Source organism: Streptomyces sp. NPDC014801, assembly GCF_043082085.1.
Classification (GTDB): Bacteria; Actinomycetota; Actinomycetes; order Streptomycetales; family Streptomycetaceae; genus Streptomyces.
On the sequence record NZ_JBIBXG010000012.1, the window covers coordinates 169258 to 224851 of the forward strand.

Consider the following 55594-nt stretch of genomic DNA (forward strand, 5'->3'; position numbering starts at 1 on the left):
ATGCGGTACACGGCGGCGGCGGGCACGGCGGCGGAGGCGATGTCCGGGCTCGGCCCCGACTACGGCGCGAAGACGGGCTCGGCGGAGGTCGACAACCAGGACAAGCCGAACGGCTGGTTCACCGCGTACAAGGGCGATCTCGCGGCGGCCGGTGTGGTGCAGGCCGGCGGGCACGGCGGTGACACGGCCGGGCCGATCGTGGCCTCGCTGCTGCGGATGGGCTGAGCCCGCGGGCAGGCGGGCCGTCGGGCGGGTGCGCCCGGAGGACGGCTCAGACGGCGGCCAGGTAGGTGCGCCGCAGGAAGCGGAGCAGCGTCTTCGTCTCGAACTGGACGACGGAGACGCCCCGCGCGGAGTGGAACTCGACGACGGCCCCGACCCGGCCGCACGGCCAGACGCGTACTTCGCCGGTGCCGACCGGGGCGCTCAGGCCCTGTTCCAGCAGGGTGCGGGAGAAGGTCCACTCGTCGGTGCCGGGCAGTCCGACGCGCACGGAGCGCGGGTCCGCCTCGGGGTCGTAGCGCAGGACCACCGGTATCGCGGTGTCCTCCTCGGGGTCCGCGTCCGTGACGATGTGGGCTCGTGCGTACTGCTCGACTACAGACATCGGACGGCCCCTTACGCTCGGTGACCTATGTGAAAGCCGTGGATCCACTTCCTTTACCAATGTCCCACATGAGACCGGTTACGCCCTGCTGAGCGCCATCTCACATCTGAGATGACCGGACGACCATCGACTCGCTCTTGCAAGTAGTTCGCATTAAGCCACTATCATCGAACGGTGCACGTACCTGACGGATTCATCAACGCCCCGGTCTCCGCCGCGACCGGCGTCGTCGCCGCCGGCGCGATCGCCGTGAGCCTGCGCGGCGCCCGCCGCGAGCTGGACGAGCGCACCGCCCCGCTGGCCGGGCTGGTCGCCGCGTTCATCTTCGCGGTGCAGATGCTGAACTTCCCCGTCGCCGCCGGCACCAGCGGTCACCTGCTGGGCGGCGCGCTCGCCGCGATCCTGGTCGGCCCGTACACGGGCGTGCTGTGCGTCTCGGTCGTCCTGCTCATGCAGGGCATCCTCTTCGCCGACGGCGGCCTGACCGCGCTCGGCGTGAACATCACCGACATGGCGATCGTCACCACCGTCGTCGCCTACGCCGTCTTCCGCGGCCTGGTGAAGGTGATGCCCCGGAGCCGCCGCTCGGTCACCGTCGCCACCTTCGTCGCCGCGCTGCTGTCCGTGCCGGCCGCCGCGCTCGCCTTCACCGCCATCTACGCCCTCGGCGGCACCACCGACGTCTCCCTGGCCAAGGTCGCCACCGCGATGATCGGCGTGCACGTCCTCATCGGCATCGGCGAGGCGGCGATCACCGCGCTGACCGTCGGCGCCGTCATCGCCGTACGCCCCGACCTCGTGTACGGCGCGCGGGGCCTGCGGCAGCGGCTGAAGCTGCGGGTCGGCGGGGAGCTGGTGGACGCGCCCACGCCGGTCACCACGCCCGTCGCGGCGCGCACCTCGCGGCGCAGGCTGTGGATCACCGGGCTGGTCACCTCCCTGGTGCTGGCCGGCTTCGTCAGCTTCTACGCCTCCGCCAGCCCCGACGGGCTGGAGAAGGTCGCCCACGACCAGGGCATCGACCAGAAGGCGAAGGAGCACGCCTCCGCCGGCTCGCCGCTCGCCGACTACGGCGTGAAGGACATCCAGGACGCCCGGCTCTCCGGCGGTCTCGCGGGCGTGATCGGGGTCGGCGTGACCGTCGTCGCGGGCAGCGCCGTCTTCTGGGCCGTGCGCCGGCGCCGCAGCGACGACGTGTCGCCGGCGTCGACGACCGTGGAGAACGTCTGACATGGGCGCCGGGCACGCGCACCGGCTCTACCGGCACGGGCACACACCGGTGCACGCGCTGCCGCCGCACACCAAACTGGCCGCCGCCTTCGCCTTCGTGGTCGTCGTCGTCTCGACGCCGCGCGAGGCGATGTGGGCGTTCGCGCTGTACGCCGTCCTGCTCGCCGTCGTGGCGTACCACGCGCGCGTGGGCGCAGGATTCCTGCTCAAACGGCTGCTGATCGAGGTGCCGTTCGTCGCGTTCGCGGTACTCATGCCGTTCGTCGCCGAGGGGGAGCGGGTCGACGTCCTCGGGCTGTCGCTGAGCGTCAACGGCCTGTGGGGCGCCTGGAACGTGCTCGCCAAGGGCACGCTCGGCGTCGCCGCGTCCGTGCTGCTCGCCGCCACCACCGAACTGCGCGAGCTGCTGCTGGGCCTGCAGCGGCTGAAACTGCCGCCGCTGCTGGTGCAGATCGCGTCCTTCATGATCCGCTACGGCGACGTCATCACCGACGAGATGCGCCGTATGCGCATCGCCCGCGAGTCGCGCGGCTTCGAGGCCAGGGGCGTGCGGCACTGGGGCGTGCTCGCGAAGTCGGCGGGCGCCCTGTTCATCCGCTCCTACGAGCGCGGGGAACGCGTCCACCTGGCCATGGTCAGCCGCGGATACGCCGGGTCGATGCCGGTGATCGACGAGGTCACCGCCTCGCGCGCGCAGTGGTCGCAGGCGCTGGCCCTCCCCTGTTCGGCTCTGGTCGTCTGTCTGCTGGGATGGTTCCTGTGACCCCTTCACTGGAAGTGGCCGGACTGGCCTTCGCGTACCCCGACGGGCACCAGGCCCTGTTCGGCGTGGACTTCTCCCTCGCGCGCGGCGAACGCGTCGCGCTGCTCGGGCCGAACGGCGCCGGCAAGACGACCCTCGTGCTGCACCTCAACGGCATCCTGTCCGGCGGGATGGGCACCGTGAAGGTCGCCGGCCTGAGCGTGGACAAGCGGAACATGGCGGAGATCCGGCGCAAGGTCGGCATCGTCTTCCAGGACCCCGACGACCAGCTGTTCATGCCGACCGTCCGCGAGGACGTCGCATTCGGGCCGGCGGCGGCCGGGCTGAAGGGCGCGGAGCTGGAGCAGCGCGTGGACCGCGCGCTGGAGCGGGTCGGCATGGCGGAGTTCAAGGACCGGCCGCCGCACCACCTGTCCTTCGGCCAGCGCCGCCGGGTCGCGGTCGCCACCGTCCTCGCGATGGAGCCGGAAATCCTGGTCCTGGACGAGCCGTCGTCCAACCTCGACCCGGCCTCCCGCCGCGAGCTGGCCGACATCCTGAGCTCCCTGGACGTGACGGTCCTGATGGTCACCCACGACCTGCCCTACGCCCTGGAGCTGTGCCCGCGCTCGCTGATCCTCAGCGACGGCGTGATCGCGGCGGACGGCAAGACCGCCGAGCTGCTCTCCGACGAGGAGCTGATGCGCGCCCACCGGCTGGAGCTGCCGTTCGGCTTCGATCCGCGCTCCGTGACAATGGGCGCGTGACGCGCCACGACGAGTCCTCCCCGCGCCTGGACCACCAGCTGTGCTTCGCGCTGTACGCGGCCCAGCGCGCGGTGACGGCCGCCTACCGCCCGCTGCTGGAGGACCTGGGCCTGACCTACCCGCAGTACCTGGTGCTGCTGGTGCTGTGGGAGCGCGGCGAGGTCACGGTCAAGGAGCTGACCGAGGCCCTGCGCCTGGACTACGGCACGGTCTCCCCGCTGCTCAAGCGGCTTCAGACGGCCGGTCTGGTCCACCGGGAGCGCACCGCGCGCGACGAGCGCACCGTCCGGGTCACCTGCACCGGCCGGGGCGAGCAGCTCAGGGAGCGGGCGGCGCACGTCCCGGACACCCTGGTGAGCGCGACCGGCCTCGATCTGGCGGAGATCGCGCGCCTGCGCGAGGAGCTGCACCGGCTGGCGGCCCGGGCCCAGGCGGCGGCCGACCGGCACTGACCTCGCCTTACCCACGGTCACGCCCCCTGGGGGCGGACGGGATGCTACCGGCCAGTACCTTGTGCGCGATGTACTTGTGCGCACTGGTTTTCCGGGGAGGTCCACCATGGCCGACGACGTCGCGGCAGCCGCACGACCCGACAGCCGTCCGACGAAGATCCTGTACGTCGCCGAGGCCACCGCGCACGGGGGCCGGGACGGCTATGTGACCAGCCAGGACGGGCAGCTCTCCCTGCGGGTCGCGATGCCGCCGCAGCTCGGCGGCGACGGCAACGGCACCAACCCGGAGCAGCTGTTCGCGGCCGGCTACGCCTCCTGCTTCCACAACGCGCTGATCCTCGTCGGCAACCGCTCCGGTTACGACCTCACCGGCTCCACCGTCGCCGCCAAGGTCGGCCTCGGCCCCAACCGGCAGCGCGGCTACGGCCTCGCGGTCGCCCTCAGCGTCTCCCTGCCCGTCCTGGACCCCGAGATCGCCGCCGGGCTCGTCGACGCGGCCCACGAGGTCTGCCCGTACTCCAACGCCACCCGGGGCAACATCGACGTAACGATCCTTCTCGGGTAGCGGGACCAAGGAATCGCAGGCCGCCCGCCGGTGTTGACCGGGACGTCGCAGGCGAGTCGGAGGGAGTGCGGACGTGGACGTGCACGGAGCGGTGGCGGAGGGCTTCGAGCCGGTCAGGGAGGCGTTCGCCCGCGGCTTCACGGCGCTCGGCGAGAAGGGCGCCGCGCTCGCCGTCTACCGGGACGGGCGCAAGGTCGTCGACCTGTGGGGCGGCACCCGCGACGTCGACGGCACCGCACCCTGGGAGCGGGACACGGCCCAGATCGTCCGCTCGGCCACCAAGGGCGTCGCCGCCGCCGCGCTCCTGCTGCTGCACCAGCGCGGCGAGCTCGACCTGGACGCGCCCGTCGGCACCTATTGGCCCGAGTACAAGGCGGCCGGCAAGGAGCGCACCCTCGTGCGGCACGTGCTCGCCCACCGCGCCGGCATCCCCGTACTGGACCGCCCGCTGACCCTGGCGGAAGCCGCCGACCCGGACCGGGCCGCGGCGGCCGTCGCGGCACAGGCACCCCTGTGGGAGCCCGGCACCGACCACGGCTACCACGCGCACACCTACAGCTGGCTCACCGGCGAGCTGATCCGCCGCGTCACCGGCCGTGCCCCCGGCGAGTGGATCGCGCGCGAGATCGCGCAGCCGGTGGGCGCGGACTTCTGGCTGGGGCCGCCGGCGGAGGTGGACGCGCGCGTGGGCCGCGTCGGACCGGTCACCGCCCCCGAGGCGGGCGGGCTGCGCACCCGGCCCAAGCGCGCGGTCGCCGAGGCCTACGCGGACCCCGCGTCGCTGACGCTGCGTGCCTTCGGCGCGATCTCCCCCGCGCCCGACGAGAACGACCCCGCCTACCGCGCGGCCGCCCTGCCGGGCTCCACCGGCGTCGCCACCGCCGACGGGCTGGCCCGGATCTACGCCGCGCTGATCGGCGAGGTCGACGGCGGCAGGCGGCTGTTCACGCCGGACACCCTGGAGCTGGCGCGCGGCGAGCAGTCGGCCGGCCCGGACCGGGTGCTGGTGGTCAACACCCGCTTCGGGCTCGGTCCCATGCTGCACGGCAGCGCCTCCCCGCTGCTCGGCGACGGCTCCTTCGGCCATCCCGGCCGCGGCGGCTCCCTCGGGTTCGCCGACCCCGCCTCGGGCATCGCCTTCGGCTATGTCACCAACGGCTTCAGGAAGAGCGTGACGGCGGACCCGAGGGCCCAGGCCCTGCTGCGGGCCCTGCGGGGCGTGCTGTCCTAGCCGCGGTTGCCCGCTTGCGGCCGGGGCGTGCTGTCCTGGCCGCGCGCGCCCGTTTGCGGCCGGGGCGTGCCGCTCACACGTGGATCGGGTGCGACGTGCGGCCCGACGCCTCGTCGATCTCGTCGTGCGCCTTGGTCAGCAGCCGCATCGCGAGTTCGTTCAGCGCCCGCGCACCGGCGATCTCCTCCCCGACCCGCGGCTGATTGGAGTCGGTGCGGTGCCGCGTGGCGCTGCCGTGGGCCCGTACCTCCGAGCCGTCGGGCAGCCGCACCAGCGCCACCGCGCGCGTGTGCAGGTCGTCCTCGTTGAACTCCAGCTCCACGTGCCATCCCACAGCGGTGTGCATCGTCATGCCGATCACCTCCGAAGCGCCTGCTTCCAGGGTGCTCCTCGGCCCGCCCACCCGCATCCAGCCGGGCGCGGTCCTGTCCCGGGTGCCGCCGGGTGCCGCGTCACACGGGGTACGGCTGCGCCTCGCGGGCCGCGCTGAGGGCGCCCGCCCACCAGGACAGCTGGTCCAGCAGGGTCTTGGCGTACCCCTCGGCCGCCTCGTCGAGCGGGCGGCCGTCCTGCCAGGCGGTGAAGTAGTTCGGAAAGGCGAGGCCGTCGCGGATGGTCACCGCGTGCAGCTCCGTGAGCACGTTCTCCAGGTGCAGCACCGCGTGGCGGCCGCCGGCCGCGCCGCCGTAGCTGACGAAGGCGACCGGCTTGGCGGTCCACTGCGTGAAGTGCCAGTCGATGGCCGCCTTCAGGGAGGCGGGGTAGCTGTGGTTGTACTCCGGGGTGACGACGATGAACGCATCGGCGCTCTCAAGTGCCTCGGTCAGCCGTGCCATCCCGGCCGGGCGGGGGTAGGAGTCGCCGGCGAACTTCGGGGACTCGGCGGGCAGGGCGAGCGGGATGTCGATCCCGGCCAGGTCGATGACGTCGACGTCGAATCCGCCGTGGGCGCGGGCCTGTTCGGCGACCCAGGAGGCCACGGTCGGGCCGAACCGTCCCTCACGGACGCTGCCGACGATGATCGCGAGCTTGTGCGGGCCGTTGCCGGTCTGCTGGGTGGTGTCGCTGCCGGTCTGCTGCGTGGTGTCGTTGTCCATGACCACCACCCTCGGAGTGCCGCGCCTCCGTAACCAGACCGGGCTCAGGCTGGCCCCCGCAGGGCCACCCTGAGGTCTCCCCGCGCACCACGGCCACGTCCTAACCTCGGGGCATGGGAACGCCGTTGGGGGACTTCATCAGGACCAAGCGGGACAGTCTCCAGCCCGAGACGCTGGGTCTGCCCGACCGCAGCCGCCGGCGCGCACCGGGCCTGCGCCGCCAGGATCTCGCCGCGCGGGCCGGGATCAGCGTCGAGTATCTGACCCGGATCGAGCAGGGCCGTGACCGCAACCCGTCCCCAGCCGTCGTCAACGCGCTCGCCGACGCGCTCAGCCTGGACGCGGCCGAACGCGCCCACCTGCGCTACCTGGCGAAGATCACCGGCGGTGCCTGCAGCGCGCACACCGGCCCCGCCCCGGCACCCCGGCAGGTGCGGCCCGCCGTGCTGGACACCCTGCGCCTGCTGGAACCGGGCATCGCGGTGGTCACCAACCGGCTCGGCGACCTCCTCGCCCGGACCAGCACCTTCGAGGCGGTGACGCGCGACACCGGGCTGCTGGACTCCAGTGCCCCGAACCTCACCCGCTACGTCTTCACCGACCCGCGCGCCCGCACGGTCTTCGCCGACTGGGACGCCGTCGCCGACGAGCAGGCGTTCGATCTGTGGCTCGGGCCGGCCGTGGAGCACAGCGAGTGGCTGAGCGCGGAGCTGGCGCCCGCCGCCGGACCGGAGTTCACCCGGCGGCTGAACCGGCACGTCGTCCCCCGCCGCGGTGACCTGCGGCTGAACCACCCCGCGGGGCACGCGCTGCGGCTGCGCCGCGAGACGCTCGACCTGACGGCGGACGCGCAGCAGATCGTCGTCTTCCTGCCGGCGGACGAGGCCACGGCCGCAGCGGTGGAGCAACTGCGGCACACCGGGCAGGGGCGGCTGCGCGCCATCTCCTGACGCCGGCCGCAACCGGCGGTCGGCGGCACGAAGGCCGCACCCGGCGGTCGGCGGCACGAAGAAGCCGGTGAGGGCGCCCCGTCCCCACGGAACCCTCACCGGCGGTCTGTGTCAGCCGCGCCGTGTCAGGCGCGGACCAGCTCTTCGTCCGTGTCGCGCCGGCCGGTGTCGCCGGAGGTGCGCAGGCCCTCGCCCTCGACGTCGACGTTGGGCAGGGCGCGGTCCAGCCACTTCGGCAGCCACCAGGCCCGCTTGCCGAGCAGGGCGAGGACGGCCGGGACGAGCGCCATGCGCACCACGAAGGCGTCGAAGAAGACGGCGATCGCGAGACCGAAGCCGATCATCTTCACCATGGACTCGCTGGAGCCGATGAACCCGGAGAAGACGGCGATCATGATGACCGCGGCCGCGGTGACGACCCGGGCGCCGTACTTGAAGCCGGTCACGACGGCCTGGCTCGGCTTCTCACCGTGGACGTACGCCTCCCGCATCCGGGTCACGAGGAACACCTCGTAGTCCATCGCCAGGCCGAAGACCACGCCGACCATGAAGATCGGCATCATCGACATCACCGGGCCGGTCTGCTCGACGCCCATCAGCGAGGACAGCCAGCCCCACTGGAAGACCGCGACGACCGCGCCGAGCGCCGCGAGCACGCTGAGCAGGAAGCCGAGGGCCGCCTTCAGCGGGACGAGGATCGAGCGGAAGACCACGATCAGCAGCAGGAACGCCAGGCCCACGACCAGCACCAGGTACGGCACGAGCGCGTCGTTCAGCTTCTGCGAGACGTCGATGTTCATCGCCGTGGAGCCGGTGACCAGCACCTTGGCGCCGGTCTCGGAGGCGAGGTCCGTGCCCTTGTCGCGGATGGCGTGGACCAGGTCCTCGGTCTGCGTGGAGGACGGCTTCGACTTCGGGATCACCGTGATGGTGGCGGTGTCGCCGGCCTTGTTCGGTTGCGCCGGGGTGACGGTGACGACGTCCTTCAGGCCCTTGATCTCGGCGCCGACCTTGTCGAAGGCGGCGCCGGGGGACTGCGCGTCCTTGCCGTCGACGACGAGCATCAGCGGCCCGTTGAAGCCGGGCCCGAAGCCCTCCGACAGCAGGTCGTAGGCGCGCCGCTGGGTGGTGGACACCGGCTGCGAGCCGTCGTCGGGCAGGCCGAGTTCGAGGGAGGCCGCCGGGACGGCCGCCGCGCCGAGGCCGACGACGCCGAGGAGCAGGACGGCGACGGGGCGGCGGACGACGAAGCTGGCCCAGCGCGTGCCCATGTTGGGGCGGCCGGCCTTCTTCGGGGTGCGGCCCCCGCCGAGCAGCTTGGACTTCTGCCCGGCCGGCTTGACCCTCTTGCCGGCGTAGCCGAGCAGCGCCGGGATCATCGTCAGGGCGATCAGGACGGCGATGGCGACCGTGCCGGCGGCGGCGACGCCCATCTTCGTCAGCATCGGGATGTTGACGACGGACAGGCCGACCAGGGCGATGACGACGGTGAGGCCGGCGAAGACCACGGCGGAGCCCGCGGTTCCGACGGCCCGGCCGGCGGCCTCCTCGCGCTCGCGGCCCTCGGCGAGTTCGGCGCGGTAGCGGGAGACGATGAACAGGGCGTAGTCGATGCCGACGGCGAGGCCGATCATCGTCGCCAGGGTGGACGTGGTGGAGCCGAGGTCCAGGGTGCTGGCGAGCGCGGTGATGGAGGAGACGCCGATGCCGACACCGATGAGCGCGGTGAGCAGCGGCAGCCCGGCCGCGAGCAGCGAGCCGAAGGTGATGACGAGGACGACCGCGGCGATGCCGATGCCGATGACCTCGGTGGCCCCGGTCTCGGGCGCGGCGGACAGCGCGTCGCCGCCGACCTCCACGGTCAGCCCGGCGTCACGGGCGTGCTGGGCGGCGTCCTTCAGGGCGTCCCGGGAGGAGTCCTTCAGCTCCATGCCGGAGACCTCGTACTTCACCGAGGCGTACGCGATCGTGCCGTCCTTGCTGACGGCGTGCCCGGTGTAGGGGTCGGCGACGGAGGCGACCTCGGAGCCGGTGGACAGCTCCTTGACGGTCTTCTCCACGCTCGCCTTGGTGCCGGCGTCGGTCATCTTCTGCCCGGCGGGCGCCTTGAAGACGACCCGGGCGGTGGCGCCGTCGGCGCTGGCCCCGGGGAAGCGCTGTTCCAGCAGGTCGAAGGCCTTCTGGGCCTCGGTGCCGGGGATGGAGAAGGACGTGGTGCCCGCTGCGGGCGCGGACGCGGCGCCGACGCCGGCGAGCGTCAGCAGCGCCACCCAGATCAGGGCGACGAAGTGCCGTCGCCGGAAGGCGAGGCGGCCCAGTTTGTAGAGGAACGTGGCCACGAGGGCGTACTCCCGGTCAAGTCGTGGGGTTGCAGGGCAGGGATGATCAGCCCGACGACGTGAGCGGTGACGTCAGAGGATGGGCTTGCTGGGAGGGGACTGCTAGGAGACGGGGACGCCGAGGGCGGGGAGGACCACGGCGTCGATGTACGAGGTGAGGAAGGCCTGCGTGGGCGGCTGGTCGTCGAGCAGCGCCCGGGTGGCGAAGCCGCCGACCATCATGTGCAGCAGGAAGTCGAGCGCGGGGCAGTCCGGGCGGACCTCGCCGCGGTCGATCGCGCGCTGGATCACCTGGTGGAAGCCGGACATCTCCGGTTCGACCAGCTGGGCGCGGAACGCCTCCCGCAGGTCCGCGTTGTGGTGCATCGCCATGGCGACGCCCCGCATCAGCGCGGAGTTCTGCTGGAGGGTGCAGTCGTCCTCCAGCCGCACCAGGGCGTGCAGGTCGCCCCGCAGGGAGCCGGTGTCGATCTCGTCGATCCGGCCGTGCTTGGTGTGCCGGATGGCCTTCACGACCAGTTCGGCCTTGCCGCCCCACTGGCGGTAGAGCGTGGCCTTGCTGGACCGGGTGCGGGCGGCGACGGCGTCCATGGTGAGGGCGTCGTAGCCGACCTCGCGCAGCAGGTCGAGCACGGCCTCGTACAGCTCGGCCTCACGCTCGGGGGTGATGCGGCTGCGCCGCGCCGTGGTGGCCTCGGTCATGTCCGCTCACCGCCTTCCCTGCTGATTGAACGACACGGTTTCGTACACGAACAAGGTAGCGCACCCCACAAGCGAAACGAAACGGTTTCGTTCGTGTCGTGGGTCACGGTTGTCAGCGGCACATAAGGGGCCCTCGACGAGTTGCCCGGGCCCCTGACGCGGAAAAGCATGGGGAGGTGAGCTATCTCCGTATGCCCCACCTCCATGGCGAACTGCTGTGCTTCGTGGCCGAGGACGACCTGTGGCTGGCCCCGCTCGACGGACGGGAACGCGCCTGGCGGCTGACCGCCGACCGCACCAAGGCCGCCCACCCGCGCATCTCGCCCGACGGCCGCCTCGTCGCCTACACCAGCTGGCGCACCCTCGACCCCGAGATCCACCTGGAACCGGCGGACGGCGGCACCAGCCGCCAGCTCACCTACTGGGGCAGCTCCGACACCCGGGTGACCGGCTGGACCCCCGACGGCGACATCCTCGCCGTCGCCTCCCACGGCGAGCCGTTCTCCTACTTCACCTGGGCCTACAAGGTCACCACCGACGGCGACCCCGGCCGCAAACTCCCCTGGGGCCCGGTCACCGACGTCCAGGTCGCCGACTTCGCCGGGGAGCGCAAGTCGCTGCTGCTCACCGGCACCCCGCCGCACGAACCGGCCTCCTGGAAGCGCTACCGCGGCGGCGCCATGGGCCGGCTGTGGCTGCACGGACGCCGACTGCTCGCCGACGTCGGCGGCCACCTGTCCTCCCCGATGTTCGTCGGCGACCGCATCGCCTTCCTCTCCGACCACGAAGGCGTCGGCAACCTCTACTCCTGCGCCCACGACGGCTCCGACCTGCGCCGCCACACCGACCACGACGCCTTCTACGCCCGCCACGCCGCGAGCGACGGCAGCCGCGTCGTCTACCAGTGCGCGGGCGAGCTGTGGATCGTCGACGACCTCTCCCCCGACTCCGAGCCGCGCCGCCTCGACGTCCGCCTCAGCGGCCCGCGCACCGGCCGGCGGCCCTACCAGGTCCCGGCCGCCCAGCACGTGGACGGGCTGAGCGTCGACGAGACCGGCCGCGCCAGCGCCGTCGTCGTCCGCGGCAGCCTGTACTGGCTCACCCACCGCGACGGCCCCGCCCGCACCATCGCCGACACCCCCGGCGTCCGCGTCCGGCTGCCCGAGATGCTCGGCTCCGGCGGGCAGGTCGCCTACGTCACCGACGCCGAGGGCGAGGACGCCGTCGAGATCGCCTACCTGCCGCGCACCACCGGCGAGCGCGCCCCGCGCCGGCTGGCCTCCGGCGCGCTGGGCCGGGTGCTGGAGATGGTCGCCGACCCCGACGGCGAACGCCTCGCGATCGCCTCGCACGACGGGCGGCTGCTGCTGCTCGACGCGAGCGAGGACGGCGAGGGCGAGGTCACCGAGGTGATCCGGTCCGTCAACGGGCCCGTGCGCGACCTCGCGTTCTCCCCGGACGGGGCGTGGCTGACCTGGTCCCACCCGGGCATCGGGCGGTCACTGCGGCAGATCAAGATGGCCCGCATCTCCGGGCGGGGACAGGCGGACCACCTCGTCGTCGACGTCACCAACGGCCGCTTCGAGGACGAGAACCCCGTCTTCACCCGCGACGGCCGCTACCTCGCCTTCCTGTCCTGGCGCGGCTTCGACCCCGTGTACGACGTGCACACCGGCGACCTGTCCTTCCCGCTCGGCTGCCGCCCCTACCTCGTCCCGCTGTCCTCGGCCACCCCCTCCCCGTTCGCCCTGAACCCCGAGGGCCGGCCCGCCGCCGGCGGCCTGGACCCGCTGGAGGACGAGGGCGGCGACGGGCAGGTCACCGTCGAGGTGGAGGGCCTGGCGAACCGGGTCGTGCCCTTCCCCGTCATCGCCTCCAAGTACTCGGCGCTGTACCCCGTCGCCGGCGGCGGCCTGGTCTGGCTGCGCTGGCCGATCTCCGGCGCGCTCGGCGAGACCTTCGTCAACCCCGACGACACCACCGGCCGCCCCACCCTGGAGTACTTCAACCTCACCAAGGCCAAGAAGACCGAACTCGTCGGCCACCTCGACCACTTCGCCGTCAGCGGCGACGGCACCCGCCTGGTCGTCGCCGACGAGGGCGACCTGCGCGCGGTACCCGCCACCGAACCCGGCGACAGCGACTCCACCGTGTGGATCGACCTCCGGCGCATCCTGCACGAGGTCGACCCGCCCGCCGAGTGGCGCCAGTCCTTCGACGAGGCCGGCCGGCTCATCCGCGCCTACTTCTGGGACCCCGGCATGAGCGGCATCGACTGGGACGGGGTGCTCGCGCAGTACCGGCCCCTGGTCGACCAGGTCGCCTCCCCCGACGAGTTCGCCGACCTGCTGCGCGAGGTGCTCGGCGAACTCGGCACCTCGCACGCCTACGTCACCGCCGCCCGCCGCAACGAGGGCCCGCCCCACTACCAGCGCTGGCAGGGCCTGCTCGGCGCCAACTTCGTCTGCCGCGACGGCTCCTGGATGATCAAACGGATCCTGCCCGGCGACTCCTCCGACTCCAAGGCCCGCTCCCCGCTCGCCGGCACCGGCATCCGCGAGGGCGCGGTCCTCACCCACGTCGACGGCCGCCCCGTCGACCCGGTCGCGGGGCCCTACCCGCTGCTCGCCGGCGCGGGCGGCACCACGGTGGAGCTGACGTTCTCCGTCGCGGAGGGCGAGGAGGCGCACGCCCGGCGCGTGGCCGTCGTCCCCCTCATCGACGAACGGCCCCTGCGCTACCAGGACTGGGTGGCCAAACGCCGCGAGGTCGTCCGCGAGTTGAGCGGCGGCCGGTGCGGGTACCTGCACATCCCCGACATGGGCGGCTCCGGCTGGGCCCAGTTCAACCGCGACCTGCGCATGGAGATGTCCCGGCCCGCGCTCATCGTCGACGTACGCGGCAACGCCGGCGGCCACATCAGCGAACTCGTCGTGGAGAAGCTGACCCGCACCATCCTCGGCTGGGACCTCACCCGCAACGCCCAGCCCGTGTCGTACGCCTCCAACGCCCCGCGCGGGCCCGTCGTCGCGCTCGCCGACGAGGCGACCTCCTCGGACGGCGACATGATCACGGCCGCGTTCAAACTGCTCAAGCTGGGGCCGGTGGTCGGCCAGCGCACCTGGGGCGGCGTGGTCGGCATGACCGGACGGCACCGCCTCGGCGACGGCACGGTGATCACGGTGCCGATGAACGCGGCCTGGTTCGACGCCTACGGCTGGTCCATCGAGAACCACGGGGTCGTCCCCGACGTCGAGGCGCTGCGCACCCCGCTGGACTGGGCCGAGGGCCGCTACGCCCAGCTCGACGACGCCGTACGGCTCGCGCTGGAACTGCTGGAGACCAACCCCCCGGCCTCTCCCCCGGACTACCGCAACGTGCCCAACCGGGCACGGCCCAAGCTGCCGCCCCGGCAGTAACCCCCCGGGCGTGCGCCGCCGTTCGCGCGGGCGTGGACCAGGGGCGCGAGGCGTTTCGCGCGGGCGCACACCAGGAGCGCACCGACGTGCGCGCGGGCGCGCACACGGACGTGGGGTGCCCGGGAAACCCGGGCACCCCACGCCGTACCAGTCAGGCCGAGGTCAGATCATGTCCTCGTCGCGGTCGAAGCGCTCGTCCATCTCGCGCTCCATGTCGTCCGCCTCCTGGCGGCCCCGCTCACGCGGCTGCTGGTGCTGCGGCGGCTGCTGCGAGCCGCGGTTGCCCAGCTTCTCCCGAGCCTGCTCGCCCTTCTGGCGCGCCTGGTTCTGCCACTGCTCGGCCTGGTCCTGGAACTTGTCCTTCATGCCCATGTGGGTTCACTCCTGTGGTGGGTGAGTCGGTGACCCCCGAAGGGGCCTCGACCAGATTCACACGGGCGGTGACCCTGCGCATGTCGATCAGTTACGCAGCGTGGTGCGCTCCTGCTCATCGGCCGCGCCGCCCGCGCCGACGAGCCCCGTGCGCATGCCCTGGAGCCGGTCCGCGAACCGCCGCATCTCCCGCTGCCCCACCGTGCCGATGACGCCCGGCAGATACCCCCGCACGCCCTGCATCCCGCGCAGCCACCACTGCCCGTACACATGGCTGGAGCGGCGCTCGATGCCCGCGACGATCCGGTCCACGGCCGGGCCCAGCGGATACGTCTTGTTCGACGGCCAGGGCAGCCGCTGCCGCAGCTCCCGCATCACCTCGTCCTGGTCGGCGCCGCGCACCATGTCCGTGTCGGTCCACGACAGATACGCCACCCCCACCCGCACGCCCTTGTAGCCGACTTCGGCGCGCAGGCTGTGCGCGTACGCCTCCACGCCCGACTTGGACGCGCAGTACGCCGTCATCATGGGCGCCGGCGTCATCGCGGCGAGCGAGGCGACCTGCAGCAGGTAGCCGCGGCTCTCCATCAGCACCGGCAGGAAGGCGCGGGCGGTCACCGCCGAGCCGATCAGATTGACCTCGATCACCCGCCGCCAGGCGTCGGGGTCGGAGTCGACGAACGGACCGCCCGTCGCCACACCGGCGTTGGCGACCACGATGTCGACCTTGCCGAACCGCTCCTTGACCTCCTGCGCGACCCGCGCCATCGCCTCGTGGTCGGTGACGTCGGCGTGCCAGTACGCGCTGTCGCTGTGCAGCCGCTCGGAGACCTCCTTGAGCGCCTCCGGCTCCAGCCCGACCAGCGCGACCTTCGCGCCGCGCACGGACAGCTTGCGGGCGAGCAGTTCACCGACCCCGCGCGCGGCGCCGGTGACGACCGCGACCTGCCCCTCCAGGCTCACCTTGCTCATGCGCTCTCCTCGACCTCGGCGTGTGCGTGTACATGTGCGGCGACCAGCTCGCGGATCCTGCCGGTGACCAGCTCGGGCGCCTCGACCGGCGTCATGTGGCCGATGCCCGGCAGCTCGGTCAGGCCCACGCAGTCCGGCAGCGCGGCGGCCAGCGCGCGGGCGTGCGCCGGCGGGGTGAGCCGGTCGGCGGTGCCGGCGACGATCGCCGTGGGCACCCTCAACTCCCGGACACCGTGGTCCAGGTCGAGCGCGTCCAGCACCTGCGACCAGGTGTACCGGGCGGTGCGCGGGCAGCCGTGCACGATCCGCGCGCACGCCTCGACCATGTGCGGTGCCGAACCCGGGCCCATCGTCCCGTACTTGAGGATCCGCAGCGCGAGCGGCGTGACCGGCCCGAGCGGGGCGCGCGAGCCGAGGATGTGCCGGGTCAGCCAGGTCCGCAGCCGCCCCGCCCGGATCGGCACGACGGTGGACTGGGCGACCAGCCGCGAACTGCCGGTGCTGCACAGCAGGACGGCCGCCGCGTGCTCGCGGAACGCCTTCCGCTCCGCCGCCGCCATGACCGTCATGCCGCCCATGGAGTGCCCGGCGATCACCGCCCGCTCACCGGGCGCGAGGGTCGCCTCCAGTACGGCCTCGAGGTCGTCGGCGAGGGCGTCGGTGCTGCAGGCCGCGCTCGCCGGGCTGCGGCCGTGGCCGCGCTGGTCGTAGGCGATGACCCGGTGGTCGGCGGACAGCGCGCGGATCTGCGCCGCCCAGAAGGCGGTCGAGCAGGTCCAGCCGTGCGCGAGGACGACGGCCGGCGCGTCCGGGTCGTCCACCGGGCCGTGCACCTCCACGTGCAGGCGGGCGCCGTCGGCGGAGGTGACGGTGAGCGTGCGGGCGGGGTCCGGCGGCGCGTACGGGCCGGAGGTGACGTGGGCGGGGCGGCTCACGCGGTCACCTCCGCGGTGCCGGCGCTCTCGGTCTCCCGCGCGGGCTCCGCCGCCTTCGCCGACTTTGCCGCCGTCGCCGCCGGTGGCCGCAGGACGACGTACTCGGCGAGGTCCACCCGCCGGGTCGCCCGCCGGAACTCGCTCGTCGTGCCCGGCCAGATGGTCGTGTTGCGGCCGCTCGCGTCCAGGTACCAGCTGGTGCACCCGCCCGTGTTCCACACCGTGCGCTTCATCCGCTCCTGCACCCGGCGGTTCCAGGCGTGCACGGCGCTCGGGCGGGCGTCGAGGGCCGCCCGGCCGCCGAGGACGTTCAGCTGGCGCAGATAGTCGGCCATGTAGTTCAGCTGGGACTCGATCATCAGGATCATCGAGGAGTTCCCGAGGCCGGTGTTCGGCCCGATGATCGTCATCCAGTTCGGGAACCCGGCGGCCGCCGCACCCCGCAGCGCCTCCATGCCGCCGCTCCAGTGCTCGGCGAGCGTGCGCCCGTCGGCGCCCACCACCCGCTCGGCGATCGGCATGTCCGTGACGTGGAAGCCGGTGCCGAAGATGATCGCGTCGACCTCGGCCTCGGTGCCGTCCGCGGCGACCACGGTGGACCCGCGCACCTCGCTCAGCCCACTGGCCACCACGTCGACATTGGGCTGCGCGAGCGCCGGGTAGTAGGTGCTGGACAGCAGGATCCGCTTGCACCCGATGCGGTAGTCGGGGGTGAGCTTGGCCCGCAGGGCCGGGTCCTTGATGGCGCGGGCCATGTTGCGCTTGGCGAGCTGCTCGACGAAGCCGAGTTCGTCGGGGTGCTTGGTGAACGCCTGCACCTGCAGCTCGCGGATGCCCCACAGCAGACCGCGGCGGGCCTTGGTGGTGAACGGCAGCTGCTGGTGCAGCCAGCGCTCGGCACCGGTGATCGCCCGGTCGACACGCGGCATCACCCAGGCCGGGGTGCGCTGGAAGAGGGTGAGCCGGCCGACCTTCGGCTGGATCGACGGCACGATCTGGATCGCGGAGGCGCCGGTGCCGATCATGGCGACGCGCTTGCCGGTCAGGTCGTAGTCGTGATCCCAGCGGGCGGAGTGGAAGACCTTGCCCGGGAAGGTGTCCAGCCCCGGGATGTCGGGGATCTTCGGGTCCGACAGCGGACCGGTGGCGGAGACGACGACGTCGGCTGTCAGCTCCCCCGAACTGGTCTCGATGTGCCAGTGCAGCCGCTCGGCGTCCCAGGTCATCCGCTTCACCTCGGAGTCGAAGCGGAGGTGCGGGCGCAGCCGGAAGGTGTCGGTGACGTGCTCCAGGTAGGCGCGGATGTGCTCCTGACCGGAGAAGGTGCGCGGCCAGTCGGGGTTGGGCGCGAAGGAGAAGGAGTACAGGTGGGAGGGGACGTCGCAGGCGCAGCCGGGGTAGCTGTTGTCCCGCCAGGTGCCGCCGACGCTGCTCGCCCGCTCCAGGACGACGAAGTCCGTGATCCCCTCGCGGCGCAGCCGCACGGCGGCGCCGAGCCCGCCGAACCCGGACCCGATCACCGCCACCCGCACATGCTCGTGTTCCTGGGCCATCCCGAAGCCTCCGCGCGTTCGCTCTTGGACTCTGCCGGTCCCTGCCAGACTCTGCCAGTGAACACTGGCGCAATGGGGAGAGTAGAGGAGCTCCGTACCGATGGGTAGGGGGCGGGCGAGGAAAGTTACCGGCGGTACGCCATAGGCTTCGACCTGTGGCAGAGAAGCGTGAATACCGCATGGAGGAGCTGGCCAGGGAAGCCGGCATCACGGTGCGCACCCTGCGCTTCTACCGCGAGCGCAAACTCCTCGCCCCGCCCCGCCGCGAAGGCCGCATCGCCTGGTACGACGACCACCACCTGGCCCGGCTGCGCACGATCGCCGCGCTGCTGGAGCGCGGCCACACCCTGAACGGCATCGCGGAACTCGCCGAGGCCCTCGACCAGGGCCGCAATGTCGCCGACCTGATCGGCGTCGACACCCCCACCGAGGAGGAACCGGTCCGCCTCACCCCCGAGGAGCTCGCCGCCCGCTTCGAGGGCGAGGTCACCGCCGAGAACCTCGCCGCCGCCCTCGAACTCGGCTACCTCGGCACCGACGGCGACGAGATCGTCCACATCAGCCGCCGCCTGCTCGACGTCTCCTCGGCCCTCGTCCGCGAGGGCATCCCCCTCGCCGAGGTCCTCGCCGCCGGCGCCCGCGTCCGCGAACACGCCGACGCCCTCGCCGACCTCTTCACGGACCTGATCCTCCGCCACACCACGGAATCCGACCTCCACCGCCTCCGCCCCCTGGCCCGCAGCGTGGTGGAAGCGGAACTGTCCCTGGCCCTGGACCGCAGGATCAGCAAGCGGGACTAGGGGCGTCAGGGCGCGGCGGCTTCAGCATGCGGGGGTGGGCGCCGGCCGGCGCGGCGCGTCAGAGGTCGTACACCACCGTCACCGGTGCGTGGTCCGACCAGCGCTCGGCGTGCGTGGCCGCCCGCTCGACGTACCCCTTGACCGCCCGGTCCGCGAGCCCCGGCGTGGAGACGTGGTAGTCGATGCGCCAACCGCTGTCGTTGTCGAAGGCCCGGCCCCGGTAGGACCACCAGGTGTACGGGCCCTCGGTGTCCGGGTGCAGGGCGCGGATCACGTCGACGTAGCCGCCGTCGGCCGGGGTGAGGACGCGGGTCAGCCACTCGCGCTCCTCCGGCAGGAAGCCGGCGTTCTTCTGGTTGGCGCGCCAGTTCTTCAGGTCGGCCTGCTGGTGGGCGATGTTCCAGTCGCCGCAGACGACCACCTCGCGGCCGTCGGCGGCGGCGCGCTCGCGCAGGTCCTTCAGATAGGCGAGGAACTCGCCCATGAAGCGGACCTTCTCGTCCTGCCGCTCGGTGCCGACCTCGCCGGAGGGCAGGTAGAGGGAGGCGACCGTGACACCGGGCAGGTCGGCCTCGACGTAGCGGCCGCTGCCGTCGAACTCCGCGGAGCCGAAGCCGACGCGGACCCGGTCGGGCTCGCGCCGGGTGTACAGGGAGACGCCGGCGCGCCCCTTGGCGGCGGCCGGGGCGTGCACGACGTGCCAGCCCTCGGGCTGCCGGACCTCCTCGGGCAGCTGGTGCGGTTCGGCCCGCACCTCCTGGAGGCAGACGACGTCCGCGTCCGTCCCGGCGAGCCACTCCACGAAGCCCTTCTTCGCGGCGGCCCGCAACCCGTTCACGTTCACACTGGTCACAGTCAGCACCCCGGCACGATACCGGCACACTGGTTGCCGTCCGGAAAAGCCCGCGACCTCGCCGACCGCATAGAAGTACGATGCCCAGCATGTTTATACGTCGCGTCCCCTTCGACCACCCCGACGCCGTCAAGCTCAACGACGAGGTCCAGGCCGAGTACCACGAGCGCTACGGCGACGGCGGCGACGCCACCTTCCTCCACCCGTCGGACTTCGAGCCGCCGAACGGCGTGTACCTGATCGCGTACGACGCCTTCGAGCGGCCCGTCGCCACCGGCGGCTGGCGCCGGCAGGACGCGAACGGCGAGGGCAACCAGGACGGCGACGCCGAGCTGAAGCGGATGTTCGTGGTCGCGGACATGCGCGGCCGCGGGCTCGCCCGGCGCATGCTGGCCGCCCTGGAGGAGGACGCCCGCGCGGCGGGCCGCATCCGCATGGTCCTGGAGACCGGCACCAAGCAGCCCGAGGCGATCGCCCTGTACACCTCCAGCGGCTACGAGCCCTGCGAGAAGTTCGGCTACTACCGGCACTACCCGGAGAGCCGCTGCTACGCGAAGGCGCTGTAGTTCGGATCAAGCGGTCCGCAGCGGGGACGGGTCGGACGGCGCTTCCCCGGGGCGCCGCCGTCGCCGCTCACTCGCGCAGGAACGCCAGCACCGCCAGGACGCGCCGGTGCACGTCCTGCGCGGGCGGCAGGTCCAGCGTGGTGAGGATGCTGCCGAGGCACCCGCCGGTCCCTGCGGAGCGCCGCCGTCCTGGCCATCGGCACCGGCGGCAACGGCGTGTACGTCACCCCGGCCAATGCGCCGGGCGCCCCGGTGGAGCGGATCGACGTGCGGGTGCGGGCCGGCACGGACCCCGCGGTGGTGGCGGCAGGCCGGGTGGCGGAGTTCACGGCGCTGCGGCCGGCGGGTGCCACGCGCGCGCAGGTTCTGCGGCTGGCGGCGGTGGAGGCGCTGACGGTGGTGGCGGCGGGCGCCCTGCTCGGCCTGCTGGTGACCGTCGTCACGCCGGCCGGTACGGGTGTCGCCCTGCGGCTGCTCGCGGCGCCGGCGGTGGCCGTGCCGTGGGGAGCGCTCGGCGCGGCGACGGGGGCGTGCGCGGCACTGGCGGTGGCCGCGGCGACGGTCACGACGGCGGTGGCGCTGCGGCGTTGAGGGAACGTCCGCGGGGGAAAAGGCGAGAGCCCCGGCGATCGTGATGATCGCCGGGGCTCTCATTGCGTGGACCTGAGGGGATTTGAACCCCTGGCCCCCTCGATGCGAACGAGGTGCGCTACCGGACTGCGCCACAGGCCCTTGCAACGAGTGAAACTTTAGCATCCCCCACGGCGTGCTCGGAAATCCGCTCCGGGACGGCCGGGAGCGGGGTCACTCGTTGGCCGCGCGCGGCCGGTCGCCGTCCTCGTACTGGTCGAAGAGGGGGGTGCGGCCCCGCTCGCGCGCCCGGCGCGCGGAGGCCGCGCGCCGTGCGTCGGTGCGGCCGTCGGCCGCGGGCTTGTCGTCGGCGCCGGGGTGCGCGGCCTGCGCGCCGGCGTCGAGCGAACCGTCGTGCGCGGCGGCCGGCTGGTCCTCGCGGTGCTCCGGGGCCACCGCGCTGGAGCGTGCCGAGCTCCAGGCGTCCGGGGCGCCGAGGTCGACGTCGGCCGTGGCGCGCGGGGCGACCGGCGCGGTGACGTACGTCGGCAGGGGGACCGGGACCGGGTCCCAGCTGTCGCCCTGGCCGGGCCGCCGCTGCCGCTCGCGCTGCTGGTCGACCCACTCGGCGTGGTCGGTCTGCTCCACCAGGGCCCGCCGGTCCGCGGCGAGCGCGGACAGTCCGGTGTCGGTGGCGGAGTCGTGGGCCTCGTCGGGCTCCTCGGCGCCGGCGTGCGCGCCGGTGTCGACGGGCGTGCGCCGGCGCGGCTGGCGCTCGCGCAGCCGCTGGGCGGCGACCTCGGCCCGGCGGCGGTCCATCTGGTAGGCGAAGCGGCGGCGCTCCTGCCGGCGCAGGTAGGCGATGTAGGTGCTGAGCATCACGGCGGGCACGCCGGGCGCCCACAGGAACGCCAGCCCGCCGACCGCGGCGACGATCGCGCCCAGGGTGAAGGCGAGGAAGAGCATCACGGTGGTGCGCCGGCGCCGGGCGAGGACCTTCGAGCGCCGGGCCCGCGCCTCGGCCGCCTGCGCGGAGGGCGCGGGGGACGCGGACGGTGCGCGCCGGGCCTGCGGCACGCGGGCGCGCGCCGGTGCGGGCTCGTGCGCCGGCTCGCTCTCCCGGGCGGGCTCCGCCCCGTCGTACTCGGGCTCGTACTCGGGCTCGGGTTCCGGCTCGTGGGCCTGTACCCGGGCCGCCGCGTGGGTGTGCGGGCGGGTCGGGGGTACGGCGAAGGCCCGGACGTCCACCGAGTCGGTGACGGCGTCCGGGTCGGCGAGGTCGGGCTCCCCGTCGTCGGTGGAGCGCGCCCGCAGGTCCTTGGCGTACCGGCGCTCCATGCCCGCTCGTCCGGACAGCAACCGGATGGCGGTGCTGAAGCGTTCCGTCGGACGGGCCTCGTTCAGCTCGTCCTGCCTACGGAGCCACATGGGCACCAGGTAGGCGGCCCAGGCCCCGACAATGACTGCGTAGATGAGGCCGCTGCTGCTCACGTCTCACACGGTAGAGGGGTTTGCGTGAGGCCATCCGCCAATTGAGCCGGTGTGTCGCACGATCTGGCTGATATTTCGAGCTTTTTTTGTGACCGATGCGATCAGCGGGCCACTTCACGCCGGAATTTCGCGCCCCGAGACGGTCAACAGCCGATCAATTTCGAACACTTATTCAATTTCCGCAGGTGAACCGCTCCGACTGGCCGTGACGCCCCGGCTAGCCGTGATTCTCCCGCGTGTTCCGCGGGCCGGCCGACGAGCCGTTGCGCGTGCGGGTCCGCCGCCAGCGCGCGAGCAGCCCTTCGGGGACTTCCTCGGCGGTGAGCGCGAAGACGAGATGGTCGCGCCAGGCGCCGTCGATGTGCAGATAGCGGGGGCGCAGCCCCTCCTCGCGGAATCCGAGTTTCTCCACCACCCGGCGGCTCGGCGTGTTCTCGGGGCGAATGCACACCTCGATGCGGTGCAGGCCCACGGCGCGGAAACAGTGGTCCACCGCCAGCGCCACGGCCGTCGGCATCACCCCGCGCCCGGCCACCGCCTCGTCCACCCAGTAGCCGACATGGCCCGAGCACATCGAGCCCCAGGTGATCCCGGCGACCGTCAACTGCCCGACGAGCCGCCCCTGGTACTCCACGACGAACGGCAGCATCCGGCCCGCGCGCGCCTCCCGGCGCAGATGGCGCACCATCTGGCGGTAGGTCGGCCGGTGCGCGATCGGGCCGGTCGGCGTGGGCGGCGGGATCGTCGCCTCCCACGGCCGCAGCCAGTCCCGGTTGCGCCGGTTGACCTCGCGCCAGGCCCGCTGGTCGCGCATCCTTATGGGCCGCAGGACCACATCGCCCTCGGTCAGCACCACGGGCCAGGATGAACCGTTCAGCTCGCACCCCCACTGCCGGTGCCGGGTCTCGGGTGGTCGCCGCCGCGGATCTGGTCGACGGCGTGCGCCAGCAGCGGCTCCAGGACGGCCAGGCCGTCCTTCACACCGCCCGTCGAACCCGGCAGGTTGACGATCAGGGTCCGCCCGGCGACGCCGGCCAGCCCCCGGGAGAGCGACGCGGTGGGCACCTTGTCCCGGCCGAACGCCCGGATCGCCTCCGCGATGCCCGGCACCTCGTAGTCGATCACCGCGCGCGTGGCCTCCGGCGTGCGGTCGGTGGGCGAGATGCCCGTGCCGCCGGTGGTGACGACGACGTCGTAGCCGTCCTCGGCGGCCGAGCGCAGCGCATCGCGCACCGGGTCGCCGTCGGGCACCACGCGCGGGCCGTCGACCTCGAAGCCGAACCGCCCCAGGCCGTCGGCGATCAGCGGGCCGCCCCGGTCCTCGTAGACCCCCGCGGCGGCCCGGTTGGAGGCGGTGATCACCAGGGCGCGGTAGGTCATGCCCGGCTCCAGTCGCCCGACTTGCCGCCCGTCTTCTCCTCCACGCGCACGTCCGTGATGACCGCTCCCTTGTCGACCGCCTTCACCATGTCGATCACGGTGAGCGCGGCGACGGAGACCGCGGTGAGGGCCTCCATCTCGACGCCCGTGCGGTCCGTCGTCTTCACCGTCGCGGTGATCTCCACGGCGTCGTCCGCGACCGACAGGTCCAGTGTCACACCGGACACCGACAGCGGGTGGCACAGCGGGATCAGGTCGGGGGTGCGCTTGGCGCCCATGATGCCCGCGATCCGCGCGGTGGCGAGCGCGTCGCCCTTGGGGACGCCCTCGCCACGCAGCAGCTCGACCACGCGGGGCGAGACGAGGACACGGCCGCTGGCGCGGGCGGTGCGCGCGGTGACGTCCTTGCCGGACACGTCGACCATGCGGGCGGCGCCCGCGTCGTCGAGATGCGTCAGGTGGTCCTGCACGGGGGTGCCGGGGGTCTCCCCCCGGTTGGGCACTGTCATGGTGTGGCGCTCCCGGTCCGGGCCCGCGCGGTGCGGCGCGTGGGCCTGTGTTGTGCGCGACACGGTACCTCGGGGCGGGAGCGCTCAGCCGAGCAGGACGACCTCGACCTCGTCGCCGGGAGCGACGGACTCGGTGTCCTCGGGCACCACGATCAGCGCGTCGGCGTGCGCGAGGGCCGCGATCAGGTGGGAGCCGGCGCCGCCCACGGGGGTGACCGTGCCGTCGGCGTAGGAGCCGCGCAGGAACTGCCTGCGCCCCTTCGGCGAGGTGAGCGGACGGTCGGCGGACAGGGTCGCGGTGGCCGTCGGCCGGTGCACGTCCTGAAGGCCCATCAGGGTACGGATGGCGGGGCGGACGAACAGCTCGAAGGAGACGTACGACGACACCGGGTTGCCCGGGAGCGCGAGCAGCGGGGTGTGGTCGGGGCCGATGGAGCCGAAGCCCTGCGGCTTGCCGGGCTGCATGGCGAGCTTGCGGAACTCCACGCCGCCGCCCGCCTCGTCCTCGTCGCCGACGTGCGACAGGGCCTCCTTGACGACGTCGTACGCGCCGACACTCACGCCGCCCGTGGTGACCATCAGGTCGGCCCGCACGAGCTGGTCCTCGATGGTGGAGCGCAGCGTCTCGGCGTCGTCGGCGACGGCGCCCACCCGGTAGGCGATGGCGCCGGCGTCGCGCGCGGCGGCGGTGAGGGCGAAGCTGTTGGAGTCGTAGATCTGGCCCGTCGCCAGTTGCTCGCCGGGCTGGACCAGTTCGCTGCCGGTGGAGAGCACGACCACGCGCGGGCGCGGGCGGACGCGCACCGTGGCGCGGCCGATCGCGGCGAGCAGGGCGATCTGCGGCGGGCCGAGCACGGTGCCGGCCGCCAGGGCGCGGTCGCCGGCCTTGACGTCGCTGCCCGCCGCGCGCACGTGCGCGCGTGCCTCGGCGGGCCGGTACACGCGTACGTGCCCCTCGGCGCCCTCCGGGGCGAGCGCGCGGGCGCGCATGCCGGTCACGGGGCCCTCGCCGAGCCCGCCGTCGGTCCACTCGACCGGGACGACCGCCTCGGCGCCGGGGGGCAGCGGCGCGCCGGTCATGATGCGGGCGGTCTGGCCGGGTCCCACGTGCAGCAGGCCGGACTGGCCGGCCGCGACGTCCCCGACGACCTCCAGGACCGCCGGGAACTCCTCGCTCGCGCCCGCGACGTCCGCGACCCGCACCGCGTAGCCGTCCATGGAGCTGTTGTCGAACGGCGGCAGGGACACCGGCACGGTGACGTCCTCGACCAGGACGCAGCCCTGGGCGTCGAGGAGCTGCAGCTCGATCGGTTCCAGAGGGCGGACGGTGGTGAGGACGTCCTCCAGGTGCTCGTCCACCGACCACAGATGGTCGGGGCCCGGGGTGCGGGACGCGGCGCTGCTCAAGGTGGCTACATCTCCTCGGTGACGTAACTGCGGAGCCAGGTCCGGAAGTCCGGGCCCAGGTCCTCACGCTCGCACGCGAGCCGGACGATGGCCCGCAGGTAGTCGCCGCGGTCGCCGGTGTCATAGCGGCGGCCCTTGAAGACGACGCCGTGCACGGGGCCGCCGACCTTCTCGTCCTCCGCGAGCTGCTGGAGGGCGTCGGTGAGCTGGATCTCGCCGCCGCGGCCCGGCTCGGTCTTGCGCAGTATGTCGAAGACGCCGGGGTCGAGCACATAGCGGCCGATGATCGCGTAGTTCGACGGGGCGTCGGCCGGGTCCGGCTTCTCGACCAGGCCGGTCACCTTGACGACGTCGCCGTCCTCGGTGGCCTCGACCGCCGCGCAGCCGTAGAGGTGGATCTGCTCGGGCGCGACCTCCATGAGCGCGACGACGCTGCCGCCGTGCTGCTCCTGGACCTCGATCATCCGCTGCAGCAGCGGGTCGCGCGGGTCGATCAGGTCGTCGCCGAGGAGCACGGCGAACGGCTCGTGGCCGACGTGCGGGGCGGCGCACAGAACGGCGTGACCCAGACCCCTGGGGTCGCCCTGGCGGACGTAGTGCATGGTCGCGAGGTCGCTGGACTCCTGCACCTTGGCGAGCCGCTCGGCGTCGCCCTTCTTCTCCAGGGCGGACTCGAGCTCGTAGTTGCGGTCGAAGTGGTCCTCGAGCGGGCGCTTGTTGCGGCCCGTGATCATGAGGACGTCGTCGAGGCCCGCGGAGACGGCCTCCTCGACCACGTACTGGATCGCCGGCTTGTCGACCACCGGCAGCATCTCCTTGGGCGTGGCTTTGGTGGCCGGCAGGAACCGGGTACCGAGGCCTGCTGCGGGGATGACAGCCTTGCTGATCCTGGGGTGCGACTGGGTCATGCCCGCCACCTTAACCGGTGTCCGGGGCGGAACATTCAGCTCCGGGACATTGGCGCTCATATGAGCACAAGAGAACGGTACGGGAGCGACAAGTGGGCGGAAACGGGCCGGGTATGGGGCCAGGGGCAGAGCCGGACAAAAGGGCGGTACGACGGAGGTTCCTGGCCGCCCGCGCGGCGCTCACCCCGGCCGAGGTGACGCACGCCGCGGCGGCCCTCGCCGAACGCGCCCTGGATCTGCCGGAGCTGGCGCACGCGCGCACGGTGGCGGCGTACGTCTCCGTCGGCGGTGAACCCGGCACCCTGGCGCTGCTGGACGCGCTGCGCGCGCGGGGCGTGCGCGTCCTGCTGCCCGCGCTGCTCGACGACAACGACCTGGACTGGGGCGAGTACCACGGCGAGGACTCGCTGGCCCGGGTGCAACACGGCGGAAAGATGGCGCTGTTCGAGCCCGCCGGCGAGCGGCTCGGTCCGGAGGCGGTGACCGGTGCGGACGTCGTGCTCCTGCCGGGCGTCGCGGTCGACGCGCGCGGGATGCGCCTCGGGCGCGGCGGCGGGTCCTACGACCGGGTCCTCGCGCGGCTGGAGCGCGCGGGCGCGCATCCCGCGCGCGTGGTGCTGCTGTACGACACGGAGGTCGTCGCGCGCGTGCCGGTGGAGGAGCACGACCGGCCGGTGCACGCGGTGGTCACCCCGTCCGGGGTGCGGCGCTTCTCCGCGCCCTGACCGGGCGGCGTCCGCCGCGAACGGCGAAGGGCCCCCACGCGTGCGTGGGGGCCCTTCGCCGTGGTTCAGCCGGTCACGGCTTCAGCACGAGCGAGTCGCTGGTGCTCTGGTCGACCGCGTCCCGCGAGAACGACCACGGCAGCAGCTCGCCCTTGGCCCACTTGTCCGTCTGGTCGGTGTAGTGGGCGCTGTAGGCGTGGCCGGACGCGCCGGAGAGGTTGATCCACTTCGACTTGTCGAGGTTGTCGAGGTTGACCACCATCCGCATCGACGGCACCCACACGACGCCGTAGCCGCCGGCGGCGTTCCAGCCGGTGGCGTTGACCGCCGCCTCGCCGCCGCTGAGCTTCCAGGGCCCGCGGTTGAGGACGTACTTGAGGATGCCGGGGCCCTCGGTGCCGAGCGTCTGGTTCTTCAGGAACAGGCGGTGCAGCCGGCCCCAGCTCCAGGTGTCGATGTCCTTGCCGAGCTTGGCGGTCAGCTCCCAGCGGGCGTCGATCATGGCCCGCTTGAGCAGCTCGTCGCGGTTGTGCGCCGCGGGGCGCGTGCCCGACCTCGGGGCCGTCCACCAGTCGCTGTCCGGCTTGTCCATCAGCGTGCGGACCACCTCGAACCAGCGGTCGCCGCCGTCGGGCTGCGCCTGGTCGGGGTCGCGCTGCCCGCACTCGCGGACCTTGTTGGTCTCGTCGACGGGCCCGGTGGTGTTGACCGGGTCCACCCACAGGCACTGGCCCTCGACGCGCAGCTCCTTGGGCAGCTTGTTGCCGAAGGCGAGCTTGAGGACGTTGCGCCACACGGAGTTGAAGTACGCGGCGGCGGCCGAGTCGGCGTCCTGGGTGTAGTCCCAGCCCTCCAGCAGCTCCTGCGCCCGGCGGACGTCCTTGTCGCCGACGTCGATCTTCAGCAGCGTCGGCACGAGCAGCTTGGCGATCTCGCTGCTGTTGTCGAGCTGCATCTGGCGCATGTCGTCGGTGGAGATCTTGCCGCCGCCCTTGATCTTGGACTCGATCAGGTCGGCGATGCGCTGGCTGCGGGTGCCGTAGCCCCAGTCCGTGGTGAGCGTGTAGGGGTACTTGTCCTGGTCGACGACGGCCTGGTTGGCGGTGACGACGTAGCCGCGCTCGGGGTTGCGCTCGTAGGGCAGCTTGTCGAAGTCGATGTAGCCGGTCCAGCGGTACTTCGGGTCCCAGCCCGGGGAGGGGATCGAGCCGTCGCCCTTGCCGCGCGTGGGGATCTTGCCGGGCAGCTGGTAGCCGATGTTGCCCTTGGCGCCCTTGCTGTCGGCGTAGACCAGGTTCTGCGACGGCACGTCGAACAGCTTCGCCGCGGCGCGGAAGTCGTTCCAGCCGGTGGCCCGGTCCATCGCGAACACGGCGTCCATGGAGGTGCCGGGCTGCAGGGCGGTCCACTTCAGGGCGATGGCGTACCCGTCGCCCCGGTCGGGGGCGGCGGTGTCGACGGTGGCCTTCTTGCCGACCTGGACGAGTTCGTCGTCGCGGTCGGACAGCAGCGGCATGCCGTCCTGGGTCTGCCGGACGACGATCTTCTTGGTCTCGCCGCCGGCGACCTTGATGGTCTCCTCGCGGGTGACGAACGGCCTGATCTTGCCGTCGTACAGGTAGCCGTCGCCGGTGACCTTCTCCAGGTACAGGTCGGTGACGTCCACGCCGGAGTTGGTCATGCCCCAGGCGATGTCCTGGTTGTGGCCGATGACCACACCGGGCATGCCGGCGAAGGTGTAGCCGGTGACGTCGTACGGGCAGGCGGCGGAGACGCTGCGGCAGTGCAGGCCCATCTGGTACCAGACGGACGGCAGCGAGGCCGACAGGTGCGGGTCGTTGGCGAGCAGCGGCTTGCCGGTGATGGTGTGGTCGCCGGCGACGACCCAGGAGTTGGAGCCGATGCCGTTGCCGTTCACGCCGACGGCCGTGGGGACGTTGTCGAGGACCTTGTACAGGCCGGCCAGCTGGCTCTGCAGGCCCGCGCCGGACGCGGAGCCACCGGAGCCCGTGCCGGTGCCCGTGCCACTGCCGGTCCCGGTGCCGCTGCCCGTGCCGGAGCCGGCCGGCGAGGAGCCCGAGCCGCCGCCCGTGCCGCTGCCGGAGCCCGAGCCCGAGCCCGAGGAGCCGCCGCCCGGCCCGAAGGAGCCGGTCAGCTCGTTGTACGTGCCCTCCTGGACGATCGCCCGGTGGCGGTCGTAGGGGTACTGCGGGTAGAGGTCGGCGATCTGCTGCGGGCCCAGCCGGCTGGTCATCAGGGCGCGGTCGATCTCGTCCTGCATGTTGCCGCGCAGGTCCCAGGCCATGGCCTTGAGCCAGGCGACGGAGTCGACGGGCGTCCACGCGGCCGGCTTGTAGTCGTTGCTGAAGCCGAGCGCCGCGTACTCCAGCGAGATGTCCTCGCCGTCCTTGCCCGCCAGGTAGGCGTTGACCCCCTTGGCGTACGCCTGGAGGTACGTCTTGGTCGAGGCCGACAGCTTGGTCTCGTACTCCTGCCGGGCGACGCGGTCCCAGCCGAGGGTGCGCAGGAAGGCGTCGTTGTCGATCTGGCTCTTGCCGAACATCTCCGACAGCCGGCCGGAGGTCATGTGCCGGCGCACGTCCATCTCGTAGAACCGGTCCTGCGCCTGGACGAAGCCCTGCGCCATGAACAGGTCCTCGGCGGAGGACGCGTAGATCTGCGGGATGCCGTAGCCGTCGCGCTTGACGTCGACGGGGCCCGACAGTCCCTTGAGGGTGATCGATCCCTTGGTCTGCGGGAAGGACGCCCGGACGGTGCTGACGGACCAGTAGCCGCCCCAGCCGATGCCGCCGATGACCGCCAGCACCAGGAGGAGCACGATCAGTCGGGCTTTGCGCCCCTTCTTCCTGCCGGACTTGCCGGGCTTGTGACCCGTTGTGGCGGTGGTGTTGGGGGGCATCGCTGTCCTTGCTGTCCTAACGCGAGCGGCAGGTTCGGCTGTGCTTTTAACTGAGCGCTGGAGCAACCATAGGCGCAGGGCCCGATGGCACTTGACGCGGAGTCTGCAACCAGCCGGGGCAGGCGTTCGATCTTGCCTCGAAGAGTGTCAAGAAATCGTCAAGAGTTAGGTAAGGTAACGAAGTAATCCGACCATCGCAGAGAGGACCGGCCGCTGACTGTCCACCACCTCAACCAGCTCCTGCTCGTCTGCTCGCTCGTCCTGCTCGTCGCCGTGGCGGCGGTCCGGATCTCCTCGCGCAGCGGCCTGCCCAGCCTGCTCGTCTACCTGGCCATCGGCATCCTCATGGGCCAGGACGGCATCGGGCACATCCACTTCAGCAACGCCGAGATGACCCAGGTCATCGGCTACGCCGCCCTGGTCGTGATCCTGGCCGAAGGCGGTCTCGGCACGAAGTGGAAGGAGATCAAACCGGTCCTGCCGGCGGCCACCGCGCTGGCCCTGGCCGGAGTCGCGGTGAGCGTGGGCGTGACGGCCGCGGGCGCGCACTACCTGGTCGGCCTGGAGTGGCGGCAGGCACTGATCATCGGTGCGGTGGTGTCCTCGACGGACGCGGCGGCGGTCTTCTCCGTGCTGCGCAGGATCCCGCTGCCCGCGCGCGTGACGGGCACGCTGGAGGCGGAGTCCGGATTCAACGACGCCCCCGTCGTCATCCTCGTCGTCGCCTTCTCCACCGCCGGACCCGTCGAGCACTGGTACGTCCTGATCGGCGAGATAGCGCTTGAGCTGGCCATCGGCGCGGCCCTCGGACTCGCGGTCGGCTGGGCCGGCGCCTGGGGCCTGAGGCACATCGCGCTGCCGGCCTCCGGCCTCTACCCGATCGCCGTCATGGCGATCTCCGTCACGGCCTACGCGGCGGGCGCGCTCGCCCACGGCAGCGGCTTCCTCGCGGTGTACCTCGCCTCGATGGTGATGGGCAACGCCAAGCTGCCGCACTGGCCCGCCACCCGCGGCTTCGCCGACGGCGTCGGCTGGATCGCGCAGATCGGCATGTTCGTGCTGCTCGGCCTGCTGGTCACCCCGCACGAACTGGGCGACGACATCCTGCCCGCCCTGATCATCGGGCTCGTGCTGACCATGCTGGCGCGCCCGCTCGGCGTGGTGCTGTGCCTGCTGCCCTTCCGCGTGCCCTGGCGGGAGCAGGCCCTGATGTCCTGGGCCGGCCTGCGCGGCGCCGTCCCCATCATCCTGGCCACCATCCCCATGGTGAACGGCGTCGACGGCAGCCGCCGCGTCTTCAACATCGTCTTCGTGCTGGTCGTCGTCTACACCCTGATCCAGGGCCCGACCCTGCCGTGGCTCGCCCGCACCCTGCGCCTGGGCGAGGACACCGAGACCGCCGACCTCGGCATCGAGTCCGCCCCCCTGGAGCGGCTGCGCGGCCACCTGCTGTCGGTGGACGTCCCGGAGGGCTCGCGCATGCACGGCGTCGAGGTCAACGAGCTGCGGCTGCCGCCGGGGGCCGCCGTCACCCTCGTGGTGCGCGACGGCACGTCCTTCGTGCCGCTGCCCACAACGGTGCTGCGCCGCGGCGACGAACTCCTCGTCGTCACCACCGACCCGGTGCGCGACGCCGCCGAACGCCGCCTGCGCGCGGTCGCCCGCGGCGGCAAGCTGGCCGACTGGCTGGGGACCGGGGACGGGGAACGCTGACACGCTCCGGCCGGCCGGCCTTGCGTTGAGCGGCGTCTGCCGGGCGCGTGTCGGTCGGCCTCGGTTTGAGTGCCGTTCAATCGCAGGTCACGAGCGCGACGGTGGGCAGTTTCACAGGGGGCCGGCTGCCCGGCCCTGTATCATGAAGGCGCACCCCTAGATCGAACCAACTCTGCCTGACGCAGAGCTGGCGCGACCGTATGGCGGCCAGCAGCCCCCCGATGTGGGCGCCGGCATCTACCGCAGTCCGCGCAAGAGGACAGCTCTCGGCGCACGGCCCCTCACCAGGGCGCCGCGCTACCAGGCGGCGGAAAGGCACGGGCCGTGGCATCCACGGTCACCTCGGAGAAGAACAAGGCGGCGACACAGGCCCGCCCGGGATACGGCCGGCTGCTGCGCACCCGCGGCGCCTGGACCTTCCTGCTCCCCGGCTTCGCGGCACGTCAGCCGTTCGCGATGCTCACCCTCTCCATCGTGCTGCTCGTGCAGCACACCACCGGCTCCTACGGCGCGGCCGGCGCCGCCGCGGCGGTCACCGGCGTGTCGATGGCCCTGTTCGCGCCCTACAGCGGCCGCCTCGCGGACCGGTACGGCCAGCGGGCCGTCCTGCTGCCCGGCGTCCTCGTGCACGCCCTGGCCGGCCTCACCCTCACCGCGCTCGCCCTCGCGCACGCGCCCCTGTGGGCGCTGTTCGTGGCGGCCGTGCCGACCGGCGCCTCGGTGCCGCAGATCGGCCCCATGGTGCGCGCCCGCTGGGGCGTGAAGCTCAAGGACTCCCCTCTGATGAGCACCGCCGCCGCCTTCGAGTCCGTCACCGACGAGCTGACCTTCGTCGTCGGCCCGCTGCTGGCGACCGCGCTGTGCACCGCCGTCGCGCCCGCCGCCGGCCTGATGACGGAGGCCGCCCTGACCCTGATCGGCGGTCTGCTCTTCGCGGCCCAGAAGAGCACCCAGCCCGCCGTCCACGCCGACGGCGAGCACGCGCGCGTGCGGCACGCCTCCGCGCTGCGCGTGCCCGGCGTGCGCGTGCTGATCGTGACGTTCCTCGGCATCGGCTCCGTCTTCGGCGGCATGCAGGTGTCCCTGGCCGCGTTCACCGAGTCGATCGGCCGGCCCGGCCTGAACGGCGTCCTCTACGGCGTCTTCGCGGCCGGCAACATGATCTCCGGCCTCGTCTGCGGCGCCATCGCCTGGAAGGTGACCCCGCAGCGCCGCCTGCTCGTCGGCTACGCCGGCCTCGCGCTCACCGCGTCCGCCCTGTGGACCGCGCACTCGGCGCTGCTGCTCGCCGGGCTCGGCCTGCTCGTCGGCATGTGCATCGCGCCCGCCCTGATCACCGGCTACACCCTCGTCGAGGGCCTGGTGCCGGCGGGAGCCCGCACCGAGGCGTTCACCTGGCTGACGGGCGCGGTCGCGCTCGGCCAGGCCGCCGCCGTCACGGTGGCCGGACAGCTGGAGGACCGCTTCTGGGGCGGCGCCGGATTCCTGGTGCCGATGGGCGGTACCGTCCTCGCGCTGGTGACCCTCCTGGCGCTGCGCTCCCGCCTGGCGACACACCCGCGCGGCCGTACCGTCGCGCGTGGCGTGGGTCACCGCGTGCCGGTGACAGTGGACTGACGCCGGGGAATGCGTCACTATGGTTCGTCGTTAGCACTCATTGAGTGAGAGTGCCAGGAGGAAGACAGTGCCCACCTACCAGTACCAGTGCACCGAGTGCGGCGAGGGCCTCGAGGCGGTGCAGAAGTTCACCGACGACGCCCTGACCGAGTGCCCCAACTGCAAGGGCCGCCTCAAGAAGGTGTTCTCCGCGGTCGGCATCGTCTTCAAGGGCTCCGGCTTCTACCGCAACGACAGCCGCGGCTCCTCGTCGAGCAGCTCGCCGGCCTCGTCGTCGAAGTCGTCGTCCTCCACCTCGACCTCTTCGTCTTCTTCGTCGTCCTCCTCGGACGGCGGCTCCTCCTCGGGCAGCGGCAGCTCCGCCAGCACCGCCGCCTGAGACCTGACGCGTACGGACCCTGTCGTCGACCCGACGGCAGGGTCCTCGGCGTTCCCCCGCGCGGTTAGGGTGCGGGCATGGTGAACAAGGCGAACGCCGAGATCGGCGTGATCGGCGGCTCCGGTTTCTACTCCTTCCTCGACGACGTGACCGAGGTCCGGGTGGACACCCCCTACGGTCCGCCCAGCGACTCCCTCTTCGTCGGTGAGATCGCCGGCCGCCGGGTCGCGTTCCTGCCCCGGCACGGCCGCGGCCACCATCTGCCGCCGCACCGCATCAACTACCGCGCCAACCTGTGGGCCCTGCGCTCCGTCGGGGTGCGCCAGGTCCTCGGGCCGTGCGCGGTGGGCGGCCTGCGCCCCGAGTACGGGCCGGGCACCCTGCTGGTCCCGGACCAGCTCGTCGACCGTACGAAGTCCCGGGTGGGCACGTACTTCGACGGGCTGCCGCTGCCGGACGGCACCGTCCCGAACGTCGTGCACGTGTCCCTGGCCGACCCCTACTGCCCCACCGGGCGCGCGGCCGCGCTGAAGGCGGCCCGGGGGCGCGACTGGGAGCCGGTGGACGGCGGGACGCTCGTCGTCGTCGAGGGCCCGCGCTTCTCGACGCGTGCGGAATCGTTGTGGCACCAGGCGCAGGGCTGGTCGGTGGTCGGCATGACCGGTCACCCGGAGGCGGCGCTCGCCCGTGAGCTGGAGCTCTGCTACACCTCCCTGACCCTGGTCACCGACCTGGACGCCGGCGCCGAGACCGGCGAGGGCGTCTCCCACGACGAGGTGCTGCGGGTGTTCGCGGCGAACGTGGACCGGCTGCGAGGGGTTCTCTTCGACGCGGTGGCGGCCCTGCCGGGGAACGAGGAGCGGGACTGCCTGTGCACGACGGCGCTCGGGGGGATGGATCCGGGGTTCGCCCTGCCGTGACGGGGTGTGGGGGTCGGGGGGCGTAGGGGGCCGGGGGGCGTAGGGGGCCGGGGGCGTAGGGGGCCGGGGGCCGGTGGCGCTTCGGGGGTGGGGAGCGGCTCGTTCGGGTGAGCGGGTTTTCCACAACCGGTGGGTAGTCCACGGGTGTCTGCGGGCTGCGGGGCGAAACCTCATCGTGGGTGGCGCAAGCAGTAGCTCTCGCCTCAGGTGGTGGTCCCGTGTCCGCGTCCTTGTTCCCTGTTTCGCCTGCTTCTGGTGCTTCCGTTGGTTCCGGTACTCCCCCGCCCCCTTCCTTTCCGCGCCCGGCCGGTGACGACGTGCCGCCGACGTGGGAGGTGCCGCCGTTCGCGCCGGTACGGGTGCGTGGTGTGCGGTACCTGGCACACCGGCTGGCCCGGCACCGGCGGCGGGCCGTGGCCGCGGGACTTGCCGTGACGGCGGCCGCGCTGGTGGCGGCGGGACCGCGGGAGACGCCGGACCGGGTGCGGGGACATCCGCAGGCGCGGCCCTCCTCCGCTCCGGCCGTGGCTCCGGCGGACGCCTCGTCGGGGCGTGCGGCTGGTGCGGCTGGTGCGGCTGGTGCGGCTGGTGCGGCTGGCGAGACGGTGGCGGCGCCGGTGCGGATCGCCGATGCCGGTACGGTCCGTCTGCTGCGGCCGGGCGACCGGGTCGACGTCATCGCCGTCGAGGACGGTGCGGGCGGTGCGGGTGGCGAGCGCGGTGCGGCCGGCGCGGCCGATGGCGCGCAGGTCGTGGCTCGCGGTGCGCGGGTGGCGCGGCTGCCCGAGGACGTGGACGACGTGGCGGGCGGCGGTGCGCTGGTCGTGCTGGCGGTGCCGCGTGCCACGGCGGCGCGGCTGGTCGGGGCGAGCGCGACGGCACGGCTGGCGGTGACGTGGTGCTGAACCGCCTGGTCCGACGCATGATCGGCCGCTTGCGCGACTGTTTGTCAAGTAGCTCGATCGAGTTACCGGATTGGACATGCCTCCCTTGGCCTGCCGTAGGTTGCGGAGCGTTTTACTCCACATGCCGTAAGGACGAGGAAAGGCTCCGAGGTGAGCGAGAAGAAGGACACGGGTATCTGGGAGGGCTTCAAGGCCTTCCTGATGCGCGGGAACGTCGTCGATCTGGCAGTGGCGGTGGTCATCGGCGCCGCCTTCACCAACATCGTGAACTCGGTGGTGAAGGGCGTCATCAACCCGGTGGTCGGGGCGATCGGCACGCAGAGCCTGGACAACTACAGCTCCTGCCTGACCGGGAGCTGCACGAAGGACGAGGGCATCCGGATCCTGTGGGGTTCCGTCCTCGGCGCCACGCTGAACTTCGTGATCACCGCCGCGGTCGTGTACTTCCTGATGGTGCTGCCGATGGCGAAGTACCTGGCCCGCCGGGCGGACCGCGAGGCGGCCCGGGAGGGCACGAAGGAGGTCATGGAGGTGACCGAGCTGGAGGTCCTCAAGGAGATCCGCGACACGCTGGTCGCGCAGCGGACCGCCGGGCGCGGCGAGTAGGACGCCGAACGGACGGCCGGGCCGGCCTCGCGGGGCCTGATCGGCCGCGCGCCGGCTCAGATGTGGTGGGGCGGCTTCTCGTCGAGGAAGCGCTTCAGGTCGGCCGCGCTGTCGCCGGTCGTCCCCGGGCGCTCGCCCCATCCCCGGTCGGTGTCGTCCGAGGACTGCAGCTGGAGCGGGTCGTCGAAGATCAGCGCGGCCTTGGGGTCGCGGGGTTCGGGGGCGGAGGCGGTGGTCATGCCTCCAGGTTACGCGGCGGCACCGGTCCGAGGATTTTTGCTCCGTTATCTGATGTGCTGGGCCTCATGACGTCGAGTTCCAGCCAGTCCCCCGCGCCCCCCGGGGCGCCCGCCCGTCACCGGCCCCTGCGCAGGCTCACCGCCCGCGGGCGGGACGAGGCCCATCGTGTCGCCTCGCCGTTGGAGCTCCTGTTCGACCTGTGTTTCGTGGTGGCGGTCGCCCAGGCCGGGATGCAGCTGGTGCACTTCCTCGCCGAGGGGCGGGCGGGCCAGGGCATCCTCAACTACGCGATGGTGTTCTTCGCCATCTGGTGGGCGTGGATGAACTTCTCCTGGTTCGCCTCCGCGTACGACAACGACGACGCGCTGTACCGGGTCGTCACGCTCGTGCAGATCGCCGGCGTCCTGGTGCTGGCCGCGGGCGTCTCGCGCGCCTTCGACGACCACGACTTCCTGGTCGTCTGGCTGGGCTACGTGATCATGCGGCTGGCGATGGTGGCGCAGTGGCTGCGCGCCGCGCGGTCGGCGGAGGGCCCGGAGCGGACCGCGGCGGTGCGGTACGCCGTCGGGGTACTGCTGTGCCAGGTCGGCTGGCTGGGACTGGTCGTCCTGCCGGAGCCGGCGCGGCCCTGGGTGTTCCTGGTGATGGTGATCGCCGAACTGGCGGTGCCGATGATCGCCGAACGGAACTTCATGACGTCCTGGCATCCGCACCACATCGCCGAGCGGTACGGGCTGTTCACGATCATCGTCCTCGGCGAGACGGTCGCCGCGGCCACGGTCGCCGTGAAGTCGGCCGTGGACGAGCACGACGCGCTCGGCGAACTGCTGCCGATCGCGGCGGGCGGACTGCTCATCGTGTTCGCCGCCTGGTGGATCTACTTCGTGGTGCCGATCCACGGGCATCTGCGCTCCAGCGCGCAAGCCTTCCTGTGGGGCTACGGGCACTACGTCGTCTTCGCCTCGGCGGCGGCGATCGGGGCCGGGCTGGAGGTGGCCGTCGAGCAGGCGGTCGGCTCCGCACACATCTCCGCGACGGCCGCGGCGGCGGCGGTGACCCTGCCGACGGCGCTGTATCTGCTCGCCGTGTGGGTGCTGCACGCCCGGCACTTCAAGGTGGGCATCGCGCAGCAGCTGGTGCTGCCGGTCACCGCGCTGCTCGTCATCTGCTGCACGTTCCTCGGCGACTGGGCGGTCCTCGCGGCGGGCATCGTCTCGGGCCTGGCGGTGGTGGTCGGGGTGACGCTGACGGCGCGGACGCTCGCCCGGCAGGGCGGGGGGCGGCGGCCGGCGGGGGCGTGACGGGGTGTCCGGGCCCCGGTTCCCGTCACACTGGGGCGCATGACAGTTGACGCCCTGACGGATGTCGCCGGGTTGCGGGTCGGGCACGCGACGCGCCGCGGTGACGGATGGCTGACCGGGACCACCGTCGTCCTCGCTCCCGAGGGCGGGGCCGTGGCCGCCGTGGACGTGCGCGGCGGCGGACCGGGGACGAAGGAGACCGACGCGCTCGATCCGCGCAACCTCGTGCAGAAGGTCGAGGCGGTCGTCCTCACCGGGGGCAGCGCGTACGGGCTGGACGCGGCGTCCGGGGTCATGGCGTGGCTGGAGGAGCGGGGCCGGGGCGTTCGGGTGGGGCCGGATCCCGCGCATGTGGTGCCGGTCGTTCCGGCCGCGTGCGTCTTCGACCTCGGGCGGGGCGGTGACTTCCGGGCGCGGCCGGACGCGGCGCTGGGGCGGGAGGCGGTGGAGGCGGCCGCGGGCAGCGCGCTCGGGGCGCCGATCGCCGAGGGGTGCGTGGGCGCCGGGACCGGGGCGGCCGTCGGGCTGCTGAAGGGCGGCGTCGGGACGGCGAGCGTGGTGCTGGCGTCGGGGGTGACCGTGGGGGCGCTGGTCGTGGCGAACGCGGCGGGGTCGGTGGTGGATCCGACGACGGGGGTGCTGTACGGGGAGCTGTACGCGGAGTTGTTCGGCGGGCGGCGGGTGGCGCCGCCGGAGGACGAGGTGCGGGACGCTGCGCGTGCGCGGCTGGCGCAGTTGGCGGAGCAGGCGGTGGCGCCGCCGCTGAACACGACGCTGGCGGTGGTCGCGACGGACGCGGAGCTGTCGAAGGCACAGGCGCAGAAGCTGGCGGGGACGGCGCACGACGGGATCGCGCGGGCGGTGCGGCCGGTGCATCTGCTCCATGACGGGGACAGTGTGTTCGCGTTGTCCACGGGGGTGCGGGAGTTGCCGGCGGATGCGCTTGCGCTGAACGAGGTGCTGGCGGCGGGGGCGGACGTGGTGACGCGAGCGATCGTCCGGGCGGTACGGGCGGCGGAGACGGTGGAGGGGGCGGGGGGTGTGTGGCCGTCGTACGGGGAGCTGTACGGGGGTGGTGGGTGACGGGCCGTCGTACGGTTGCGGGTTCGTCGTGGCTTGTCGCGCAGTTGCCTGCGGCGGCTGTGCGGGTGGGTGCGGATCGTTGCCGGGTGCGGGTTTCGTCGTGGCTTGTCGCGCAGTTCCCCGCGCCCCTGAATGCCTGCGGCGGCCCGTTCCTGTCCGGTGGTCGGTTGCGGTAGCGCCATCTGCATGTGGGTGGGTCGGGGCCGCGGTGGGGGGTGTCCGTCCTCGGTACGGCCTTACGTTTCTTCAAGACGGCACCCGAAGGCAATGCCGTCCGCTGCGGGCGGACACCCCCCACCACGTCCCCTCCCCGCCGTCGGCGACTACAGGCCGTCGCCGCTACCCGCCGTAGCTGCGGGCCGCGTCGCTGGGGGCGGCCCACCCCACGCAGCTGCGGGCAGTCGTGCCGCCGGGCCGTCGCCCACCCCACGTAGCTGCGGGCAGTCGTGCCGCTGGGGCGGCACGGGTGGGCGCAGCGGCACCCCGCACCGCCGGGCCGCGCAACCCCGGCGGCCACCGAAACGCCGGGCACAGCGCACCCAAGGGCACCGTGCCCCACGGCGTTCACCTCACCCCCGGGCGGACCGCACCGCAGGGCACCGCGCCCCCCGGTGCAGCTGACGTGGGGTGAATTGCTGGCGTGGCGCCGCGGATTGTCGCAGTTCTGTCACGTCAGGGCTTCAGCAACCGCCGCCGGGAACTTTTGCGGTCGTCTGATCACTCTTTCTTCACGGATACGGAGTGGATCACCTACCTCACAAGAACTGGAGCAGCCCGTGACAACGCCGAACACAGCAGCGCGGCGCGTACTGGGGGCCTGTGCCGCCCTGATGGTCGGCGCCCTGACCCTCACCGCCTGCGGCGGGAACGCCAACGCCGACAACGACGACAACAAGCGCGGTGGCGACGACACCAAGACCTCCGTCGCGAAGATCGCCATCTCGGCCGCGGACGGTTCGACCGGCGCCTCGATCAACAGCACGGGAGTGAAGGTCAGCGACGGCAAGCTGACGGAGGTGAAGATGACGGTGGCCGGCACCGGGCAGACGGTCGCCGGTGAGATATCCGCCGACGGCAGCACCTGGAAGCCCAAGGAGCAGCTGGAGCGCGGCACGAAGTACCAGCTCTCCGCGACCGCGAAGGACTCCGCCGGCCGTACCGCCGCCGCGAACTCCATCTTCACCACCGTCTCGTCGTCGAACAGCTTCATCGGCACGTACACGCCGGACAACGGCACGACGGTCGGCGTCGGCATGCCGGTGTCGTTCACCTTCGACAAGGCGATCAGCGACAAGAAGGCCGTGCAGTCGCACATCACGGTCACCTCCAGCAGCGGGCAGAAGGTGGTCGGGCACTGGTTCGGGGCGCAGCGCCTCGACTTCCGGCCCGACGACTACTGGAAGGCCGGCTCCAAGGTCACCATGAAGATCGACCTCGACGGGGTCCAGGGCGCCAACGGGGTCTTCGGTGTGCAGAAGAAGGTCGTCACCTTCACCGTAGGCCGCTCGCAGGTCTCCACGGTGGACGTGAACACGCAGACCATGACGGTCGTGCGGGACGGCCAGACCGTGAAGACGATCCCGATCTCGTCCGGCAGCCCGGAGCACACCACCTACAACGGCACGATGGTGATCTCCGAGAAGTTCACGCAGACCCGCATGAACAGCCGGACGGTCGGTCTCGGCGGGGAGTACGACATCGCGGACGTGCCGCACGCGATGCGGCTGACGCAGTCGGGCACGTTCATCCACGGCAACTACTGGTACAACAAGGGCAATCCGCCCTTCGGCCGGGAGGGCACCAGCCACGGCTGCGTCGGCCTGGCGGATGTGCGGGGCGCGCAGGGGGACACCCAGGCGAAGTGGTTCTACGACCACTCGCTCATCGGTGACGTGGTGGTCGTCAAGAACTCGCCGGACAAGACCGTCGCCCCCGACAACGGCCTCAACGGCTGGAACATGCCGTGGAGCGAATGGGTCGCCGGAAGCGCCGTCTGAGGCGTCAACCAACGCGGCGTGCAAGGGCGTTGACGTTCGCCGGGCCGTGTGGGAACTTCCCGCACGGCCGCGTGCGTTTTCCGGACGTACGTTTTCTCGGTTCGCGGACACGATGTCCGACCGAGGGGCTACGGTATGCACCCACTAGGTGACATGCAGCAAGCGCCGGGAGAAGCCTTGAGCGTTCCGTACGAGACCGCAGCGTACGAACCACCCGAGTCGCCGGAGTCTCCGGAGGACCACCTGGCGCGGCTCCTCGGCCGCGCCCTGAACTCCTTCGAGCTGCCGGACGAGGCGATACGCCGGCTGGACTGCGCGCTGGCGTACGACAGCTCGCTGCACTCCGCGCACCACAGCGCGGGGCTGCACCGGGAGACCTACCGGCACACCTGGCTCCTCGCGGACGGCCAGGCGATGACGCTATGGGAGCTCGTCCACAACACGGCCCCGGGCAGCGACCCGCAGCACGAGGTGTACGTCGAGGAGGAGGAGCTGCGCGCGGCCACGGCCCGGCTGCCGCTGCCGCCGGACGGCACGGAGTTCGAGCTGCCGCTGCCGGCGTATCCGGCCCCGGTGCCCGGGCCGCGGCAGACGTACGTCGCGGAGGGCACGGCCGACCACGCCCGCCGGCTGCTGCGCCGCGCGGAGAACGCCGACCGTCCCGGTGTGGAGACGGCGGCCCTGCTGGCCACGGCGCGGGGGCACCGCATCACCCAGGCCTTCGGCCGTCCCTGCCGGGCGGGCCGGATCGGCCTGTCCTTCTCGCTCTACGAGCACGCCTTCCTGCTGCCCGACGGCCGGGAGGTCGCGCTGTGGGAGGTCGAGCACACGGCGACCCCGGACGGCCGGCACATGTGCGAGGTGTACCCGAGCGAGGAGGCGGCCCGGGACGCGATGGAGCGACGGGCGACTCAGGTGTCCTGACCGCCGGACGAGGGCGGCCGACATCGGCGTGCCGCCCTCCTCGCAGCCGGCATCGGCGGCCACCCGAGGGTCCTCCCTCGCCGCGCCCGGTGGGCCCGGTGCGCGTCAGTGACCGTTGTTGAGGCGGCGTACCAGGCCGGCGAAGGCGTCGCGTTCGGCCGGGGTGAGTTCCACGGCCTCCAGGCGGGGGCCGACCTCGCGCGGGCCCGGGAGGGCGGACAGGGCGGTGTCCTGTGCGGCGTGCCAGGCGATCGCCTCGGCGCGGGCGCGGCGCAGCATGCGGGTGATGCCGATCAGCCAGGCCACACCGGCCAGGGCGAGGACGGCCATCCCTGCCGCCTGGAGGATCGAGTAGGGCTCGGGCATGTGTTCCAGTGAACACCACGGTCCGGGGCTTTGACCCCGGACCGTGACGAATCTCGCATCCCCGGCAGGTGCCGTGAACAACTCACAGCACCTGAAAGGGACATCGGTTGCCTTACGCGGCCACCGGCTGCTTGGCGCCCGGTGCCGCCGCCGTCTCGCCCGGCTTGGAGGCCGGGGTGCCCGCGGCCGGCTTGCGCAGGCCCTTGAGGACGACCACCATCGCGGTGCTGACGCAGACGCCCGCGGCGATCGCGACCAGGTAGAGCAGCGGGTTGCCGATCAGCGGGACCACGAAGATGCCGCCGTGCGGGGCGCGCAGGGTCGCGTCGAACGTCATCGACAGGGAGCCGGTGATGGCGCCGCCGACCATCGCGGAGGGGATGACCCGCAGCGGGTCGGCCGCGGCGAACGGGATGGCGCCCTCGGAGATGAAGGAGATGCCCAGCACCCAGGCGGCCTTGCCGTTCTCCCGCTCGGTCGGCGTGAAGAGCTTGCCGCGCACGGTCGTGGCCAGGGCCATCGCCAGCGGCGGGACCATGCCGGCGGCCATCACCGCGGCCATGATCTTCATCGCGGAGTCGCTGGGGTTGGACACCGCGATCCCGGCGGTGGCGAAGGTGTAGGCGACCTTGTTGACCGGACCGCCGAGGTCGAAGCACATCATCAGGCCGAGCAGCGCGCCGAGCAGGATGGCGTTGGTGCCGGTGAGGCCGTTGAGCCAGTCCGTGAGCCCCTTCTGCGCGGAGGCGATGGGTTTGCCGATGACGACGAACATCAGGAACCCGACGATCGCCGAGGAGATCAGCGGGATCACCACCACCGGCATGATGCCGCGCAGGGCCGCCGGGATCCGCACCTTCTGGATGCCGAGCACCACCCCGCCCGCGATCAGGCCCGCGGCCAGGCCGCCGAGGAAGCCGGCGTTGATGGTGAGGGAGATCGCGCCGCCGACGAAGCCGGGGACCAGGCCCGGCCGGTCCGCCATGCCGTAGGCGATGTACCCGGCGAGGACCGGGACGAGGAAGCCGAACGCCACGCCGCCGATCTGGAACAGCAGGGCGCCCCAGCTGTCGGCCTGGGTCCAGATGAAGTGGTCCATCACCGACGGTGCCTTGTTGATCTTGTAGCCGCCGATCGCGAAGCCGAGCGCGATGAGCAGACCGCCCGCGGCGACGAACGGCACCATGTAGCTCACGCCGCTCATCAGCCACTTGCGCAGCTTGGTGCCGTAGCCCTCCGTGGAGTCGCCGGACCGCTCCACCGGCGTGGAGCCGGACGCGGGCGCCGCCGCGGTGACCTCGCCGCGCGCCGCCTTCTCGCGGACCTCGGCGATGAGTTCGGCGGGCCGGTTGATGCCGGCCTTCACGCCGACGTCGACGGTGGGCTTCCCGGCGAACCGGTCCTTGTCGCGCACCGGCACGTCATGGGCGAAGATCACGCCGTCGGCGGCCGCGACGACGGCCGGGTCGAGCCGGGTGAAGCCGGCCGAGCCCTGCGTCTCCACGACGAGTTCGACGCCCGCCTCGCGTCCGGCGTTCTCCAGCGACTCGGCCGCCATGTAGGTGTGGGCGATGCCGGTCGGGCAGGACGTCACCGCGACGATCCGGAACGGGCGCGCACCCGCGTCCGGTGCGGTGGTGTCCGTGGCGGCGTCGGCGGAGGCCGCCACCGGCGCCGCCACGGAGTCTGCGGTGGGCTGCGCGGAGTCCGCGGAGTCCGAGGAGGCCTCGCCGGCCTCGACGTCCCCCGGGGTGACGTCCCCGCGGATCAGCGCGGCCGCCGTGCCCGCGCCGCCCACGGACCGCAGCGCGCCCGTGAACTCGGCGTTCATCAGCTGCCGGGCCAGCGACGACAGGATCGTCAGATGGGCGTCGTCCGCGCCGGCCGGTGCGGCGATCAGGAAGATCAGGTCGGCGGGGCCGTCCGCGGCGCCGAAGTCGATGCCGGCGGCGCTGCGCCCGAAGGCGAGCGTCGGCTCGGTGACATGGGCGCTGCGGCAGTGCGGAATGCCGATGCCGCCGTCGAGGCCGGTGGGCATCTGCGCCTCGCGTGCGGCCACGTCGGCGAGGAAGCCCTCCAGGTCGGTCACCCGGCCCAGCGCCACCATGCGCTCGGCGAGGGCGCGTGCCGCCGCTTCCTTGGTCGTGGCGGACAGGTCGAGGTCGACCAGTTCCGCGGTGATCATGTCGCTCATCGCGGGCTCCTTAGCTCGCGTATCGCCCGGTGGGTGGGGTGGGCGGGGAGGGGGACGGGGGTGGTGGGGTGGGGAGAGAGCAAGAACGCGGAGGCGGGGGTGGGGAGATCCCGCCTCAGGGACGGTGCGGCGGCCGGTAACCGGGTTCCCCGTCGGGCGGGATGAGGCGGCGCGGAGGCCGGGAGATGCAGGGCCGCGGAGGGGGACGTCATGACACCGGCTCCTTCAGCATGCGGTCGACCGGTACGTCCGCCGTGACCGTCACGGCCGCCGGGTCCAGGTCGTCCGGGGTCGGCATCACGCTGCCGGGCAGCTGGACGGCGGCGGCGCCGTGGGCGACGGCGGAGGCGAGGGCGTCGGGGCCGCTGCCGCCGGCGACGAGGAAGCCGGCCAGCGAGGAGTCACCGGCGCCGACATTGCTGCGTACGGCGTCCACGCGGGCGCTGCCGAACCAGGCGCCCGAGGCGTCCACGAGCAGCTGCCCGTCGGCGCCCAGGCTCGCCAGCACCGCGCCCGCGCCCATCGCGCGCAGCTCCTCGGCCGCCTTGAGCGCGTCGCCCACGGTGGCCAGCGGGCGGCCGACGGCCTCCGCGAGCTCCTCGGCGTTGGGCTTCACCACGTCGGGGCCGGCGCGCAGCGCCTCCAGCAGGGCGCGCCCGGAGGTGTCCAGCGCGATCCGCGCGCCCCCGGCGTGCGCCCGGGCGACGACATCGGCGTACCAGGAAGGGGCCAGGCCCCGGGGCAGGCTGCCGCAGCACGCGATCCAGTCGGCGCCGCGGGAGACCTCGCGGACGGTCTCCAGCAGCAGTTCCTGCTCGGCGGCCGTCAGCTGCGGGCCCGGGGCGTTGATCTTCGTCAGGACGCCGTCCGCCTCGGCCAGGGCGATGTTGGAGCGGGTGTCCCCGGCGACGGGTACGGGCGCGACCTCGATGCCCTGCGCGTCCAGCAGGTTCTGGACGAGCGCGCCGGGCGCACCGCCCAGGGGCAGGACGGCGACCGTGCGCCGTCCGGCGGCCGCGACGGCCCGGGAGACGTTCACGCCCTTGCCGCCCGGGTCCATGCGCTCGGTCTCGGCGCGGATGACCTCTCCGCGCTTGAGCGCCGTGACCTCGTAGGTGCGGTCGAGGGACGGGTTCGGGGTGACGGTGAGGATCATGCGCGTACTACTTCCGTGCCGCCGCGCTCGATGCCGGCGGCGTCTTCGTTGCTCAGCCCGCTGTCGGTGATCAGCAGGTCCACGTCGCCGAGGTCGCCGAAGCGGGCGAAGTGCTCCTGGCCGTGCTTGGAGGAGTCGGCGAGCAGCACCACGCGGCGCGCGGCGGCGACCGCGGCCCGCTTGACGGCGGCCTCGGCGAGGTCGGGGGTGGTCAGGCCGTGCTCGGCGGAGTAGCCGTTGGCGGCCACGAACAGCACGTCCGCGCGGATCTCGCCGTACGCCCGCAGCGCCCAGGCGTCGACGGCGGCGCGCGTGCGGTGCCTCACGCGCCCGCCGACGAGGTGGAGCTGGATGCCGGGGTGGTCGGCGAGGCGGGCCGCGATGGGCAGCGAGTGTGTGACGACGGTGAGCGCGGACTCCAGCGGCAGCGCCGCGGCGAGGCGGGCGACCGTGGTGCCGGCGTCGAGGATCATCGTGCCCTCGGTGGGCAGTTCGGCCAGGGCCGCCTTGGCGATGCGGTCCTTCTCGTCGGCGGCGGTGGACTCGCGCTCGGTGAGGTCGGGCTCGAAGTCGAGGCGTCCGACGGGGATGGCCCCGCCGTGCACGCGGCGCACCAGCCCGGCGCGGTCGAGGGCCTTCAGGTCGCGGCGGATGGTCTCCGCCGTCACCTGGAACTCCTCGGCGAGCGACACGACGTCGACCCGGCCGCCGTCCCGGGCGAGCCGGAGGATCTCCTGCTGCCGCTCCGGTGCGTACATGTCCGTTCGCCTCCGAGTCATACCCGAACGTGTGGTTTCACTCAGAGGCTAAGCCTGGATTTCCGGAAAGTAAACAGGTTCGGGCGTCATCCGGGAGCAAGCAAAAATGAAACGGGCATGATCGGGCGTCCGGGGGTCGGCGTCCGGCGCGCGTCGGGATCGGCACGGTGAGGCGTCCTGGCAGGTCACAGCCCCTGCGGGGCCGATGTCCGGGGGCGGCGCGGTCCGCGCGGGAGACGTCCCGGGCACGAAGTCCGCACGGGACATCGTCCCGGCACGCCAAGGGCCCGGCCCCCCGAGGGGCCGGGCCCGTATGCCGTCGCCGTGGCGCTCAGTGCACCAGCTCGCGCTCCTGCTCCGGTGTCACGACCTCGTCCGCCGGCGCGCCCTCCACGTGCTGCGCCGGGCACCTGGGCAGGGCGAACATCAGCAGGAAGATCACGGCCATCACGCCCGCCACCCAGCCCAGCGCGTGCTGGAAGGCATGGACGAACGCGGGGCCGACCTCCGCCGGGGCGAGCCGGTCGCCGATCTCGCCGAAGAAGACCACGGACACCAGGCCCAGACCGAGCGCGTTGCCCATCTGCTGCACCGTGTTGATCAGCCCGGACGCCGAACCGGCGTGCTCACGCGGCACGTCGGAGAGCACCGCGTCGGTCAGCGGGGCGACGATCAGCCCCATGCCGAGGCCCATCACGACCAGCGGCAGCGCCATCTGCCACGGCGCGATCGACGAGCCGTAGTGGCCGGCCTCCACCAGGTACAGCAGGACGCCCAGCGCCATCACCAGCGCTCCCGCCTGCAGCACCCCGCGCCCGAACCGCGGGACCAGCTTCTGCACGCTCAGCCCGGCCGCCGTGGACACCGCGATGGAGAACGGCACGCCGGTCAGGCCGGCCTTGAGCGGGCTCCAGCCCAGACCGATCTGCATGTACAGCGTCCACACCAGGAAGAAGACCCCGAGCGCCACCCCGAACACCGTCTGCACGGCGATGCCCGCCGCGAAGCTCTTCACCCGGAACAGCGACAGCTCCACCAGCGGCGAGCCGTCCCGGGCGCTCTTGCGGCGCTCGTAGGCGACCAGCGCGGCGAACACCACGACCGCGCCCGCCATCGAGCCGTACCCCCACAGCGGCCAGCCCAGCTCGCGGCCGCGGGTGAGCGGGTAGAGCAGCATCAGCAGACCCAGCGTCACCAGGGCGACGCCCACCAGGTCGAGCTTGAGCGCCCGCGGGGCGCGCGACTCGGTGATGAAACGGCGGCCCAGCAAGAAGGCGGCCACGCCGACCGGCAGGTTGATCAGGAAGATGGGCCGCCACTGGAGGCCGAAGAGGTCCCACTCGGTCAGCAGGGCGCCCAGCAGCGGTCCGGACACCGCGCCCAGGCCGACGATCGCGCCGAACAGGCCGAAGACCTTGCCGCGTTCGTGCGCGGGGAAGGTGGCGTGCACGATCGACAGCACCTGGGGCACCATCAGCGCCGCCATGCCGCCCTGCAGGATCCGGGACGCGACCAGCATCTCGGGGTTCGCGGCGAAGCCGCACAGGGCGGAGGCGAGCGTGAAGCCGAAGATGCCGAGCAGGAAGATCCGCTTGCGGCCGTGGATGTCACCGAGCCGGCCACCGGTGACGAGGCCGGCGGCGAAGGCGAGCGCGTAGCCGGCGGTGATCCACTGGATCTGGCTGAACGAGGCGCCCGCGTCCCGCTGGATGGACGGGATGGCGATGTTCACGATCGTCACGTCGACGAGGTCCATGAAGGCCGCGGTCATCACGATCGCCAGCGCGAACCAGCGGCGGCGGTCGCCGGTGGCGGGTGGTGCGAGGTGGGTCTCGGTGGAGGTCATGAGAAGAAAGTAGGACCGCAGTAGGTCAGATCAGGTCCTACTTCTGCGGCATTCTCGAGTCCATGACGACCGATACTCCGGCCCGGCTCCTGCAGCTGCTCTCCCTCCTCCAGACGCCCCGCGAGTGGCCCGGCGGCGAGCTCGCCGAACGGCTCGGCGTCTCACGGCGCACGATCCGCCGCGACATCGACCGGCTGCGCGAGCTGGGGTATCCGGTGCAGGCCACGATGGGCGCCGACGGCGGCTACCGGCTCGTCGCCGGCAAGGCCATGCCGCCGCTGGTCCTCGACGACGAGGAGGCCGTGGCCATCGCGGTGGGGCTGCGGGCGGGCGCCGGGCACGCGGTGGAGGGCGTGGAGGAGGCGTCCGTGCGGGCGCTGGCCAAACTGGAGCAGGTGCTGCCGGCCCGGCTGCGTCACCGGGTGACCACCCTGCAGGCCGCGACGACCGCGCTGACCAGCGGGGACGGGCCGAGCATCGCACCGGAGACGCTCACCGTGATGGCGTCCACGGTGGCCGGGCGGGAACGGCTGCGGTTCGCCTACCGCGCCGCCGACGGGACGCGCTCGCGGCGGCTGACCGAGCCGTACCGGCTGGTGTCGACGGGCCGGCGCTGGTACCTCGTCGCCTACGACCTCGAGCGCGAGGACTGGCGGACCTTCCGCGTCGACCGGGTGAGCGAGCCGTTCGCGACCGGGGCCCGGTTCACCCCGCGCGAGCTGCCGGAAGGGGACGCGGCGGCGTATCTGCGGCGGTCGATGCAGCGGGGGCAGGAGTCGTACGGCTTCGTGGTCGCCTTCGCCGCGCCGGCGGCGGAGGTCGCGGCGAAGGTCCCGGGCTGGCTGGGGGCGCCGGAGCCGGCTGCGGACGGGGGCTGCGTCCTGCGCGGCCACGGCGGCGGCCCGCCAGAGTGGCTGGCGGCGCGACTGGCGATGCTGGGCTTCGACTTCACGGTCCACGAGCCACGGGAACTGGCGGACGCCGTCCACGAGCTGGCGTCCCGTCTCGGCCGTGCGAGTCGCGCGAGCCGCTGACCGGCGGGGACCGCGAGACCTCCAGGGGCGCGGGGAACCGTGTGCGCGACCGGGCGCCGGGCCGCAGCCGGAAATCGACGTACGGGAGCCCGCGTTGGCCCCCGCCCGCGTTGATCCCCGTGTGACAGAATCTTCCGTCCGGGCGGGTCACCCCGTGGTTCAGGTACGGGGTGGCCCGCTCCTCTGTGCGCCGCGGGGGAACGCAAAGGAGCCGGACCCCGGCGCCCAGGGGGGGAGGGCGCCGAGAGTCCGGCTCGGGGAAGTCCCGGCGCCGGGGGGGGGATTGCGTCGGGACGTGGTTCGCTTGCCCGGAGGATCGCTGCCGAAACAGATTGCGCTGAAACGGTTTGCCTCGGGCGGGGAGCCCTGGGCCCAAGGCCCCGAACTCCCGTGTCGTGAAGTCTTTTTCCCCGGCCCCGGCGGTTGAAGCGGCGGAACAGCGCCATGTTTGCGCGCTCTTTCGCCACCCGGCGTACGCGCCCGCGCACACCACCCGCCGGCATCCGCCGGAAGCACACCGGACCCTACCGCCGGCCCGGGCGGTCACCCAAGCCGCCGGCAGGCAGCGGGAGGCCGTCAGGCCGCCGCGTCGAAGCCGGTGTCGCGGGCCAGCTTCTTCAGCTCCAGCAGCGCGTGCTTCTCGATCTGGCGGATGCGCTCGCGCGTCAGGCCGTGCTCCTTGCCGACCTCGGTCAGCGTGCGCTCACGGCCGTCCTCGATGCCGTACCGCATCTTGATGATGGACGCCGTGCGCTGGTCGAGGCGGCCGATCAGGTCGTCCAGCTCCTCGCTGCGCAGCAGGGTGAGGACCGACTGCTCGGGGCTCACCGCGGAGGTGTCCTCCAGCAGGTCGCCGAACTGGGTCTCGCCCTCGTCGTCCACCGACATGTTCAGCGAGACCGGGTCGCGGGCCCAGTCCAGCACGTCGGTGACGCGCTCCGGCGTGGAGCCGAGCTCGGCGGCGATCTCCGTGGGCTCCGGCTCGCGCCCGTGCTCACGGTTGAACTCGCGCTGCACCCGGCGGATGCGGCCCAGCTCCTCCACGAGGTGGACGGGCAGCCGGATGGTGCGCGACTGGTCCGCTATCGAACGGGTGATCGCCTGGCGGATCCACCACGTGGCGTACGTGGAGAACTTGAAGCCCTTGCGGTAGTCGAACTTCTCGACCGCACGGACCAGACCGGCGTTGCCCTCCTGGATCAGGTCCAGCAGGGGCAGACCGGAGCGCGGGTAGCGGCGGGCCACGGCGACGACCAGACGGAGGTTGGAGCGGATGAAAATGTCCTTGGCCCGCTCGCCCTGGTCGACCAGGGCCTGCAGCTCCTCCCGGCTCGCGTCCACCTCGGCCTCCTCGTACCCGTCGAGGATCTGCCGCGCGAAGACACCCGCTTCGATCTGCTGGGACAGCTCGACCTCCTTGGCGGCGTCGAGCAGCGGTGTCCGCGCGATCTCGTCCAGGTACATGCCGACCAGATCGCGGTCGGCGATGTCGCCGGTGGCGCGAACACTGCTTGCCGCGTCGGCCGTCTCGCCGTTGGCGGACTGACGACGGGCGACGGCACGGGTTGCCATGCGTGCTCCCTTGCGATGGTGGGTCAGCGGGTGGTCCGTCGGACACTCGGCACGGCGAGGGACGCCACCGAGGTCTTCCGGACCCTCCTCCGGACTCCTCGGACTCTCCTCGGGTGCCCTGCATCCGATGGAAACAACGACTGGAATCCGGACAGAATTCCCAACCCGACCCCCGATTTTTCTGATCATGCAGTACCCTGTGCGGCCACACGAGGAGGCGCGATGCCGACCGAACGTCGAGAGGTGCAGGTCAGGCCGGGGGTGGAGGCCGACCTGAAGGCCCTCACGGACCTCTACAACCACTACGTACGTGAGACGCCCATCACATTCGACACCGCCGTTTTCACCCCCGAGGAGCGCCGCCCCTGGCTGCTCTCCCACCCTGAAGACGGCCCGTACCGCCTGAAGGTTGCCGCAGACGCGGACACACAGGAAATTCTGGGGTACGCCACATCCAGTCCTTATCGCGCCAAGCCCGCGTACTCGACCTCCGTGGAGACGACGGTGTACGTCGCCCCCGGGGCCGGCGGCCGCGGCGTGGGCACCCTGCTGTACGAGGCCCTGTTCGCGGCGCTGGCCGGTGAGGACCTGCACCGCGCCTACGCGGGCATCGCCCAGCCGAACGAGCCGTCCGTCCGGCTGCACGAGCGCTTCGGCTTCCGGCACGTGGGCACGTACCGGGAGGTCGGGCGCAAGTTCGGCCGCTGGTGGGACGTGGCCTGGTACGAGAAGGAACTCTGAGCGACCGGCCCCGACGGCCACGCCCCGGTGCGGGCCGTCAGCCGAACTGCACCGACCGCTTGGCCAGCCCCATCCAGAACCCGTCGATCACGGACTTCTGTTCCCCGAGCTCGCCGGCCGCGTCCGCCGCGCCCATGGTCACGAACAGCGGGGCGAAGTGCTCGGTGCGCGGGTGCGCGAGCTGCCCGGCCGGCGAGGTGTGCAGGAAGTCCAGCAGCGCGTCCACGTCTCCGCCCTCCAGGGCGCGCCGCCCCCAGTCGTCGAACTCCGCCGACCAGGCGGGGACGCCGCCGGCATGGCGCAGCGCGGCCAGGTTGTGGGTGAAGAAGCCGGAGCCGACGATCAGGACGCCCTCGTCGCGCAGCGGCGCGAGGCGGCGGCCGATCTCCATCAGCCGCACCGGGTCCAGGGTGGGCATGGAGATCTGCAGGACGGGGATGTCGGCGCCGGGGTACATCTCGACGAGCGGCACGTACGCGCCGTGGTCGAGGCCCCGGTCGGGGATGTCCTGGACCGGCATCCCGGGGGCGCGCAGCAGCTTGCGCACGCTCTCGGCGAGCTGCGGGGCGCCGGGCGCGTCGTAGCGGACGCGGTAGTAGTGCTCGGGGAAGCCCCAGAAGTCGTAGACGAGCGGCACGGTGGTGGTGGCGCCGAGGGCGAGCGGGGCCTCCTCCCAGTGCGCGGAGACGATCAGGATCGCCTTGGGCCGCGGCAGGGTGGCGGACCAGGCGGCGAGCTCACCGGGCCAGACGGGGTCGTCCGCGAGCGGCGGGGCGCCGTGGCTGAGGTACAGGGCGGGCATGCGCTCCCGGGTGGCTGCGGACATCGGCGGTACTCCCAACGACAGATGCTTTAAATCTAAAGCTTTCCTGTTTCTCAGGGTACGCCCGACTTGTTTAAGATTCAAGGACAGCGGCCGTACAGTGGAGACATGACCACGGCACCCGCATCCCCCTCCTCCTCCCCCGACACGGCGGAGCCCCGCTGGCTGACCGAGGAGGAACAGCGCGTCTGGCGCGCCTATCTGCACGCCACCACCCTGCTCGAGGACCACCTCGACCGGCAGCTGCAGCGCGACGCGGGCATGCCGCACATCTATTACGGCCTGCTCGTGGGCCTGGCCGAGGCCCCGCGCCGCCGGCTGCGGATGACCGAACTGGCCATGCAGGCCAAGATCACGCGCTCCCGGCTGTCGCACGCGATCGCCCGGCTGGAGAAGAACGGCTGGGTACGCCGCGAGGACTGCCCCTCCGACAAGCGCGGCCAGTTCGCGGTGCTCACCGACGAGGGCCTGGACGTGCTGCGGCGCACCGCGCCCGGCCATGTGGCCGCCGTACGCCAGGCGCTGTTCGAGCGGCTCAGCCCGGCACAGCAGAAGGCCCTCGGCGAGATCATGGAGATCGTCGCCGAGGGCCTCCAGCCCAACGAAGCGGGTGCGGACCTGCCCTGGCTCCGCTAATTCACCGTACGGCGGCTCGGTTTCACCGTACGGCGGCTCAGTGGGCGACCACCGGGACCGGCACCTCGTCCTCGACGCCCTCGCCGGAGGCCACCGTGGTGGAGCCCGGGCGGCCGGCGTTGACGAAGGTGAACGCGATCAGCGCGGCCACCGCGAGGATGCCGACGGCGAACCAGATCGCCGTGCTGTAGCCGTGCACCATGCCCTGCAGCCCGACCAGCTGCTGCTGCGGCTTGGTCGCGGCGGACGCGATGTGGTCCTTGACGTACGACGTGGTCGCGGACGCGGCGATGGTGTTCAGCAGGGCGGTGCCGATCGCGCCGCCCACCTGCTGGGAGGTGTTCACCATCGCGGAGGCGACACCGGCGTCCCGGGGCTGGACGCCCTGGGTGGCCAGGGACATCGCCGGCATGAACGCCGTACCCATGCCGAGGCCGAGCAGCACCATCGCGGGCAGCAGCTGCGTGCCGTAGGAGGAGTCGATCTTCATCTGGGTGAGCAGCAGCATGCCGAGCGCGGCGACCAGGAAGCCGGGGCCCATCAGGAAGCGGGCCGGCAGACGGGTCATCAGCCGGGTGCCGATCTGCGTGGAACCGGTGATCATGCCCGCCACCATCGGCAGGAACGCGAAGCCGGTCTTGACCGGCGAGTAGCCCTTCACGACCTGCAGGTAGTAGGTGAGGAAGAGGAACAGGCCGAACATGCCGATGATCGCGAGACCGAGCGAGAGGTAGATGCCGCCGCGGTTGCGGTCGGTCACCACGCGCAGCGGCAGCAGCGGGGCCTTCACCCGGGCCTCGACCAGCGCGAACGCCAGCAGCGACACGACGGAGATCACGAACATCGCGATGGTGACAGTGTCGCTCCAGCCGTCGGACTCGGCGCGGGTGAAGCCGTACACCAGCGCGACCAGACCCAGCGTCGAGAGCACCACGCCGGGGATGTCGAGCGGCGAGCGGTTGCGGCCGCCCTCCGGCTCACGGATGACGAAGTAGGCGCCGAGCGCGGCGACGACGGCGAACGGGATGTTGACGAAGAAGGTCCAGCGCCAGTCCAGGTACTCGGTGAGGAAACCGCCGAGGATCAGGCCGACCGCGCCGCCACCGCCGGCGATCGCGCCGTAGATGCCGAACGCCTTGGCGCGCTCCTTGGCGTCGGTGAACATCACCGCGAGCAGGGACAGGGCTGCGGGCGCGAGCAGCGCGCCGAAGGCACCCTGCAGCGCGCGGGCGCCGAACATCATCGCGCCGGTGGTCGCGGCACCGCCGAGCGCGGACGCGGCGGCGAAACCGCCGAGGCCGAGGACGAAGGCGCGCTTGCGGCCCCACAGGTCGGCTATCCGGCCGCCGAAGAGCAGCAGTCCGCCGAAGGCCAGGGCGTAGGCGGTGACCACCCACTGCCGGTTGCCGTCGGAGATGCCGAGGTCGGTCTGGGCGGAGGGCAGGGCGATGTTCACGATGGTGGCGTCGAGGACCACCATCAGCTGGGCGAGCGCGATGAAGACGAGCGCCTTCCAGCGGTTGGCGTCACCGCCGCTGCGGACGGTGCCGGGAGCCTTCAGGGCTGTTTCGGACATGGGTGTACCCACTTCGGGACTTCGTGACGGAAAAAACGTGCGGTGAGACGAAAAATCGGTGGCTGCGTAAACGGCTCGTCCGCGGTGTGCGGCGGGAGCCGGTGAGGTCACCGTCCGTTGTGCAGACGGACGGTGGGTGCGGAACTAATCGCTCGTCGTCGGATCGCTCGGATCGCGTGCATCCGTCGGATCGCCGGGACCACTGGGATCCCCGGGATCATTCGGAAGCGCTCTGACCGCTCGGATCGATCAGGTGGTTCGGGTCGTTCGGGTCGCTCGGGTCGCTCGGGCGTCGGTGCTCAGGCGTTGCGGAGGTCCTCCATGGTCGCGGCCGTGCCCGGCAGGGCGGAGCGGGCCGGGGCCCGCAACCCGTCCAGGAACAGCTGCAGATGGCGGTGGACGAAGCGGTCGAGGCTGCCGCAGCCGGTGCCGGCCGGGGGCCGGCTGAGCTGCGCCACGGCGATCATCAGGTCACCGATCTCGACGTCGGTGCGGAGCTGACCGGCCGCCTTGGCGCGGTCCATGATCACCTCGATCAGGTCCTCGCAGCGCTGCCGTGCCGCTTCCAGGTCGGCGTGGTTCTTGTCGAAGGTGCTGGCGACCATCGGGCACAGCGCGCTGATCCGTTCGTCGGCAGCGGTGTGCGCGAAGCGCTCCAGCGCCTCGAAGGCGTCCCCGGTCTCGGCCAGCGCCTCCTCGGCCGCCTGCGCCGTACGGTCCATCACGGAGCAGACGACCTCGCGGACGAGGGCGTCGCGGTCGGGGAAGTTGCGGTACACCGTGGCGTTGCCGACGCCGGCCCGGCGGGCGACCTCGTCGAGCGGCACGTCCGGGCCGTGCTCGACGAACATCTCGCGGGCGGCGGTGACGATGCGCTCGCGGTTGCGCAGGGCGTCGGCGCGGGGCCGGGTCGCCTTGCGCGGCGCGGTTGCGGTGATCGTCACGGTGCACTCCTCGGTCGGTGTGACATCTGTGGCCGCGATCCGGGGATCGGCTCCCCGTTTCGCGCGGACACCTGACTAAACGGGGAAGGGATCCCCGGTTATTTCCCGCCGCCGGGAAAGTTTTCGGTGACCTGGGTCACACATGCCTCAGGCTGCTCGCGGCTCCCACCCGACTACTCACCGCCACCTGCGATCGGCCAC

General features: G+C 72.5%; 53 protein-coding genes, 1 tRNA gene and 1 pseudogene (1 of these 55 cut by a window edge). 26 read left to right on the plus strand and 29 right to left on the minus strand.

All coding sequences use genetic code 11. The features are described from left to right. Positions 1-225, plus strand: the final stretch of a protein-coding gene (locus ACF1AL_RS28545; protein ID WP_391821170.1) for a penicillin-binding transpeptidase domain-containing protein. The gene continues 1446 nt to the left of window position 1, outside the view; 225 of the gene's 1671 nt are visible here — the last part of the coding sequence; the start codon falls outside the window, past its left edge; its stop codon occupies positions 223-225. Between the two features lie 46 nt (positions 226-271). Here the strand turns inward: ACF1AL_RS28545 and ACF1AL_RS28550 are convergent, their stop codons facing one another. Next, on the minus strand, positions 272-607 hold the full coding sequence (locus ACF1AL_RS28550) for an SsgA family sporulation/cell division regulator (RefSeq protein WP_366835626.1): 336 nt from the start codon (positions 605-607) through the stop codon (positions 272-274). 174 nt (positions 608-781) lie between these two features. On the opposite strand from ACF1AL_RS28550, the gene ACF1AL_RS28555 reads away from it, so the two are divergent. From ACF1AL_RS28555 to ACF1AL_RS28580, 6 genes are all read left to right on the plus strand, one after another. Continuing rightward, positions 782-1837, plus strand: a complete 1056-nt coding sequence (locus ACF1AL_RS28555) for an energy-coupling factor ABC transporter permease (RefSeq protein ID WP_391707246.1) — start codon at positions 782-784, stop codon at positions 1835-1837. A gap of 1 nt (position 1838) precedes the next feature. Next, the gene (gene cbiQ / locus ACF1AL_RS28560; protein ID WP_366835624.1) at positions 1839-2600 is read left to right on the plus strand and encodes a cobalt ECF transporter T component CbiQ; all 762 of its coding nucleotides are present in this window, start codon (positions 1839-1841) and stop codon (positions 2598-2600) included. Next, entirely contained in the window at positions 2588-3346 is a 759-nt protein-coding gene (locus ACF1AL_RS28565; protein WP_391821171.1) for an energy-coupling factor ABC transporter ATP-binding protein, read from the plus strand. Before cbiQ ends, ACF1AL_RS28565 begins: the two co-directional genes overlap by 13 nt. Next, the gene (locus ACF1AL_RS28570; RefSeq protein WP_391660769.1) at positions 3343-3798 is read left to right on the plus strand and encodes a MarR family winged helix-turn-helix transcriptional regulator; all 456 of its coding nucleotides are present in this window, start codon (positions 3343-3345) and stop codon (positions 3796-3798) included. The genes ACF1AL_RS28565 and ACF1AL_RS28570 overlap by 4 nt, the downstream gene beginning before the upstream one ends. Positions 3799-3904: 106 nt before the next feature. Further along, a complete protein-coding gene (locus ACF1AL_RS28575; protein WP_366835621.1) occupies positions 3905-4363 on the plus strand; it encodes an organic hydroperoxide resistance protein in 459 nt (152 codons plus the stop codon). 73 nt (positions 4364-4436) lie between these two features. Then, positions 4437-5594: a serine hydrolase domain-containing protein gene (locus ACF1AL_RS28580; protein WP_391821172.1), complete on the plus strand. Its 1158-nt coding sequence runs from the start codon at positions 4437-4439 to the stop codon at positions 5592-5594. 73 nt (positions 5595-5667) lie between these two features. On the opposite strand, the gene ACF1AL_RS28585 is transcribed toward ACF1AL_RS28580, so the two are convergent. After that, positions 5668-5946 (minus strand): DUF1876 domain-containing protein, encoded by a 279-nt coding sequence (locus ACF1AL_RS28585; protein WP_384211717.1) that lies wholly within the window; start codon positions 5944-5946, stop codon positions 5668-5670. A 100-nt stretch (positions 5947-6046) separates the two neighbouring features. Continuing rightward, positions 6047-6691, minus strand: coding sequence for an NADPH-dependent FMN reductase (locus ACF1AL_RS28590; protein ID WP_391828026.1), 645 nt, complete (start codon positions 6689-6691; stop codon positions 6047-6049). A gap of 113 nt (positions 6692-6804) precedes the next feature. On the opposite strand from ACF1AL_RS28590, the gene ACF1AL_RS28595 reads away from it, so the two are divergent. Beyond that, positions 6805-7641, plus strand: a complete 837-nt coding sequence (locus tag ACF1AL_RS28595) for a helix-turn-helix transcriptional regulator (protein WP_366835617.1) — start codon at positions 6805-6807, stop codon at positions 7639-7641. 125 nt (positions 7642-7766) lie between these two features. Here ACF1AL_RS28595 and ACF1AL_RS28600 read toward each other — a convergent pair whose 3' ends face one another. Both ACF1AL_RS28600 and ACF1AL_RS28605 read right to left on the minus strand, forming a co-directional pair. Then, positions 7767-9980 (minus strand): MMPL family transporter, encoded by a 2214-nt coding sequence (locus tag ACF1AL_RS28600; protein ID WP_391828028.1) that lies wholly within the window; start codon positions 9978-9980, stop codon positions 7767-7769. Between the two features lie 102 nt (positions 9981-10082). Further along, complete coding sequence (locus ACF1AL_RS28605) at positions 10083-10682, minus strand: TetR/AcrR family transcriptional regulator (RefSeq protein ID WP_366835615.1); 600 nt, start codon at positions 10680-10682, stop codon at positions 10083-10085. 176 nt (positions 10683-10858) lie between these two features. Here ACF1AL_RS28605 and ACF1AL_RS28610 point away from each other — a divergent pair, with 176 nt between their 5' ends. Beyond that, the gene (locus tag ACF1AL_RS28610; protein WP_391828030.1) at positions 10859-14101 is read left to right on the plus strand and encodes a S41 family peptidase; all 3243 of its coding nucleotides are present in this window, start codon (positions 10859-10861) and stop codon (positions 14099-14101) included. A 162-nt stretch (positions 14102-14263) separates the two neighbouring features. Here the strand turns inward: ACF1AL_RS28610 and ACF1AL_RS28615 are convergent, their stop codons facing one another. From ACF1AL_RS28615 to ACF1AL_RS28630, 4 genes are all read right to left on the minus strand, one after another. Continuing rightward, the gene (locus ACF1AL_RS28615) at positions 14264-14473 is read right to left on the minus strand and encodes a hypothetical protein (protein WP_366835613.1); all 210 of its coding nucleotides are present in this window, start codon (positions 14471-14473) and stop codon (positions 14264-14266) included. An 87-nt stretch (positions 14474-14560) separates the two neighbouring features. Further along, a complete protein-coding gene (locus tag ACF1AL_RS28620) occupies positions 14561-15445 on the minus strand; it encodes an SDR family oxidoreductase (RefSeq protein WP_391707342.1) in 885 nt (294 codons plus the stop codon). Beyond that, positions 15442-16380: an alpha/beta fold hydrolase gene (locus tag ACF1AL_RS28625; protein WP_391828032.1), complete on the minus strand. Its 939-nt coding sequence runs from the start codon at positions 16378-16380 to the stop codon at positions 15442-15444. The genes ACF1AL_RS28620 and ACF1AL_RS28625 overlap by 4 nt, the downstream gene beginning before the upstream one ends. Beyond that, positions 16377-17933: a flavin-containing monooxygenase gene (locus ACF1AL_RS28630; RefSeq protein WP_386583577.1), complete on the minus strand. Its 1557-nt coding sequence runs from the start codon at positions 17931-17933 to the stop codon at positions 16377-16379. Before ACF1AL_RS28630 ends, ACF1AL_RS28625 begins: the two co-directional genes overlap by 4 nt. Before the next feature lie 179 nt (positions 17934-18112). Between ACF1AL_RS28630 and ACF1AL_RS28635 the strand changes: the two genes are divergently transcribed. Next, positions 18113-18733, plus strand: coding sequence for a MerR family transcriptional regulator (locus ACF1AL_RS28635; RefSeq protein WP_366835771.1), 621 nt, complete (start codon positions 18113-18115; stop codon positions 18731-18733). Between the two features lie 58 nt (positions 18734-18791). Here the strand turns inward: ACF1AL_RS28635 and ACF1AL_RS28640 are convergent, their stop codons facing one another. Then, entirely contained in the window at positions 18792-19595 is an 804-nt protein-coding gene (locus tag ACF1AL_RS28640) for an exodeoxyribonuclease III (RefSeq protein ID WP_391821176.1), read from the minus strand. An 80-nt stretch (positions 19596-19675) separates the two neighbouring features. Between ACF1AL_RS28640 and ACF1AL_RS28645 the strand changes: the two genes are divergently transcribed. Next, complete coding sequence (locus ACF1AL_RS28645) at positions 19676-20152, plus strand: GNAT family N-acetyltransferase (RefSeq protein WP_366835609.1); 477 nt, start codon at positions 19676-19678, stop codon at positions 20150-20152. A 67-nt stretch (positions 20153-20219) separates the two neighbouring features. Here the strand turns inward: ACF1AL_RS28645 and ACF1AL_RS28650 are convergent. Next, positions 20220-20312, minus strand: a pseudogene (locus ACF1AL_RS28650) (DNA-binding response regulator); the annotation flags it as partial. A gap of 56 nt (positions 20313-20368) precedes the next feature. On the opposite strand from ACF1AL_RS28650, the gene ACF1AL_RS28655 reads away from it, so the two are divergent. Further along, positions 20369-20743, plus strand: a complete 375-nt coding sequence (locus ACF1AL_RS28655; RefSeq protein WP_391821177.1) for a hypothetical protein — start codon at positions 20369-20371, stop codon at positions 20741-20743. Between the two features lie 67 nt (positions 20744-20810). On the opposite strand, the gene ACF1AL_RS28660 is transcribed toward ACF1AL_RS28655, so the two are convergent. The 7 genes from ACF1AL_RS28660 to galU all read right to left on the minus strand — a co-directional run bounded on the left by ACF1AL_RS28660 (position 20811) and on the right by galU (position 26417). Beyond that, positions 20811-20884: transfer RNA gene (locus ACF1AL_RS28660), tRNA-Ala, on the minus strand. A 72-nt stretch (positions 20885-20956) separates the two neighbouring features. Next, entirely contained in the window at positions 20957-22213 is a 1257-nt protein-coding gene (glpR, locus tag ACF1AL_RS28665; RefSeq protein ID WP_391707355.1) for a gephyrin-like molybdotransferase receptor GlpR, read from the minus strand. A gap of 217 nt (positions 22214-22430) precedes the next feature. Next, positions 22431-23066, minus strand: coding sequence for a GNAT family N-acetyltransferase (locus ACF1AL_RS28670; protein ID WP_391707371.1), 636 nt, complete (start codon positions 23064-23066; stop codon positions 22431-22433). 20 nt (positions 23067-23086) lie between these two features. Then, a complete protein-coding gene (locus ACF1AL_RS28675) occupies positions 23087-23593 on the minus strand; it encodes a MogA/MoaB family molybdenum cofactor biosynthesis protein (protein ID WP_366835605.1) in 507 nt (168 codons plus the stop codon). Next, positions 23590-24102, minus strand: a complete 513-nt coding sequence (gene moaC, locus ACF1AL_RS28680) for a cyclic pyranopterin monophosphate synthase MoaC (protein WP_366835604.1) — start codon at positions 24100-24102, stop codon at positions 23590-23592. Before moaC ends, ACF1AL_RS28675 begins: the two co-directional genes overlap by 4 nt. Positions 24103-24186: 84 nt before the next feature. Continuing rightward, on the minus strand, positions 24187-25509 hold the full coding sequence (gene glp, locus ACF1AL_RS28685) for a gephyrin-like molybdotransferase Glp (protein ID WP_384211684.1): 1323 nt from the start codon (positions 25507-25509) through the stop codon (positions 24187-24189). 5 nt (positions 25510-25514) lie between these two features. Beyond that, positions 25515-26417, minus strand: a complete 903-nt coding sequence (gene galU / locus ACF1AL_RS28690; protein ID WP_366835602.1) for a UTP--glucose-1-phosphate uridylyltransferase GalU — start codon at positions 26415-26417, stop codon at positions 25515-25517. Positions 26418-26530: 113 nt separating this feature from the next. Between galU and ACF1AL_RS28695 the strand changes: the two genes are divergently transcribed. Continuing rightward, positions 26531-27142: a 5-formyltetrahydrofolate cyclo-ligase gene (locus ACF1AL_RS28695; protein ID WP_384211681.1), complete on the plus strand. Its 612-nt coding sequence runs from the start codon at positions 26531-26533 to the stop codon at positions 27140-27142. Positions 27143-27215: 73 nt separating this feature from the next. On the opposite strand, the gene ACF1AL_RS28700 is transcribed toward ACF1AL_RS28695, so the two are convergent. Continuing rightward, positions 27216-30062, minus strand: coding sequence for a penicillin acylase family protein (locus ACF1AL_RS28700; RefSeq protein ID WP_391828034.1), 2847 nt, complete (start codon positions 30060-30062; stop codon positions 27216-27218). A gap of 213 nt (positions 30063-30275) precedes the next feature. On the opposite strand from ACF1AL_RS28700, the gene ACF1AL_RS28705 reads away from it, so the two are divergent. The 6 genes from ACF1AL_RS28705 to mscL all read left to right on the plus strand — a co-directional run bounded on the left by ACF1AL_RS28705 (position 30276) and on the right by mscL (position 36202). Next, positions 30276-31775, plus strand: coding sequence for a potassium/proton antiporter (locus ACF1AL_RS28705; protein WP_386912787.1), 1500 nt, complete (start codon positions 30276-30278; stop codon positions 31773-31775). A 324-nt stretch (positions 31776-32099) separates the two neighbouring features. After that, a complete protein-coding gene (locus tag ACF1AL_RS28710) occupies positions 32100-33392 on the plus strand; it encodes an MFS transporter (RefSeq protein ID WP_366835599.1) in 1293 nt (430 codons plus the stop codon). 67 nt (positions 33393-33459) lie between these two features. Continuing rightward, positions 33460-33771, plus strand: coding sequence for an FmdB family zinc ribbon protein (locus ACF1AL_RS28715; RefSeq protein WP_366835598.1), 312 nt, complete (start codon positions 33460-33462; stop codon positions 33769-33771). Between the two features lie 77 nt (positions 33772-33848). Continuing rightward, positions 33849-34691, plus strand: coding sequence for an S-methyl-5'-thioadenosine phosphorylase (locus ACF1AL_RS28720; protein ID WP_366835597.1), 843 nt, complete (start codon positions 33849-33851; stop codon positions 34689-34691). 230 nt (positions 34692-34921) lie between these two features. Beyond that, complete coding sequence (locus tag ACF1AL_RS28725) at positions 34922-35596, plus strand: RcpC/CpaB family pilus assembly protein (protein WP_391828140.1); 675 nt, start codon at positions 34922-34924, stop codon at positions 35594-35596. A gap of 150 nt (positions 35597-35746) precedes the next feature. Continuing rightward, on the plus strand, positions 35747-36202 hold the full coding sequence (mscL, locus tag ACF1AL_RS28730; RefSeq protein ID WP_391660752.1) for a large conductance mechanosensitive channel protein MscL: 456 nt from the start codon (positions 35747-35749) through the stop codon (positions 36200-36202). Positions 36203-36258: 56 nt separating this feature from the next. Here the strand turns inward: mscL and ACF1AL_RS28735 are convergent, their stop codons facing one another. Beyond that, positions 36259-36441 carry a hypothetical protein gene (locus ACF1AL_RS28735; RefSeq protein ID WP_391780602.1) on the minus strand — a complete coding sequence of 61 codons (183 nt, stop codon included), beginning with the start codon at positions 36439-36441 and terminating at the stop codon, positions 36259-36261. 66 nt (positions 36442-36507) lie between these two features. Here ACF1AL_RS28735 and ACF1AL_RS28740 point away from each other — a divergent pair, with 66 nt between their 5' ends. From ACF1AL_RS28740 to ACF1AL_RS28755, 4 genes are all read left to right on the plus strand, one after another. Further along, the gene (locus tag ACF1AL_RS28740) at positions 36508-37743 is read left to right on the plus strand and encodes a low temperature requirement protein A (protein WP_391821180.1); all 1236 of its coding nucleotides are present in this window, start codon (positions 36508-36510) and stop codon (positions 37741-37743) included. Positions 37744-37782: 39 nt separating this feature from the next. Further along, a complete protein-coding gene (locus ACF1AL_RS28745) occupies positions 37783-38826 on the plus strand; it encodes a P1 family peptidase (RefSeq protein ID WP_391828036.1) in 1044 nt (347 codons plus the stop codon). A 776-nt stretch (positions 38827-39602) separates the two neighbouring features. After that, positions 39603-40823 (plus strand): Ig-like domain-containing protein, encoded by a 1221-nt coding sequence (locus ACF1AL_RS28750; protein WP_391821181.1) that lies wholly within the window; start codon positions 39603-39605, stop codon positions 40821-40823. Between the two features lie 177 nt (positions 40824-41000). Further along, a complete protein-coding gene (locus ACF1AL_RS28755) occupies positions 41001-41747 on the plus strand; it encodes a DUF6227 family protein (protein WP_366835590.1) in 747 nt (248 codons plus the stop codon). Positions 41748-41852: 105 nt separating this feature from the next. Here the strand turns inward: ACF1AL_RS28755 and ACF1AL_RS28760 are convergent, their stop codons facing one another. The 5 genes from ACF1AL_RS28760 to ACF1AL_RS28780 all read right to left on the minus strand — a co-directional run bounded on the left by ACF1AL_RS28760 (position 41853) and on the right by ACF1AL_RS28780 (position 48067). Further along, positions 41853-42113 carry a hypothetical protein gene (locus ACF1AL_RS28760; protein WP_366835589.1) on the minus strand — a complete coding sequence of 87 codons (261 nt, stop codon included), beginning with the start codon at positions 42111-42113 and terminating at the stop codon, positions 41853-41855. A 112-nt stretch (positions 42114-42225) separates the two neighbouring features. Further along, positions 42226-44307: a fructose-specific PTS transporter subunit EIIC gene (locus ACF1AL_RS28765; RefSeq protein WP_391828038.1), complete on the minus strand. Its 2082-nt coding sequence runs from the start codon at positions 44305-44307 to the stop codon at positions 42226-42228. A gap of 208 nt (positions 44308-44515) precedes the next feature. After that, positions 44516-45463, minus strand: a complete 948-nt coding sequence (gene pfkB / locus ACF1AL_RS28770; RefSeq protein ID WP_391828040.1) for a 1-phosphofructokinase — start codon at positions 45461-45463, stop codon at positions 44516-44518. Continuing rightward, entirely contained in the window at positions 45460-46221 is a 762-nt protein-coding gene (locus ACF1AL_RS28775) for a DeoR/GlpR family DNA-binding transcription regulator (RefSeq protein WP_366835586.1), read from the minus strand. Before ACF1AL_RS28775 ends, pfkB begins: the two co-directional genes overlap by 4 nt. 331 nt (positions 46222-46552) lie before the next feature. After that, complete coding sequence (locus ACF1AL_RS28780; RefSeq protein ID WP_391828042.1) at positions 46553-48067, minus strand: MFS transporter; 1515 nt, start codon at positions 48065-48067, stop codon at positions 46553-46555. Between the two features lie 62 nt (positions 48068-48129). On the opposite strand from ACF1AL_RS28780, the gene ACF1AL_RS28785 reads away from it, so the two are divergent. Beyond that, on the plus strand, positions 48130-49101 hold the full coding sequence (locus tag ACF1AL_RS28785; RefSeq protein WP_391660164.1) for a helix-turn-helix transcriptional regulator: 972 nt from the start codon (positions 48130-48132) through the stop codon (positions 49099-49101). Between the two features lie 576 nt (positions 49102-49677). Here ACF1AL_RS28785 and ACF1AL_RS28790 read toward each other — a convergent pair. Further along, positions 49678-50673 (minus strand): RNA polymerase sigma factor RpoD/SigA, encoded by a 996-nt coding sequence (locus ACF1AL_RS28790; protein ID WP_386586437.1) that lies wholly within the window; start codon positions 50671-50673, stop codon positions 49678-49680. A gap of 222 nt (positions 50674-50895) precedes the next feature. On the opposite strand from ACF1AL_RS28790, the gene ACF1AL_RS28795 reads away from it, so the two are divergent. After that, the gene (locus ACF1AL_RS28795; protein WP_384211660.1) at positions 50896-51414 is read left to right on the plus strand and encodes a GNAT family N-acetyltransferase; all 519 of its coding nucleotides are present in this window, start codon (positions 50896-50898) and stop codon (positions 51412-51414) included. Between the two features lie 37 nt (positions 51415-51451). Here ACF1AL_RS28795 and ACF1AL_RS28800 read toward each other — a convergent pair whose 3' ends face one another. Then, positions 51452-52216, minus strand: coding sequence for a dioxygenase (locus ACF1AL_RS28800; RefSeq protein ID WP_384211824.1), 765 nt, complete (start codon positions 52214-52216; stop codon positions 51452-51454). A gap of 129 nt (positions 52217-52345) precedes the next feature. Between ACF1AL_RS28800 and ACF1AL_RS28805 the strand changes: the two genes are divergently transcribed. Continuing rightward, positions 52346-52873: a MarR family winged helix-turn-helix transcriptional regulator gene (locus ACF1AL_RS28805; protein WP_386420453.1), complete on the plus strand. Its 528-nt coding sequence runs from the start codon at positions 52346-52348 to the stop codon at positions 52871-52873. A 37-nt stretch (positions 52874-52910) separates the two neighbouring features. On the opposite strand, the gene ACF1AL_RS28810 is transcribed toward ACF1AL_RS28805, so the two are convergent. After that, positions 52911-54449 (minus strand): MFS transporter, encoded by a 1539-nt coding sequence (locus ACF1AL_RS28810; protein WP_391702860.1) that lies wholly within the window; start codon positions 54447-54449, stop codon positions 52911-52913. A gap of 299 nt (positions 54450-54748) precedes the next feature. Continuing rightward, on the minus strand, positions 54749-55393 hold the full coding sequence (locus ACF1AL_RS28815) for a TetR/AcrR family transcriptional regulator (RefSeq protein WP_386912672.1): 645 nt from the start codon (positions 55391-55393) through the stop codon (positions 54749-54751). Positions 55394-55594 lie beyond the last annotated feature (201 nt).

Excerpts from the sequence above, each read along its gene's own strand:
- ACF1AL_RS28585 (WP_384211717.1), bottom strand. The coding sequence starts at position 5,946 with ATGACGATGCACACCGCTGTGGGATGGCACGTGGAGCTGGAGTTCAAC.
- ACF1AL_RS28635 (WP_366835771.1), top strand. The coding sequence starts at position 18,113 with ATGGAGGAGCTGGCCAGGGAAGCCGGCATCACGGTGCGCACCCTGCGC.
- ACF1AL_RS28575 (WP_366835621.1), top strand. The coding sequence starts at position 3,905 with ATGGCCGACGACGTCGCGGCAGCCGCACGACCCGACAGCCGTCCGACG.
- ACF1AL_RS28810 (WP_391702860.1), bottom strand. The coding sequence starts at position 54,449 with ATGTCCGAAACAGCCCTGAAGGCTCCCGGCACCGTCCGCAGCGGCGGT.
- ACF1AL_RS28775 (WP_366835586.1), bottom strand. The coding sequence starts at position 46,221 with ATGTACGCACCGGAGCGGCAGCAGGAGATCCTCCGGCTCGCCCGGGAC.
- moaC (WP_366835604.1), bottom strand. The coding sequence starts at position 24,102 with ATGACAGTGCCCAACCGGGGGGAGACCCCCGGCACCCCCGTGCAGGAC.
- ACF1AL_RS28605 (WP_366835615.1), bottom strand. The coding sequence starts at position 10,682 with ATGACCGAGGCCACCACGGCGCGGCGCAGCCGCATCACCCCCGAGCGT.
- galU (WP_366835602.1), bottom strand. The coding sequence starts at position 26,417 with ATGACCCAGTCGCACCCCAGGATCAGCAAGGCTGTCATCCCCGCAGCA.
- ACF1AL_RS28785 (WP_391660164.1), top strand. The coding sequence starts at position 48,130 with ATGACGACCGATACTCCGGCCCGGCTCCTGCAGCTGCTCTCCCTCCTC.
- ACF1AL_RS28630 (WP_386583577.1), bottom strand. The coding sequence starts at position 17,933 with ATGGCCCAGGAACACGAGCATGTGCGGGTGGCGGTGATCGGGTCCGGG.
- ACF1AL_RS28800 (WP_384211824.1), bottom strand. The coding sequence starts at position 52,216 with ATGCCCGCCCTGTACCTCAGCCACGGCGCCCCGCCGCTCGCGGACGAC.
- ACF1AL_RS28645 (WP_366835609.1), top strand. The coding sequence starts at position 19,676 with ATGTTTATACGTCGCGTCCCCTTCGACCACCCCGACGCCGTCAAGCTC.
- ACF1AL_RS28620 (WP_391707342.1), bottom strand. The coding sequence starts at position 15,445 with ATGAGCAAGGTGAGCCTGGAGGGGCAGGTCGCGGTCGTCACCGGCGCC.
- ACF1AL_RS28760 (WP_366835589.1), bottom strand. The coding sequence starts at position 42,113 with ATGCCCGAGCCCTACTCGATCCTCCAGGCGGCAGGGATGGCCGTCCTC.
- ACF1AL_RS28805 (WP_386420453.1), top strand. The coding sequence starts at position 52,346 with ATGACCACGGCACCCGCATCCCCCTCCTCCTCCCCCGACACGGCGGAG.
- ACF1AL_RS28790 (WP_386586437.1), bottom strand. The coding sequence starts at position 50,673 with ATGGCAACCCGTGCCGTCGCCCGTCGTCAGTCCGCCAACGGCGAGACG.
- ACF1AL_RS28550 (WP_366835626.1), bottom strand. The coding sequence starts at position 607 with ATGTCTGTAGTCGAGCAGTACGCACGAGCCCACATCGTCACGGACGCG.
- ACF1AL_RS28740 (WP_391821180.1), top strand. The coding sequence starts at position 36,508 with ATGACGTCGAGTTCCAGCCAGTCCCCCGCGCCCCCCGGGGCGCCCGCC.
- ACF1AL_RS28590 (WP_391828026.1), bottom strand. The coding sequence starts at position 6,691 with ATGGACAACGACACCACGCAGCAGACCGGCAGCGACACCACCCAGCAG.
- ACF1AL_RS28675 (WP_366835605.1), bottom strand. The coding sequence starts at position 23,593 with ATGACCTACCGCGCCCTGGTGATCACCGCCTCCAACCGGGCCGCCGCG.
- ACF1AL_RS28735 (WP_391780602.1), bottom strand. The coding sequence starts at position 36,441 with ATGACCACCGCCTCCGCCCCCGAACCCCGCGACCCCAAGGCCGCGCTG.
- ACF1AL_RS28745 (WP_391828036.1), top strand. The coding sequence starts at position 37,783 with ATGACAGTTGACGCCCTGACGGATGTCGCCGGGTTGCGGGTCGGGCAC.
- ACF1AL_RS28795 (WP_384211660.1), top strand. The coding sequence starts at position 50,896 with ATGCCGACCGAACGTCGAGAGGTGCAGGTCAGGCCGGGGGTGGAGGCC.
- ACF1AL_RS28615 (WP_366835613.1), bottom strand. The coding sequence starts at position 14,473 with ATGGGCATGAAGGACAAGTTCCAGGACCAGGCCGAGCAGTGGCAGAAC.
- ACF1AL_RS28720 (WP_366835597.1), top strand. The coding sequence starts at position 33,849 with ATGGTGAACAAGGCGAACGCCGAGATCGGCGTGATCGGCGGCTCCGGT.
- ACF1AL_RS28765 (WP_391828038.1), bottom strand. The coding sequence starts at position 44,307 with ATGAGCGACATGATCACCGCGGAACTGGTCGACCTCGACCTGTCCGCC.
- ACF1AL_RS28780 (WP_391828042.1), bottom strand. The coding sequence starts at position 48,067 with ATGACCTCCACCGAGACCCACCTCGCACCACCCGCCACCGGCGACCGC.
- ACF1AL_RS28595 (WP_366835617.1), top strand. The coding sequence starts at position 6,805 with ATGGGAACGCCGTTGGGGGACTTCATCAGGACCAAGCGGGACAGTCTC.
- ACF1AL_RS28700 (WP_391828034.1), bottom strand. The coding sequence starts at position 30,062 with ATGCCCCCCAACACCACCGCCACAACGGGTCACAAGCCCGGCAAGTCC.
- cbiQ (WP_366835624.1), top strand. The coding sequence starts at position 1,839 with ATGGGCGCCGGGCACGCGCACCGGCTCTACCGGCACGGGCACACACCG.
- ACF1AL_RS28695 (WP_384211681.1), top strand. The coding sequence starts at position 26,531 with ATGGGGCCAGGGGCAGAGCCGGACAAAAGGGCGGTACGACGGAGGTTC.
- ACF1AL_RS28565 (WP_391821171.1), top strand. The coding sequence starts at position 2,588 with ATGGTTCCTGTGACCCCTTCACTGGAAGTGGCCGGACTGGCCTTCGCG.
- pfkB (WP_391828040.1), bottom strand. The coding sequence starts at position 45,463 with ATGATCCTCACCGTCACCCCGAACCCGTCCCTCGACCGCACCTACGAG.